53 protein-coding genes, 4 tRNA genes and 1 rRNA gene (1 of these 58 only partly in view) are annotated in these 57,348 nt (G+C 55.6%); 42 read left to right on the top strand and 16 right to left on the bottom strand.

What is annotated here, in order from left to right; translation table 11 throughout:
- From wzxE to K5Y33_RS19885, 8 genes are all read left to right on the top strand, one after another.
- On the top strand, positions 1-245 hold the 3' portion of the coding sequence (gene wzxE / locus K5Y33_RS19920; RefSeq protein ID WP_222234958.1) for a lipid III flippase WzxE. The gene continues 1,009 nt to the left of window position 1, outside the view; the window shows 245 of its 1,254 coding nt (coding positions 1,010-1,254); its start codon lies off the left edge, out of view; its stop codon occupies positions 243-245.
- Positions 242-1,312: a TDP-N-acetylfucosamine:lipid II N-acetylfucosaminyltransferase gene (locus K5Y33_RS19915; protein WP_222234957.1), complete on the top strand. Its 1,071-nt coding sequence runs from the start codon at positions 242-244 to the stop codon at positions 1,310-1,312. Before wzxE ends, K5Y33_RS19915 begins: the two co-directional genes overlap by 4 nt.
- Positions 1,309-2,652 (top strand): ECA oligosaccharide polymerase, encoded by a 1,344-nt coding sequence (gene wzyE / locus K5Y33_RS19910; RefSeq protein ID WP_192236885.1) that lies wholly within the window; start codon positions 1,309-1,311, stop codon positions 2,650-2,652. The genes K5Y33_RS19915 and wzyE overlap by 4 nt, the downstream gene beginning before the upstream one ends.
- Before the next feature lie 28 nt (positions 2,653-2,680).
- Complete coding sequence (gene wecG / locus K5Y33_RS19905; protein ID WP_101763764.1) at positions 2,681-3,415, top strand: lipopolysaccharide N-acetylmannosaminouronosyltransferase; 735 nt, start codon at positions 2,681-2,683, stop codon at positions 3,413-3,415.
- Positions 3,416-3,574: 159 nt separating this feature from the next.
- A tRNA-Arg gene (locus K5Y33_RS19900) sits at positions 3,575-3,651 on the top strand.
- 90 nt (positions 3,652-3,741) lie between these two features.
- Positions 3,742-3,817 (top strand) — tRNA-His (locus K5Y33_RS19895).
- A gap of 16 nt (positions 3,818-3,833) precedes the next feature.
- A tRNA-Leu gene (locus tag K5Y33_RS19890) sits at positions 3,834-3,920 on the top strand.
- Positions 3,921-3,957: 37 nt separating this feature from the next.
- Positions 3,958-4,034, top strand: a tRNA-Pro gene (locus K5Y33_RS19885).
- A gap of 565 nt (positions 4,035-4,599) precedes the next feature.
- On the opposite strand, the gene K5Y33_RS19880 is transcribed toward K5Y33_RS19885, so the two are convergent.
- The 6 genes from K5Y33_RS19880 to hemC all read right to left on the bottom strand — a co-directional run bounded on the left by K5Y33_RS19880 (position 4,600) and on the right by hemC (position 9,534).
- Positions 4,600-4,977, bottom strand: a complete 378-nt coding sequence (locus tag K5Y33_RS19880; RefSeq protein WP_110867920.1) for a MarR family transcriptional regulator — start codon at positions 4,975-4,977, stop codon at positions 4,600-4,602.
- The gene (locus tag K5Y33_RS19875) at positions 4,974-5,342 is read right to left on the bottom strand and encodes a DUF6516 family protein (RefSeq protein WP_101763762.1); all 369 of its coding nucleotides are present in this window, start codon (positions 5,340-5,342) and stop codon (positions 4,974-4,976) included. Before K5Y33_RS19875 ends, K5Y33_RS19880 begins: the two co-directional genes overlap by 4 nt.
- Positions 5,343-5,502: 160 nt before the next feature.
- The gene (gene hemY / locus K5Y33_RS19870; RefSeq protein WP_222234956.1) at positions 5,503-6,699 is read right to left on the bottom strand and encodes a protoheme IX biogenesis protein HemY; all 1,197 of its coding nucleotides are present in this window, start codon (positions 6,697-6,699) and stop codon (positions 5,503-5,505) included.
- A gap of 2 nt (positions 6,700-6,701) precedes the next feature.
- Entirely contained in the window at positions 6,702-7,832 is a 1,131-nt protein-coding gene (gene hemX / locus K5Y33_RS19865) for a uroporphyrinogen-III C-methyltransferase (RefSeq protein ID WP_101763760.1), read from the bottom strand.
- Between the two features lie 23 nt (positions 7,833-7,855).
- Positions 7,856-8,596 carry a uroporphyrinogen-III synthase gene (gene hemD / locus K5Y33_RS19860; protein ID WP_101763759.1) on the bottom strand — a complete coding sequence of 247 codons (741 nt, stop codon included), beginning with the start codon at positions 8,594-8,596 and terminating at the stop codon, positions 7,856-7,858.
- Positions 8,593-9,534, bottom strand: a complete 942-nt coding sequence (gene hemC, locus K5Y33_RS19855) for a hydroxymethylbilane synthase (RefSeq protein ID WP_192236889.1) — start codon at positions 9,532-9,534, stop codon at positions 8,593-8,595. The genes hemD and hemC overlap by 4 nt, the downstream gene beginning before the upstream one ends.
- Before the next feature lie 316 nt (positions 9,535-9,850).
- Between hemC and K5Y33_RS19850 the strand changes: the two genes are divergently transcribed.
- The 9 genes from K5Y33_RS19850 to K5Y33_RS19810 all read left to right on the top strand — a co-directional run bounded on the left by K5Y33_RS19850 (position 9,851) and on the right by K5Y33_RS19810 (position 20,627).
- The gene (locus K5Y33_RS19850; protein WP_101763758.1) at positions 9,851-12,412 is read left to right on the top strand and encodes a class I adenylate cyclase; all 2,562 of its coding nucleotides are present in this window, start codon (positions 9,851-9,853) and stop codon (positions 12,410-12,412) included.
- Positions 12,413-12,546: 134 nt separating this feature from the next.
- A complete protein-coding gene (locus K5Y33_RS19845; RefSeq protein ID WP_101763757.1) occupies positions 12,547-12,750 on the top strand; it encodes a lipoprotein in 204 nt (67 codons plus the stop codon).
- A 29-nt stretch (positions 12,751-12,779) separates the two neighbouring features.
- Positions 12,780-13,604 (top strand): diaminopimelate epimerase, encoded by an 825-nt coding sequence (gene dapF / locus K5Y33_RS19840; RefSeq protein WP_101763930.1) that lies wholly within the window; start codon positions 12,780-12,782, stop codon positions 13,602-13,604.
- On the top strand, positions 13,601-14,305 hold the full coding sequence (locus K5Y33_RS19835; protein ID WP_101763756.1) for a DUF484 domain-containing protein: 705 nt from the start codon (positions 13,601-13,603) through the stop codon (positions 14,303-14,305). The genes dapF and K5Y33_RS19835 overlap by 4 nt, the downstream gene beginning before the upstream one ends.
- The gene (gene xerC, locus K5Y33_RS19830) at positions 14,302-15,210 is read left to right on the top strand and encodes a tyrosine recombinase XerC (RefSeq protein WP_222234955.1); all 909 of its coding nucleotides are present in this window, start codon (positions 14,302-14,304) and stop codon (positions 15,208-15,210) included. The genes K5Y33_RS19835 and xerC overlap by 4 nt, the downstream gene beginning before the upstream one ends.
- Complete coding sequence (gene yigB, locus K5Y33_RS19825; protein WP_192414420.1) at positions 15,210-15,926, top strand: 5-amino-6-(5-phospho-D-ribitylamino)uracil phosphatase YigB; 717 nt, start codon at positions 15,210-15,212, stop codon at positions 15,924-15,926. Before xerC ends, yigB begins: the two co-directional genes overlap by 1 nt.
- Positions 15,927-16,002: 76 nt before the next feature.
- On the top strand, positions 16,003-18,165 hold the full coding sequence (uvrD, locus tag K5Y33_RS19820; protein WP_222234954.1) for a DNA helicase II: 2,163 nt from the start codon (positions 16,003-16,005) through the stop codon (positions 18,163-18,165).
- A 310-nt stretch (positions 18,166-18,475) separates the two neighbouring features.
- Complete coding sequence (gene corA / locus K5Y33_RS19815) at positions 18,476-19,429, top strand: magnesium/cobalt transporter CorA (protein ID WP_008105777.1); 954 nt, start codon at positions 18,476-18,478, stop codon at positions 19,427-19,429.
- A 145-nt stretch (positions 19,430-19,574) separates the two neighbouring features.
- Complete coding sequence (locus K5Y33_RS19810) at positions 19,575-20,627, top strand: AbrB family transcriptional regulator (protein WP_101763752.1); 1,053 nt, start codon at positions 19,575-19,577, stop codon at positions 20,625-20,627.
- Here the strand turns inward: K5Y33_RS19810 and rarD are convergent.
- Together rarD and K5Y33_RS19800 are read right to left on the bottom strand one after the other, a co-directional pair.
- The gene (gene rarD, locus K5Y33_RS19805; protein ID WP_192236906.1) at positions 20,598-21,497 is read right to left on the bottom strand and encodes an EamA family transporter RarD; all 900 of its coding nucleotides are present in this window, start codon (positions 21,495-21,497) and stop codon (positions 20,598-20,600) included. The genes K5Y33_RS19810 and rarD overlap by 30 nt on opposite strands.
- A gap of 22 nt (positions 21,498-21,519) precedes the next feature.
- Positions 21,520-21,990 carry a thioesterase family protein gene (locus tag K5Y33_RS19800; RefSeq protein ID WP_101763750.1) on the bottom strand — a complete coding sequence of 157 codons (471 nt, stop codon included), beginning with the start codon at positions 21,988-21,990 and terminating at the stop codon, positions 21,520-21,522.
- A gap of 165 nt (positions 21,991-22,155) precedes the next feature.
- On the opposite strand from K5Y33_RS19800, the gene pldA reads away from it, so the two are divergent.
- From pldA to rhtC, 3 genes are read left to right on the top strand one after another with little or no spacing between them, the layout of a single operon-like run.
- The gene (gene pldA, locus K5Y33_RS19795) at positions 22,156-23,034 is read left to right on the top strand and encodes a phospholipase A (RefSeq protein WP_101763749.1); all 879 of its coding nucleotides are present in this window, start codon (positions 22,156-22,158) and stop codon (positions 23,032-23,034) included.
- Positions 23,035-23,057: 23 nt separating this feature from the next.
- The gene (gene recQ / locus K5Y33_RS19790; RefSeq protein WP_101763748.1) at positions 23,058-24,884 is read left to right on the top strand and encodes an ATP-dependent DNA helicase RecQ; all 1,827 of its coding nucleotides are present in this window, start codon (positions 23,058-23,060) and stop codon (positions 24,882-24,884) included.
- A gap of 12 nt (positions 24,885-24,896) precedes the next feature.
- A complete protein-coding gene (gene rhtC, locus K5Y33_RS19785; RefSeq protein ID WP_137384916.1) occupies positions 24,897-25,520 on the top strand; it encodes a threonine export protein RhtC in 624 nt (207 codons plus the stop codon).
- A 137-nt stretch (positions 25,521-25,657) separates the two neighbouring features.
- Here the strand turns inward: rhtC and rhtB are convergent, their stop codons facing one another.
- Positions 25,658-26,281 carry a homoserine/homoserine lactone efflux protein gene (gene rhtB, locus K5Y33_RS19780; RefSeq protein WP_110867928.1) on the bottom strand — a complete coding sequence of 208 codons (624 nt, stop codon included), beginning with the start codon at positions 26,279-26,281 and terminating at the stop codon, positions 25,658-25,660.
- Positions 26,282-26,385: 104 nt separating this feature from the next.
- On the opposite strand from rhtB, the gene pldB reads away from it, so the two are divergent.
- Together pldB and yigL are read left to right on the top strand one after the other, a co-directional pair.
- The gene (gene pldB / locus K5Y33_RS19775) at positions 26,386-27,378 is read left to right on the top strand and encodes a lysophospholipase L2 (protein WP_101763745.1); all 993 of its coding nucleotides are present in this window, start codon (positions 26,386-26,388) and stop codon (positions 27,376-27,378) included.
- A gap of 37 nt (positions 27,379-27,415) precedes the next feature.
- A complete protein-coding gene (yigL, locus tag K5Y33_RS19770) occupies positions 27,416-28,216 on the top strand; it encodes a sugar/pyridoxal phosphate phosphatase YigL (RefSeq protein ID WP_101763744.1) in 801 nt (266 codons plus the stop codon).
- 33 nt (positions 28,217-28,249) lie between these two features.
- On the opposite strand, the gene glpT is transcribed toward yigL, so the two are convergent.
- Positions 28,250-29,590: a glycerol-3-phosphate transporter gene (glpT, locus tag K5Y33_RS19765; protein WP_110867929.1), complete on the bottom strand. Its 1,341-nt coding sequence runs from the start codon at positions 29,588-29,590 to the stop codon at positions 28,250-28,252.
- Between the two features lie 335 nt (positions 29,591-29,925).
- On the opposite strand from glpT, the gene K5Y33_RS19760 reads away from it, so the two are divergent.
- Positions 29,926-30,789 (top strand): carboxylate/amino acid/amine transporter, encoded by an 864-nt coding sequence (locus tag K5Y33_RS19760; protein ID WP_222234953.1) that lies wholly within the window; start codon positions 29,926-29,928, stop codon positions 30,787-30,789.
- Between the two features lie 133 nt (positions 30,790-30,922).
- On the opposite strand, the gene K5Y33_RS19755 is transcribed toward K5Y33_RS19760, so the two are convergent.
- Positions 30,923-31,402 (bottom strand): DUF1456 family protein, encoded by a 480-nt coding sequence (locus K5Y33_RS19755; RefSeq protein WP_101763741.1) that lies wholly within the window; start codon positions 31,400-31,402, stop codon positions 30,923-30,925.
- Between the two features lie 93 nt (positions 31,403-31,495).
- A complete protein-coding gene (gene metR / locus K5Y33_RS19750) occupies positions 31,496-32,428 on the bottom strand; it encodes an HTH-type transcriptional regulator MetR (RefSeq protein ID WP_110867932.1) in 933 nt (310 codons plus the stop codon).
- 135 nt (positions 32,429-32,563) lie between these two features.
- Between metR and metE the strand changes: the two genes are divergently transcribed.
- Positions 32,564-34,834 (top strand): 5-methyltetrahydropteroyltriglutamate--homocysteine S-methyltransferase, encoded by a 2,271-nt coding sequence (metE, locus tag K5Y33_RS19745; protein WP_222234952.1) that lies wholly within the window; start codon positions 32,564-32,566, stop codon positions 34,832-34,834.
- Positions 34,835-34,875: 41 nt separating this feature from the next.
- On the opposite strand, the gene K5Y33_RS19740 is transcribed toward metE, so the two are convergent.
- Positions 34,876-35,712, bottom strand: a complete 837-nt coding sequence (locus K5Y33_RS19740) for a dienelactone hydrolase family protein (protein ID WP_222185723.1) — start codon at positions 35,710-35,712, stop codon at positions 34,876-34,878.
- Positions 35,713-36,013: 301 nt separating this feature from the next.
- Here K5Y33_RS19740 and udp point away from each other — a divergent pair, with 301 nt between their 5' ends.
- From udp to tatD, 10 genes are all read left to right on the top strand, one after another.
- On the top strand, positions 36,014-36,775 hold the full coding sequence (gene udp / locus K5Y33_RS19735) for a uridine phosphorylase (RefSeq protein WP_101763737.1): 762 nt from the start codon (positions 36,014-36,016) through the stop codon (positions 36,773-36,775).
- 99 nt (positions 36,776-36,874) lie between these two features.
- A complete protein-coding gene (locus K5Y33_RS19730) occupies positions 36,875-38,146 on the top strand; it encodes a tetratricopeptide repeat protein (RefSeq protein WP_222234951.1) in 1,272 nt (423 codons plus the stop codon).
- A 202-nt stretch (positions 38,147-38,348) separates the two neighbouring features.
- A complete protein-coding gene (gene rmuC / locus K5Y33_RS19725) occupies positions 38,349-39,860 on the top strand; it encodes a DNA recombination protein RmuC (RefSeq protein WP_101763736.1) in 1,512 nt (503 codons plus the stop codon).
- Between the two features lie 75 nt (positions 39,861-39,935).
- A complete protein-coding gene (gene ubiE, locus K5Y33_RS19720; protein ID WP_008105805.1) occupies positions 39,936-40,694 on the top strand; it encodes a bifunctional demethylmenaquinone methyltransferase/2-methoxy-6-polyprenyl-1,4-benzoquinol methylase UbiE in 759 nt (252 codons plus the stop codon).
- A gap of 6 nt (positions 40,695-40,700) precedes the next feature.
- The gene (locus K5Y33_RS19715; protein WP_110867936.1) at positions 40,701-41,306 is read left to right on the top strand and encodes an SCP2 domain-containing protein; all 606 of its coding nucleotides are present in this window, start codon (positions 40,701-40,703) and stop codon (positions 41,304-41,306) included.
- Entirely contained in the window at positions 41,303-42,940 is a 1,638-nt protein-coding gene (gene ubiB / locus K5Y33_RS19710) for a ubiquinone biosynthesis regulatory protein kinase UbiB (RefSeq protein ID WP_101763734.1), read from the top strand. Before K5Y33_RS19715 ends, ubiB begins: the two co-directional genes overlap by 4 nt.
- 110 nt (positions 42,941-43,050) lie before the next feature.
- Positions 43,051-43,305 carry a Sec-independent protein translocase subunit TatA gene (tatA, locus tag K5Y33_RS19705; protein ID WP_008105810.1) on the top strand — a complete coding sequence of 85 codons (255 nt, stop codon included), beginning with the start codon at positions 43,051-43,053 and terminating at the stop codon, positions 43,303-43,305.
- 2 nt (positions 43,306-43,307) lie between these two features.
- Positions 43,308-43,835, top strand: a complete 528-nt coding sequence (tatB, locus tag K5Y33_RS19700) for a Sec-independent protein translocase protein TatB (RefSeq protein ID WP_101763733.1) — start codon at positions 43,308-43,310, stop codon at positions 43,833-43,835.
- A gap of 2 nt (positions 43,836-43,837) precedes the next feature.
- Complete coding sequence (tatC, locus tag K5Y33_RS19695) at positions 43,838-44,596, top strand: Sec-independent protein translocase subunit TatC (RefSeq protein ID WP_101763732.1); 759 nt, start codon at positions 43,838-43,840, stop codon at positions 44,594-44,596.
- A gap of 84 nt (positions 44,597-44,680) precedes the next feature.
- Complete coding sequence (gene tatD / locus K5Y33_RS19690; RefSeq protein ID WP_137384920.1) at positions 44,681-45,463, top strand: 3'-5' ssDNA/RNA exonuclease TatD; 783 nt, start codon at positions 44,681-44,683, stop codon at positions 45,461-45,463.
- Here tatD and rfaH read toward each other — a convergent pair.
- The gene (gene rfaH, locus K5Y33_RS19685) at positions 45,460-45,948 is read right to left on the bottom strand and encodes a transcription/translation regulatory transformer protein RfaH (RefSeq protein ID WP_101763730.1); all 489 of its coding nucleotides are present in this window, start codon (positions 45,946-45,948) and stop codon (positions 45,460-45,462) included. The two genes, tatD and rfaH, sit on opposite strands and share 4 nt — an antisense overlap.
- Before the next feature lie 209 nt (positions 45,949-46,157).
- On the opposite strand from rfaH, the gene pepE reads away from it, so the two are divergent.
- The 3 genes from pepE to fre all read left to right on the top strand — a co-directional run bounded on the left by pepE (position 46,158) and on the right by fre (position 49,188).
- Entirely contained in the window at positions 46,158-46,889 is a 732-nt protein-coding gene (gene pepE / locus K5Y33_RS19680; RefSeq protein WP_210080991.1) for a dipeptidase PepE, read from the top strand.
- Positions 46,890-46,962: 73 nt separating this feature from the next.
- Positions 46,963-48,447, top strand: a complete 1,485-nt coding sequence (ubiD, locus tag K5Y33_RS19675) for a 4-hydroxy-3-polyprenylbenzoate decarboxylase (RefSeq protein WP_101763728.1) — start codon at positions 46,963-46,965, stop codon at positions 48,445-48,447.
- Between the two features lie 39 nt (positions 48,448-48,486).
- A complete protein-coding gene (gene fre, locus K5Y33_RS19670; protein ID WP_101763727.1) occupies positions 48,487-49,188 on the top strand; it encodes an NAD(P)H-flavin reductase in 702 nt (233 codons plus the stop codon).
- A 117-nt stretch (positions 49,189-49,305) separates the two neighbouring features.
- Here the strand turns inward: fre and fadA are convergent, their stop codons facing one another.
- Together fadA and fadB are read right to left on the bottom strand one after the other, a co-directional pair.
- On the bottom strand, positions 49,306-50,469 hold the full coding sequence (gene fadA / locus K5Y33_RS19665) for an acetyl-CoA C-acyltransferase FadA (RefSeq protein WP_137386834.1): 1,164 nt from the start codon (positions 50,467-50,469) through the stop codon (positions 49,306-49,308).
- Between the two features lie 10 nt (positions 50,470-50,479).
- Positions 50,480-52,663, bottom strand: coding sequence for a fatty acid oxidation complex subunit alpha FadB (gene fadB, locus K5Y33_RS19660; RefSeq protein WP_222234950.1), 2,184 nt, complete (start codon positions 52,661-52,663; stop codon positions 50,480-50,482).
- 186 nt (positions 52,664-52,849) lie between these two features.
- Between fadB and pepQ the strand changes: the two genes are divergently transcribed.
- The 5 genes from pepQ to K5Y33_RS19635 all read left to right on the top strand — a co-directional run.
- Positions 52,850-54,181 (top strand): Xaa-Pro dipeptidase, encoded by a 1,332-nt coding sequence (pepQ, locus tag K5Y33_RS19655; RefSeq protein WP_222234949.1) that lies wholly within the window; start codon positions 52,850-52,852, stop codon positions 54,179-54,181.
- Entirely contained in the window at positions 54,181-54,798 is a 618-nt protein-coding gene (locus K5Y33_RS19650; RefSeq protein WP_137384924.1) for an IMPACT family protein, read from the top strand. Before pepQ ends, K5Y33_RS19650 begins: the two co-directional genes overlap by 1 nt.
- A gap of 27 nt (positions 54,799-54,825) precedes the next feature.
- Positions 54,826-56,277, top strand: coding sequence for a Trk system potassium transporter TrkH (gene trkH / locus K5Y33_RS19645; RefSeq protein ID WP_222234948.1), 1,452 nt, complete (start codon positions 54,826-54,828; stop codon positions 56,275-56,277).
- Positions 56,278-56,294: 17 nt separating this feature from the next.
- On the top strand, positions 56,295-56,831 hold the full coding sequence (gene hemG, locus K5Y33_RS19640) for a menaquinone-dependent protoporphyrinogen IX dehydrogenase (RefSeq protein ID WP_222234947.1): 537 nt from the start codon (positions 56,295-56,297) through the stop codon (positions 56,829-56,831).
- 409 nt (positions 56,832-57,240) lie between these two features.
- A 16S ribosomal RNA gene (locus K5Y33_RS19635) occupies positions 57,241-57,348 on the top strand; the annotation flags it as partial.

The following is a 57,348-nucleotide window of genomic DNA, read 5'->3' as shown; positions in this document are numbered from 1 at the left end:
GGCAGTTGTGCGGTGATGTGTTTAAAGTCGGCGCCTATGTTTTCGGATATCTGGTGATCGCCAAAGCGTCACTGCGCTTCTATATTCTGACGGAAATCAGCCAGTTTGCCCTGCTGACCGGTTTTTCCCATTGGCTGATTCCGCTGCACGGGACCGCCGGGGCCGCGCAGGCTTACATGGCAACCTACGTTCTCTATTTCGCCCTTTGTTGTGGCGCCTTCATGATTTATTGCCGGAAAAAATGACGACTTTTCACGTATTGGGATCGGATATCCCGCATCACAATCATACGGTGCTGCGCTTCTTTGATGACGTGATGAGCGCCGAGCTGCCTGGCGCTGCGCCGCGTCAGTTTATGGTGGTATCCAGCGCGCCCGAAACGCTGCAAGCGTATGCTTCATTGCAGATTGAAACCTTTGCCAGCAAGCGTGCGCTGGCGCAAGCGGTGGTGACGCGTGCTGCCGATCGCTCGCAGCGCTTCTTCTTTCACGGCCAGTTTAATCCCAGCATTTGGTTGGCCTTGCTGAGCGGCAAACTGCGTCGTCAGCAGGCGTTCTGGCACGTATGGGGCGCGGATCTCTACGAAGAAGGGCGCGGCCTTAAGTATCAGCTGTTTTATCTGCTGCGCAGAATGGCGCAAGGGCGCGTGGCGCGCGTGTTTGCGACGCGCGGTGATTTGCACCATTTCCAGCAGCGTCATCCGCGCGTTCCCGCCTCGCGGCTCTATTTCCCGACGCGCATGCCGGACGTGGCGCTGCCTGCGCCAGAGGAAAGCCCCGATTTCACTATTCTGCTCGGTAACTCCGGCGATCGCAGTAATCGTCACATTGCCGGTTTAGAGGCGATTCGAGCCCAGTTTGGTGAACAGGTGAAAATCGTCGTGCCGCTCGGTTATCCGCAGAACAATCACGCTTACATCGATGAGATTGCCGCCGCCGCACAGCGCCTGTTCCCGGCGGGGCAAGTGACGCTGCTGCGCGACAAGATCGACTTTGATGCCTATCTGACATTGCTTAGCCGCTGCCAGCTCGGCTATTTTATGTTCGAGCGCCAGCAAGGCATTGGTACGCTTTGCTTGCTGATTCAGGCCAATATTCCGTTTGTGCTGAACCGCAAAAATCCGTTCTGGCGCGATCTTAGCGAGCAAGGTTTGCCGGTGCTGTTTAGCGAAGATGCGCTGGATAGCGCCAGCGTGGCCGAAGCGCAACGGCAATTAGCGCAGTGCGATCACTCTTCGATTGCCTTTTTTGCCCCCGGCTATCTGGCAGGCTGGCGCGACGCGCTAACCCTGAGTGAAAGGGAGAGAACATGAGCCTGATGCAGTTTAGTGGTCTGCTGGTGGTTTATCTGTGTTCGCTGGGTTTCATTCTGACCCTAACCTGGCGGGAATTTAAACGGGTGCGCTTCAACTTCCACCTGTTCTTCACCATTTTGTTTTTACTGACCTTCTATTTCGGCTTCCCGCTGACCAGCGTGCTGGTATTCCGCTTTAACGTGGCGGTGGTGCCGCCGGAATATCTGCTGCAGGCGCTGCTGGCCGCTACCAGCTTTTATGCCATCTATTACGTTAGCTATAAGGTGCGGCTGCGGCCGGCCAATGCGCCTGCGCGCAAACCCTGGCTGCAGATGAACCGGGTTGAAACCCATCTGACCTGTCTGCTGCTGGCGCTGGTGGCGATTGGCACGGTAACGGTGTTCTTTATGCACAACGGCCTGCTGCTGTTCCGGCTTTCGGCTTACAACCAGATCTTCTCCAGCGAAGTGTCCGGCGTGGCGCTTAAACGCTTCTTCTACTTCTTTATTCCGGCGATGCTGATTCGCTACTTCCTCAAGCCAACCCAGCGTCAGTGGCTGTGGTTTTTGCTGGTGTCGGTGGCATTTGGCTTGCTGACCTACGCGCTGGTGGGCGGCACGCGCGCCAATATCATTATCGCGTTCGCGCTGTTCTTGTTTATTGGCATTACGCGCGGCTGGATCACACTGTGGATGCTGGTTGGCGCCGGTGTGATGGCGATTGGCGGTATGTTCTGGCTGGCGTTGCGTCGCTATAACCTCGACGTGGTGGGCGATGAAGCGTTTTATACCTTCCTTTATCTGACGCGCGATACCTTCTCGCCGTGGGAAAATCTGGCGCTGTTACTGCAAAACTACGACAAGATCGATTTTCAGGGGCTGGCACCGATTTGGCGCGATTTCTACGTGTTCATTCCCAGCTGGATGTGGCCGGGACGTCCAACAGCCATTCTTAACAGCGCTAACTACTTTACCTGGGAAGTGCTGAATAACCATTCCGGCTTGGCGATCTCGCCCACGCTGTTGGGTTCGCTAGTGGTGATGGGCGGCGTGTGGTTTATCCCAATCGGTGCGGTGGCTGTCGGCCTGCTGATGAAAGGCTTCGATAACCTTTATCTGTATGGCCGCGATACCAGCAATCGTTACAGCGGGGCGATTTTGCAGAGTTTCTGCTTCGGCGCGGTGTTTAATATGATCGTGCTGGCGCGTGAAGGGCTGGATGCTTTCGGCTCGCGCGTGGTGTTCTTTTGTCTGATTTTTGCGGCCTGTATGTGGGCGGCTAAATTGCTTTACTGGCTGTTGGCGCGCGCGGGGTTGATTCGTCCGCGCAGCGAGCCGGTTTTACACAGCCCTTCTTAACCTTTGGGCACAACGGGAAATTCATACCATGGAAACCGATAAGCCGCGCTATAGCCTGCGCGGAGTCGATCTTCACGCCTTCAACGATATGGCGAGCTTTCTGCGCTTTCTGCTGCCCGAGGGTAAACCGCGTTGCGGCACGCTGGTGGCGATGAATGCCGAGAAAATGCTCACGCTGGAAGAAGATGCGCAGCTACGCGCACTGATCGCTGAGGCTGAGTTCAAATATCCGGATGGCATCAGCATCGTCCGTTCGCTGCGTAAGAAGTATCCTCAGCTGCAGGTGAACCGCATCGCAGGCGCGGATTTATGGGAAGCGCTGATGGAGAGTGCAGGGCGTAGCGGCATTCCGGTGTTTCTGATTGGTGGACGTCAGGCGGTGCTGCAGGAAACCTGCGACAAGCTGCGCCGACAGTGGAATGTGAATATCGTTGGCAGTCAGGATGGTTACTTTGCGCCTGAAGCGCGCGACGCGCTGTTTGCCCGCATCGCCGCGAGTGGTGCGCAGATTGTCACGGTGGCGCAAGGTTCGCCGCGCCAGGAGCTGTTGATGCGTGATTGCCGCGCCCATTGGCCGCATGCGCTCTATATGGGCGTTGGTGGCACTTACGATGTGTTTACTGGGCACGTTAAGCGCGCGCCCGTTTGGTGGCAAAAGTCCGGACTGGAATGGCTTTATCGCCTTATTCGTCAGCCTTCGCGTCTGCGTCGCCAATTAAAGCTGCTGAAATACTTACGCTACCATTGGCGGGGCGACCTCTGAAATTGCTGGTTTTTCCAGCGAAAATGAGAGGGTAAGCGCCTCAAACTGCTGTAATTATCGATGGAATGCACAAAGCGTAATCAAACGCGTTTTTTTTCTAAAAAAGGGCTGGACAGTATGAGGTCAAGCCCGTAGTATGCCCATCCGCAACGGCGCTACGCGCCCGTAGCTCAGCTGGATAGAGCGCTGCCCTCCGGAGGCAGAGGTCTCAGGTTCGAATCCTGTCGGGCGCGCCATTTAGTTTGTGCGCAAGAGCTTCGGTGGTTGGTTAGACCGCGTTATGCAGTGAATTAGTAAGCGAAACACGCTTACGCACCAGAATTATGGTGGCTATAGCTCAGTTGGTAGAGCCCTGGATTGTGATTCCAGTTGTCGTGGGTTCGAGTCCCATTAGCCACCCCAGATTTTGCTCGGTCACGCGATGGTGGCGGAATTGGTAGACGCGCTAGCTTCAGGTGTTAGTGTTCTTACGGACGTGAGGGTTCAAGTCCCTCCCTTCGCACCAGGCAAAATTACGCTGTAGCGTTAAAGAAGTAAAAAATCGGCGAGTAGCGCAGCTTGGTAGCGCAACTGGTTTGGGACCAGTGGGTCGGAGGTTCGAATCCTCTCTCGCCGACCATATTCGAAAAGCCTGCTTGAAAAAGCAGGCTTTTTTCGTTTGTATCCGCCATTCATATTCTCAACTCTTCCCATCATTTCCTTTGAGCGTAATTCCGCACATTGTCGCTATTTAGATACATATAACTCATTGATTTATATGGGCATGACAATTCCTTGCATAGCTTGTCGTTCTGCGGAGACAGCTTATTGAATGATCGTCGCGTTTTACCGACAGTGGCTAACACCGGGATTGTGGCAGGGACTATATCCTGTTGATATTAAATAGCTTATTGCACGTGCTGCAACTTTGGCACGTCTTGTGCAATAATCTACCTGTAGATGCTCATTCCACCTCTTATGTTTGCTGATGCTACATAAACCTGGGAATGATGCAGAGCCCCTTACGGCATCCGTTGTCCAGCCTGGCAGTATTTGCGCACGCTTTACTGCAGTAAGAAGGACATTACGTTGAGTCGGATGCCATCAGTTGTCTTAACGACCTGATCTTACACCTGCTTATGGCAGGTGTTTTTTTGTCTGTAATATGGCGAAGGGTAGATTCGGCTTCGGAACGCAAGGTTCAGTTAAGCCGCTTCGGGTTTTGCGATGAGTTCACTGGTCACGCGTATATCGAACTCAGTGAAAAGTGCGGTAGGAATTTTTTTTTTGCCTATCTTCTTCAGGCTCACAAAGCCGTGACCTTCCAACGTTTTCAGCGTCGCAGACAGATTACTGACTCGACGTCCCGAAAGCTCCGCCAGCTCTGTAACGGTCTGAGGTTTGCGCTCGTGCATAAGCTTGAGAAGTAGGATGTTCTCATTGCTAAGCACCTGCGCAATCGCGTTTACGGACGCAAACCAAACTTTGGGTTCATCAGCCTCAGGTTTGTACTGCCCACTCGCAATGCTCAGCATGCGATTACGCATATTCTCTGGAGAAATAATGCCGATGAGCGCTTTCATGATTTACCCTCTTTTTCACCAATGATTTTGTCTACATTTTCCAGAAAGTCTTCGAGCAGTTGGCTGGCCGAAACAAAGAAATAGGGCTGCCCAGAATCAACAGAGGTTTTATGCAGATGGTCATAAACCGTCCATTTACCTGAAAAACCTCTCTTCGGCGGCTTAATGGCATGAGCGTTATCTATGCCGAAGATGCGGGTGTTGTAATTGTTATGGAAGGTAAGATTGTACCTTATGCCATGCGGCCTGAACTTCGACGGTGCTTCTTTACGAACCTCAATTTTCCACCAATATCCGCTCTCATAAGTAAATCGATATCCATCCATGTCGATCAGCGTATTTAATCCGTAGTCTTCATCATCCATATACTTATGACCCGATCATAACAAATCTATGTTGCTGTGTAAAATTTCATCAGGCCCACACGGTAATGATCGAAACAGATCAGGATATTGATTAGCGATAAATTGCAGGCAAAAAAAAGCCGGGACAAGCCCGGCGTGCACAAAAGTAACAATCGTAAAATCAGGCGCTGGAATTGGTCTTCAGCGTGAGTAGCAGGCCTTCACGACGCATTTTGGCAGCATCTTCCGGGCGATGCAGGCGGTCGTAAACATCGGCCAGCCAGGCATAATCAAACGCATCCGGACGCTGCGCCAGCGCTTGCTGGAACGCTTCTGCTGCCTGCTGCCATTCCCCATGACGCATCAGCAGCTGACCCAACGTGCTATGGAGCAGCGGCGTGGCGCCATGCTGTTTAATCTGCTGACGCAATGCTTTCTCCAGAGATTGCGGATCGCCACTTTTGATGCGCGGCATCAGCAATACCAGACGATCGTCATATTGACGTTTCAGACCTTCCAGCACGATGCTCTGTGCGGTATCCGGATCGTCACACTCAATCAGATGTTCTGCCATCGCCACCTGCAAGGCGGTTTCCTGACGCGTTTTGCGGCTCTGGTTTTGCCACCATTTCTTCAAACCGTCGCTGCCTTGATCGGCCATCGCCTGGTTCATCAGGCCCAGCCAGGCTTGCTGCTGCAAGGCATCGCGCTGTGCTTCATCATTGATCTGCACTTTCTGCATCGCAGGCAGAATGTCGAGCAATGCGCCCCATGCGCCGGTACGAATATAGGCTTGTTCTGCCAGACGCAACACTTCCGGATGGCGCGGCGCGACTTCCAGCAGGCGATCAACGCCATGGCGTGCCGCATGATCTTCGTTGCGCGCCAGTTGCAGACGTACGCGTGTGATTTCAACCGGAATCGTGTCATTCACCGACAGCTCAGAAGCGCGCTCCAGATGCTGATTAGCACGGATTTCGTCACCGCGTTGCTGTGCCGCTTCGGCAGCCAGCAAGTAGTTTGCCACTGGCTGATCGGCGTGGTCGGCATTTTTCGACAGCAGTTTTTCGGCCTGTTTAAAGTCACCTTCCGCCAGTTTCATCAGCGCGCTTTGCGTGTGACGCTGCGCGCTACGGCGCTTGCGGCCGGTGAACCAGCCGCGTGTGCGTGCGCCGGTACGGAATAGGCGACGCAGAATCCATTCCACCAACAAAATCACCAGCAGGCTGAGGATCAAGATGATCGCCAGGCCGGTTACGCTGGTTTCAATGTTCCAGTTGTCGGTTTGGATCAGCACGTAGCCCTGATGGCCGGCTACCATCGGTCCAACCACAATGCCCGCAATCAGCAGCAGGAAAAGCACCAATACTTTCAGCATGGTTAGCCTCCTTGTTGATCAGCAGCAACCGATGGCTGAGCCAGCAAATTACGTACGCGGGTTTGCATCAGTTTTTCCAGCAGCGGCTGGCTTTCCAGCGTATCCGGCACATCCATTGAAATGCTTTGCTGGCTCAATTCATCCAGCTGTGCAAGGAAGGCTTTGGTGGCGGCATCGTTGGTGTCATACCAGGCGCGAACCCAGGTTGATACCGCATCGATAGACTGTTTGTAGATCTCATCCTGATGACGCGGTACGGCCTGAGCCGCAATCAGCAGGCGCGAACGAATGTTTTCGCGCAGGTAAACGTCCTGATTCGGTGCCAGCAGCGGCTGCGCGGTGTTGTCGCGGCGGCGGATGGTGATGAAATCATCCATAAAGTTATGCCAGCTTTTCACCAGATTTTGACGCCATTCGTGCAGCGAACTGGAGAGTTCACCGCCATCGGCGTCCATAGGCGAATCATCGCTGTCGTTGTCGGCCAGGCGTAGATTATCGACGCCGTTCGACAGCTGATTAAGCTTGAGGATGGTGCCGTCATAATCAACCTGGCTGACGGCGGAGAGTGAACTGATGTCCTGCGTTAAGGCGCGACGCACGTTCATCACACTCGGATCGTTCATGTCGGCCAGGCTGGAATCAGCACTTTTCAATAACGCTGCCGCGGTGGTGACATCCTGATCGCTCCACAGTTTGCGGCCCGCCAGTTTGACGAGGTAGTCCGCTTGCGCCAGTAGCCAGGTACGCGTGTCGTTTCCAGAGATGGTAGCGACTTTATCACGCAGGGTTTCCAGCTCTTTTGCGCTGTTATCCTGCTGCGTGCGCGCCTGCTGTAAGGCGCTGTTGGCGCTATCCAGCTGTTGCGTCAGCTGCTGTTTGTCGCTGCCCAGTTGCTGCTGCAAGGCGCTCAGCTGCTCACTGAGATTCTGGTTAGTTTGAGCCTGTAAATCGGCCTGGTGTTTCCCATTAAGGTAAAGTCCCGCCCCAATCGCCAGCGCAATCACAATCGCCACGGCACTCAACACCTTGCCATCGCCTTTTTTATCGCGAGGTGGTTTGGTTGCTGGCGAGGGAGAATTGTCCGCTGGGGTGGTTTCTTCAACCATGGCGGAGGAGGCTTTTTGTTCCGTCATTATGGCTCATCCCATTGTTAAGTTCAGCGTAACGCGCGCAGCAGCGCATCGTTATCGGCACCATCGGCTACATCAATGTCCTGCCAGCCTAATTCAGCGGCTTGCGTAGCCAAACGTTCACTGACGACCACAAGCCGACAGTGCAGTAACCATTCCCGACGATCAATTGGCGGAAACAGAGAAAAGAGTTGTTGTAACATTTCGCCGCTGGTTACCACCAGCGTTGTAATGCCGCGATCGCGCCAGCGTCGGCCTTCAGTCGCGCCGTTGTAGTGCTTTTCACAGCGCTGATAGCACTCGCAGTATTGCACCTCAACGCCGCGTTCAATCAGCGTTTCTGCCAGCAACTCGCGCCCCGGACTGCCGCGCAGAATCAGCGCGCGTTTGCCACTAACCTGCTGCAGACGGTTCAGGCGCACCAGCTCTTCGCTGGTCTCCCGCGCATGAGGATAGTCTACTTTGAGATTACTGACGGTATGCAGGGCTAAAGCGGTGCTGCGACCAATAGCATAATAGTTGAGGGCTTCAGGCCATGTTGTCGCGCTTTGCTGTAAAGCGGGCTCGGCGAAAGTAACGACCTGCTGCGACAGTAAAAACACCAGATCGCCTGGCTGTAACGCCGCAAGTTGGCTTGGCAAATGGATAAGATCGCGACCCGGCGTAAATTCAATCAGCGGGAAGCCCCATGCCAGCTTGCCCAGGCTGCGCAAACGCGAGACCAGTTCAGTGGCGGCCGGTTCCGGGCGGGTCACGAGGATGGTCATACTGGCGGTTGACCTTGATACACTTCACGCAGAATGTCGCGCGCGCCGCCATCCAACAGCTCTTCGGCCAGCGAAACCCCCATTCTTTCGGCGTGATCGCGTGGACCGCGACGCTCGCCGACCACCATTTGACTGCCGTCCGGTGAGCCAACTAATCCGCGCAGCCACAGCTGATCGTCTTCCAGCACCGCGAAGCTGCCGATAGGCACCTGACAACCGCCTTCCAGCCGCGTGTTCATTGCGCGTTCGGCGCGCACGCACACGGCGGTATCGTCGTGATTCAACGCCTGTAGCAGCGTAATCAATTGCTCATCATCTGCGCGGCATTCAATGCCGACGGCGCCCTGACCCACGGCGGGCAGGGAGATCTCGGCAGGCATTGCCTGACGGATGCGATCTTCCAGACCTAAACGCTTCAAACCGGCCGCCGCCAGAATGATGGCGTCATATTCACCGGCATCGAGTTTGCCGAGACGCGTGCCGACGTTGCCGCGCAGTGAGCGAATCACTAAATCCGGACGACGGGCGCTCAGCTGGCACTGGCGACGCAGGCTGGACGTCCCGACAACCGCGCCTTGTGGCAGCTCATCAACACTGTTGTAACGATTGGAGACGAAAGCATCGCGCGGATCTTCACGCTCGCAAATGGTCACCAGACCGAGGCCTTCTGGAAAATCGATCGGCACATCTTTCATTGAGTGCACGGCGAGATCGGCGCGGCCTTCCAGCATTGCCAGCTCAAGCTCTTTAACGAACAGCCCTTTGCCGCCAACCTTTGCCAGTGGCGTATCAAGGATGACATCACCTTTGGTGACCATCGGCAGCAACTCAACTTGCAGACCCGGATGAGCCGCCATCAGACGCTGTTGGACATATTGTGCCTGCCACAAAGCAAGGGGACTTTGTCTGGTAGCAATTCTGAAAATTTTGTTTAACATGCTGTTAACCATTTTGATCGTTCATCGAATATCCTATCATTGATAGGGGAATGCTGTCAGTTTCAACGGATTGAAAAGGCCGCGATGTCAGACTGCGCCTGGATCTTGCGGGTCGCAGTTTTGTGTCGAAGTCTGAAAAAAGCAGGGCTACGGTCGGAACATGCTAAACTGTTAAGTAGCGCAACTTTCTTTACGGTCAATCCTCCGGGTGTTAGATTGATCACGTTTCCAGCAATTATTTGCCCGATATCTTTATTATTAAGCGGCAGAATGCGGAAACAGGGTGCTTAACACTGGGACAATCAGGCGAAACGTCTTGTACCTCTACATTGAGACACTGAAACAGAGACTGGATGCGATTAACCAGCTGCGTGTAGATCGCGCACTGGCTGCCATGGGGCCTGCTTTCCAGCAAGTCTACAGTCTGCTGCCAACATTATTGCATTACCATCATCCGCTGATGCCGGGCTACCTCGAAGGTAGCGTTCCGCATGGCGTCTGCCTTTACACGCCCGATGAAAATCAATTCCAGCTGCTGCAGAACTTAGCGGGTGGACAACCACTCGATCTCACCGCCGCCGTCGCGGGCGAACGTCCAATTACCGGCATTTACTCAATGGGCAGCACCTCGTCGGTTGGGCAAAACAGCATTTCCGACCTCGACATCTGGGTATGCCACCAATCGTGGCTGGATAATGAAGAGCGCCTTAATCTGCAGCGTAAGTGTACGCTGTTGCAGAAATGGTGTGTGTCGATGGGTGTGGAAGTCAGCTTCTTCCTGATTGACGAGAACCGTTTCCGCCATAACGAAAGCGGTAGCCTCGGCGGTGAAGACTGCGGTTCTACCCAACATATTTTGCTACTGGATGAGTTCTACCGTACCGCCGTGCGTATGGCGGGTAAACGCATCCTGTGGAATATGGTGCCTGGCGAAGAGGAGCACCATTACGACGATTACGTCATGTCGCTCTATTCACAAGGCGTACTGACGCCGAATGAGTGGCTGGATCTCGGCGGCCTTGGCACGCTGTCGGCGGAAGAGTATTTCGGTGCCAGCTTGTGGCAGCTGTATAAAAGTATCGACTCGCCGTATAAAGCGGTGCTGAAAACCCTGCTGCTGGAAGCCTACAGCTGGGAATATCCCGACACGCAGCTCTTGTCGATGGACATCAAGCAGCGCCTGCACGACGGCGAAATTGTCTCCTTCGGTCTCGATCCTTACTGCATGATGCTGGAGCGCGTGACGCGCTATCTCACCAGCGTTGATGACATGGCGCGCCTCGATTTAGTGCGTCGATGTTTCTATTTAAAAGTGTGTGAAAAGCTCTCGAGCGAAGATCACCATCATCAGCGCACCGGCTGGCGGCGCGAGATCTTATCGCAGCTGGTTAAAGAGTGGGGCTGGGATGAAGAGAAGTTAGCGGTACTGGATAACCGCGCGCAGTGGAAAATCGAACGGGTACGCGAAGCGCACAACGAGCTGCTGGATGCGATGATGCAGAGCTATCGCAACCTGATTCGCTTTGCGCGTCGCAACAATTTAAGCGTCAGCGCCAGCCCGCAGGATATCGGCGTGCTGACGCGTAAACTGTATGCCGCGTTCGAGGCGCTGCCGGGTAAAGTCACTTTAGTGAACCCGCAGATTTCGCCCGATCTCTCGGAAGAGAATCTTACCTTTATTCATGTCCCGGCGGGCCGCGCTAATCGCGCCGGTTGGTATCTGTATAACCAATCGCCAGACATGAGTTCCATCATCAGCCATCAGCCGCTGGAATATAATCGCTATCTGAACAAGCTGGTGGCGTGGGCGTGGTTTAACGGTTTGCTGACCAGTAAAACGCGTCTGCATATGAAGGGCAACGATCTGTGCGATCTGCCGCGTCTGCAGGAACTGGTTAACGATGTGTCGAGCCACTTCCCGCTGCGCGTGCCAGCACCGACGCCGAAAGCGCTCTACAGCCCGTGCGAAATTCGTCACTTAGCGATTATCGTTAACCTGGAACACGATCCTACCTCCGCATTCCGCAATCAGGTGGTGCATTTTGATTTCCGTAAGCTGGATGTGTTCAGCTTCGGTCAGCAGCAGCAATGTCTGATTGGCAGCATCGATCTGCTCTATCGCAACTCGTGGAATGAAGTGCGTACGCTGCACTTCAATGGTGAGCAGGCGATGATTGAGGCGCTGAAAACCATTCTCGGCAAAATGCATCAGGATGCTGCGCCGCCGGATACGGTGGAAGTATTCTGCTACAGCCAGCATCTGCGCGGTTTAATTCGTACTCGCGTGCAGCAGCTGGTTTCGGAATGCATTGAGCTGCGTCTGTCGAGCACGCGTCAGGAACCGGGCCGCTTTAAAGCGTTACGCATGGCGGGTCAAACCTGGGGCTTATTCTTCGAACGCATGAGCGTGTCGGTGCAGAAGCTGGAAAACGCCGTGGAATTTTATGGCGCGATTTCTAACAACAAGCTGCATGGCTTGTCGATTAAAGTGGAATCGAACCAGACGCCGCTGCCGCCGGTGGTGAACGGCTACGCCAGCGAAGGCATCATTCAGTTCTTCTTTGAAGATACTAATGACGATCGCGGCTTCAACATCTATATCCTCGACGAAACCAATCGCGTTGAGGTTTATCACCATTGCGAAGGCAGTAAAGAGGAGCTGGTGCGTGACGTGAGTCGATTCTACTCATCGTCGCATGACCGTTTTACTTACGGCTCCAGCTTTATCAACTTTAACCTGCCGCAGTTCTACCAGATTGTGAACACTGGCGAACGTTTCCAGGTGATTCCTTTCCGCAGCCAAACGCTGACGCAGCTCTGCGCCACCCAGCCTGACAACGACAACGGCGACTTCCAGCCGCGCTATCAAATGCATTGATCCCGCCCGCGTTCGCGCGGCGGGATGCGCTGTTACTCTGACCTGCCGCAGGAAATGCGGCTATTTCCTGTTGCTTTTACAACGTCAACTGCGATGATAAGCAACCATGGCTTTAGGACAGAAGAGCAGACAGAATGATACGAGTGATGAGTCAGCTGGGTATGGCGCTGGCACTGGTCAGCCTGGTAGGCTGTGGCCTAAAAGGACCGCTGTATTTCCCGCCGAAAGATCAGCCAAACAAGCCGAAACAGCAGGTCACCGCGCAGCAGCAAAAAGCGGCTCAGGATGCTGATGTCGGTGGTTTGGTCACCAGCAAGCCTGGTTCGCAGGCCAACTAAACTCTATGAGTAATCCGGCGGAGCAGAAAATGCAGTTCTCAAAAATGCACGGTCTCGGCAACGACTTTATGGTTGTGGATGCTGTGACGCAAAACGTCTTTTTTTCGCCGGAACTGATTCGCCGCCTGGCGGACAGAAATCAGGGGATCGGTTTTGATCAGCTACTGATCGTTGAACCGCCTTACGATCCGGATCTCGATTTCCATTACCGCATTTTCAACGCCGATGGCAGCGAAGTCGCGCAGTGCGGCAACGGTGCACGCTGCTTTGCCCGCTTTGTGCGTCTGAAAGGTTTGACCAATAAAAGCGACATTCGTGTCAGCACGCAAACCGGCCGCATGGTGCTCAGCGTTACCAATGATGAGCTGGTGCGCGTCAATATGGGTCAACCCAACTTCGAACCGCAAAGCGTGCCGCTCCGCGCGAATAAAGCAGAGAACCTTTATTTGCAGCGGGTGGCCGAGCAAACCGTGATGTTTGGTGCGGTATCGATGGGCAATCCGCACTGCGTGATTCAGGTAGAAAGCGTGAAAACCGCGCCGGTGGAAACGCTGGGCCCAGAGCTGGAAAGCCACGAGCGATTCCCGGAGCGCGTCAATGTCGGCTTTATGGAAGTGGTCAATCGTGAACACATCCGTCTGCGCGTGTATGAACGTGGCGCAGGCGAAACCCAGGCATGCGGCAGCGGCGCCTGCGCGGCGGTCGCCTGCGGTGTTCAGCAGGGCATTCTGGCGGAAAATGTCCGCGTCGATTTGCCGGGCGGAACGCTGCACATTGCCTGGAAAGGGGAAGGGCAGCCGCTGTTTATGACCGGTCCAGCCACACACGTCTACGATGGGTTTATTCATCTATGAAAAATGTCGAAGAGCAAACCGAAAGCGAGGTTTTGCTGGACGATCAATCGGTAAGCGCATTTCTGCGTCAAAACCCCGATTTTTTTATTCGCAATGCGCGCCAGGTTGAACAGATGATGGTGCCGCATCCGGTACGCGGCAGTGTTTCGCTGGTGGAGTGGCATATGGCGCGGCAGCGCAACCACATCCAGCAGTTAGAAGAGGAGATCACGCTGCTGATGGAGCAGGCTACCGCCAACCATCAGCTGTTTGATCGCCTGCTGGCGCTGCAAGGTCATCTCGCCGCCGCCGACAGCTTGCAAGAGATGCTAACGCGTCTGCACCGTTGGGCGCGCGAACTGGGTCTGGCCGGCGCACACGTACGCGTGTTCAATGACAAGTGGCACATCGGCGCACCCTCTGATTTCACCCAGCTCGGCTTGTCACGTCAGGCATTCGAACCGCTGCGCATTCAGCGCTTCGGCAATGAACATCACTATCTCGGCAGCCTGAACGGTCCGGAATTGCTACTGCTGTTGCCGCAGGCCAAAGCGATTGGCTCGGTAGCGATGTCGCTAATGGGCGAACGCGGCGAGCTGGGCATATTAATGTTCACCAGCCGCGATAATCAGCATTATCAGGCGGGCATGGGTACGCTGCTGCTGCAGCATCTGGCGCAAATGTTGCCGGATCTGCTGTCACGCTGGATTGAACGCGCATGAGTCACGTCAGTCCGCTGCTGCCGGCCGTGGATGACTTTCTGCGTTATCTCAAGGTCGAGCGCCAGCTGAGTCCGCTGACGCAAAAGAATTACCAACGGCAATTGCAGGCGATTATGGCAATGGCCGATGAGATGAAGCTGACGAGCTGGTCGCAGCTGGAACCGGCGCAGGTGCGCAGCCTGGCGGCACGCAGCCGGCGGGGCGGTTTAGGCGCCAGCAGTCTGGCGCTGCGCATGTCGGCGCTGCGCAGTTTTCTCGACTGGCAAGTGCATCAGGGCATGTTGAGCGCCAATCCCGCTAAAGGCATCTCCACGCCGCGTAATGCGCGCCATCTGCCGAAAAACATGGATGTCGACGAAGTTAACCAACTGCTGGAGATCGATCTCAACGATCCGCTGGCGGTACGCGACCGCGCGATGCTGGAAACCATGTACGGCGGCGGTTTGCGTCTGTCTGAGCTGGTGAATATGGATTGTCGCCACATGGATTTGGAGGCGGGTGAAGTGCGGGTGCTGGGTAAAGGCAGCAAAGAGCGCCGCGTACCGATTGGCGGCACGGCGGTTACCTGGATTCAGCACTGGTTACCGCTGCGTGCTAGCTTTGCGCCGCAGGATGATGCGGTGTTTGTCTCCAGCCGCGGCAGCCGGATTTCGACGCGCAACGTGCAGAAGCGTTTTGCCGAATGGGGCATCAAGCAAGGCGTTGCCAGCCATATTCATCCGCATAAACTGCGCCACTCTTTTGCCACGCATTTGCTGGAATCGAGCGGCGATCTGCGCGCGGTACAGGAACTGCTCGGTCACGCCAATCTGGCGACCACGCAAATCTACACCCATCTGGATTTCCAGCATCTGGCGACGGTTTACGATGCGGCCCATCCGCGTGCCAAACGAGGAAAGTCTTAATGAAGTTTTATCGTCCGCTCGGCCCAATCAAAGCAATCACCTTTGATCTCGACGACACGCTGTATGACAACCATCCCGTCATCCGCAAAACCACTGCCGAATCGCACGCTGCGCTGCAGGCGTATCATCCAGCTCTGCGAGAATTCACCCCGGCGGATTATCAGACGCTGCGCAATGAGTTGCTGGCGCGCGAGCCGGAAATTTATCACGACGTGTCTGAATGGCGTCGTCGCTCGGTGGAGCTGGCGCTGCTCAATGTCGGCTTATCCAAAGCGGAAGCCACCGCCGGTGCCAGCGACGTGATGAGCGTCTTCCATCAGTGGCGTAGTGAAGTTGATATGCCGGAAGAGACGCATCAAACGCTGACGTGGCTGGGCGAGCGCGTGCCGCTGGTGGCGATCACTAACGGCAATGCCTGTCCGGAAAAGCTCGGTATTAATCATTACTTCCAGTTCGCGCTGCGTGCCGGTCCGCACGGTCGCGCCAAGCCGTGGCAGGATATGTATCATCTGGCCGCTGAGCGTTTGAACATCGCACCGCAGCACATTCTGCACGTCGGCGACGATCTCACCACCGATGTTGCCGGTTCGCTGCGTGCCGGTATGCAAGCCTGCTGGATCAATTTGCGTGAAGGCAATCTGATGAAGATCGACGATGCGCGTTTGCTGCCGCATGTTGAAATTGATCGGTTGGCATCTCTGACCTCGCTGCTATAATCCACACATGTAAATATATACAGCTCTATCCGCAGCAGTGTGGATTTGAGTTCATTTTCTTTCGCGAACGGTGCTTATGGACGTTTCTGATCTGCTTGACGGCTTGAATGACAAACAGCGCGAGGCGGTCGCCGCACCGCGCAGCAACCTGCTGGTGCTGGCCGGAGCAGGCAGTGGCAAAACCCGTGTGCTGGTGCATCGCATCGCCTGGCTGCTGTCGGTAGAGAACTGCTCGCCGTATTCGATTATGGCGGTGACCTTTACCAATAAAGCGGCGGCGGAAATGCGCCATCGTATCGATCAGCTGATCGGCACCAGCCAGGGCGGCATGTGGATTGGTACTTTCCACGGCCTGGCGCACCGTTTACTGCGCGCGCATCACCTTGATGCCGGCTTGCCGCAGGATTTCCAGATCCTCGACAGCGACGATCAGCTGCGTCTGCTGAAGCGCCTGATCAAAGCGATGAACCTTGATGAGAAACAGTGGCCTGCGCGCCAGGGCATGTGGTACATCAACGGCAAAAAAGATGAAGGCCTGCGGCCAAAACACATAGAAAGCTACGGCAATCCGGTTGAGCAAACCTGGCTGCGCATCTATCAGGCGTATCAGGAAGCCTGCGATCGCGCCGGATTAGTGGATTTCGCCGAGCTGCTGCTGCGCGCCCACGAACTGTGGCTGAACAAGCCGCATATCCTGAACCATTACCGCGAGCGTTTCAGCAACGTGCTGGTGGATGAGTTCCAGGATACCAACAACATTCAGTACGCGTGGATTCGCATGCTGGCGGGTGATACCGGCCGCGTGATTATTGTCGGCGATGACGATCAGTCGATTTACGGCTGGCGCGGTGCGCAGGTGGAGAACATCCAGCGCTTCCTGCAGGATTTTCCCGGCGCGGAAACTATTCGCCTGGAGCAGAACTATCGCTCGACCAACAACATTCTGAAAGCGGCGAACACGCTGATCGCCAACAACAATGGCCGCCTCGGTAAGGAACTGTGGACCGACGGCAGCGATGGCGAAAAGATCTCGCTTTACTGCGCCTTCAACGAGCTGGATGAAGCGCGCTTTGTGGTCAATCGCATCAAAAGCTGGCACGAGAACGGCAATGCGCTGCAGGATTGCGCCATTCTCTACCGCAGCAACGCCCAATCGCGCGTGCTGGAAGAGGCGCTGCTGCAAGGCAGCATGCCGTATCGCATTTATGGCGGCATGCGCTTCTTCGAGCGTCAGGAGATTAAAGATGCGCTGGCCTATCTGCGTTTAATGGCCAATCGCAACGACGATGCAGCCTTTGAGCGTGTGGTGAACACGCCGGTGCGCGGCGTCGGCGATCGTACTCTCGATGTGGTGCGCCAGACCGCGCGCGATCAGCAACTCACCTTGTGGCAGGCCACGCGCGAGCTGTTGCAGAACAAAGCCTTAGCCGGACGCGCCGCCTCGGCGCTACAACGCTTCTGCGAGTTGGTCGATTCACTGGCCAGTGAAACCGCCGAGATGCCGCTGCATGTGCAAACCGATCGCGTGATTAAAGACTCCGGTTTATGGGTGATGTACGAGCAGGAGAAGGGCGAGAAAGGCCAGGCGCGTATTGAAAACCTTGAGGAACTGGTCACGGCAACGCGCCAGTTCAGCTATCAGGACGAAGACGAAGATCTGATGCCGCTGCAGGCGTTCCTGTCACATGCGGCGCTGGAAGCAGGCGAAGGCCAGGCCGACAAATGGCAGGATGCGGTGCAGCTGATGACCATGCACTCGGCGAAAGGGCTGGAGTTCAGCCAGGTATTTATCGTCGGCATGGAAGAGGGCATGTTCCCGAGCCAGATGTCGCTGGATGAAGGCGGTCGTCTGGAAGAGGAGCGCCGTCTGGCTTACGTTGGCGTGACGCGTGCCATGGTCAAGCTGACGCTCACCTATGCTGAAAGCCGTCGTCTTTATGGTAAGGAAGTGTATCACCGTCCATCACGCTTCATCGGTGAGCTGCCGGAAGAGTGCGTGGAAGAGGTGCGTTTGCGCGCCAGCGTCAGCCGTCCGGTGAGCCATCAGCGCATGGGCACGCCCATCGCGCAAAACGACAGCGGCTTCACGCTCGGCCAGCGCGTGCGCCATGCCAAGTTCGGCGAGGGCACCATCATCAACCTCGAAGGCAGCGGTGAACACAGCCGTTTGCAAGTGGCGTTTCAGGGCCAGGGCATCAAGTGGCTGGTGGCGGCTTACGCCCGTCTGGAAACGGTGTAGCGCGGTTGCGCTACCTTGACGACTTTTTCGTCTCAGCGTAACATGCGCGCACTATTATCATGAGAGGACAATGCCTTGGACGCGCCCAGTCGATGCTGGCTCAATCACCTGTTTAACAGGAACTCCTAAGGTTACCTCTTTTAGCTGGTAGCCTTAGCGGTTAACAGCGACCTCCCTTTTTTACTCTCGTCGCGTGAGTTAGCACTGATTTACCCTTGAAGCGAAAGTTTCCGTGTTCAGGCTTCGCCGTGCCCGTAATTTACAGTGGTCACCGCCTTGTCCCATTCCGAAAAAATGGGGAGTTATTGCTATGCTGAGCGCATTTAAACTCGATCGTAATCGCCTGACGCGCATCGAGCTGGAAGAAGATAACGACAAACTCAACACGTCTGTTTGGGTCGATCTGATCGAACCTGACGACAGCGAACGCGATCGCGTGCAATGCGAGCTCGGCCAGAGCCTGGCGACGCGTCCGGAGCTGGAAGACATCGAAGCCTCGGCGCGTTTCTTCGAAGACGAAGACGGCCTGCACATTCACTCCTTCTTCTTCTTTGAAGATGCCGAAGACCACGCTGGCAACTCCACCGTGGCATTCACCATCCGCGAAGATCGCCTGTATACGCTGCGCGAACGCGAACTGCCAGCTTTCCGTCTCTATCGCATGCGTGCGCGCAATCAGATGCTGACCGATGGCAACGCCTATGAGCTGCTGCTGGATCTGTTTGAGACCAAAATCGAACAGCTGGCGGATGAGATCGAGAACATCTATAGCGCGCTGGAGAAACTCAGCCGCGTGATCATGGAAGGCCAGCAGGGCGAAGAGTACGATCAGGCGCTGTCACGTCTGGCGGAGCTGGAAGATATCGGCTGGAAAGTGCGGTTATGTCTAATGGATACCCAGCGCGCCCTCAACTTCCTGGTGCGCAAAGCGCGTCTGCCGGGCAACCAGCTGGAGCAGGCGCGTGAAATCCTGCGCGATATCGAATCGCTGTTGCCGCATAACGAATCGCTGTTCCAGAAGGTCAACTTCCTGATGCAGGCGGCAATGGGCTTCATCAATATTGAGCAGAACCGCATCATCAAGATCTTCTCGGTGGTTTCGGTGGTATTCCTGCCGCCCACGCTGGTGGCATCCAGCTACGGCATGAACTTCGAGTTTATGCCGGAGCTGAAATGGAGCTTTGGTTATCCGGGCGCGATTAGCCTGATGATTCTCGCTGGCCTGGCGCCGTACCTCTATTTCAAACGCAAGAACTGGTTGTAACCGTTCTTAAGTCCAGGTCGTCATGAATGACGACCCTACAAAACCGCTCATGACAAATGTAGGGGCGCCATTTATGGCGACCTGGTAGATAAACTTAAATTTTCTGCGTAACCTGTTGGCTCTGCTCACTATCTGATTCTCTCCTATGGCGCGCTTCTCATTGCGACTTCAGTGGACACTGCTGCTGATTGCTTCGTTAGTGCTGGGGATTATCCTCCAGCTGTTCCATCTTCCTGCGGCCTTGCTGCTTGGCCCGATGATCGTCGGCACCTTTATGGGCTTGTCCGGCGCGACTGTTCGCATCGATAAACGTTTCTTCGTGCTGGCACAAGCGGTGCTCGGCTGCATGATTGGCCAGAGCTTATCGCCGGGCATTCTCACACCGCTGATCCAGGATTGGCCGGTGGTGTTGGCGGTGCTGGTGCTGACGTTGGCGGCCAGCGGCCTGTCCGGCTTTCTTCTGGTACGCTTCAGTAGTTTGCCCGGCCCAACCGGCGCATGGGGATCGTCGCCCGGCGGCGCTTCGGCGATGGTGGCGATGGCCGGTGATTTCGGGGCGGATGTGCGGCTGGTGGCGTTTATGCAGTATCTGCGCGTGCTGTTTGTCGCCACCGCTGCGGCCGTGGTGGCGCGCATTGGCCTCGGCACCCACGGCGGTGCAGCTGATCTGGTATGGTTTCCCGCGCTGCACAGCAGCTTTCTGCTCACGCTGCTGGTGATGGTCGCCGGTGCGTGGCTCGGCCAGAGGCTGCGAATTCCTTCTGGTGCCTTGCTGCTACCCGCGCTGATCGGTGCGGTATTGCACGGCACCGATGTGGCGACTTTGCAGGTTCCGGAATGGCTGCTGGCGCTGGCCTATGCACTGATTGGCTGGAGCGTGGGATTGCGTTTCACCCGGCCGATTTTCAAACTTGCGCTGCGAACGCTGCCGCAAATGTTGCTGTCGATTTTTGGTTTGATGCTGTTGTGCGGCGGATTAGCCTGGATGCTAACGCGCGTGCTACACGTCGATCTGATGACCGCCTATCTGGCAACCAGCCCGGGTGGGCTGGATACCGTGGCGATTATTGCGGCCGGCACGCGCGTCGATATGGCTTTTGTCATGGCGCTGCAGACGCTGCGTCTGTTCACCATTCTGCTTACCGGTCCGGCGCTGGCGCGTTTTATTTCACGCTACGCGCATGCGCGCCCGAGCTGAGAACGCAACCGCATCAATAATGAACACGGCGAGCGCCAGCCAGATAAAGCCGAAGGTCACCATTTTATCCGGCGTCAGGCGCTCGCCGTAGAACAGCACCGCCAGCAGGAACATCAGCGTCGGACCCAGATACTGGAAGAAACCGACGGTCGATAAGCGCAGACGCGCGCAGGCGGCAGCAAAAAACATCAGCGGAATGGTGGTGATAATGCCCGCCGCGACCAGCTTGAGATTGAGGCTCATGGCGTTGGCGCTGAGATGGCTGGTGGCGCTATCGGCAAAACCAAACAGGTAAATCGCCGCCAGCGGGAATAGCCACAGCGTTTCGATCAACATGCCACTTTGCGCATCGACCTGAATTTTTTTGCGCACCAAACCGTACAAAGCAAAACTCAACGCCAAGCCAAGGCCGATAATCGGCAGCGATCCAAACTGCCACAGCTGCACCAGCACGCCGGTGGTCGCCAGCAGTACCGCCAGCCACTGCAAGCGGCGGAAGCGTTCGCGCAGGAACAGCATGCCAAACACCACATTAATCAGCGGGTTGATAAAGTAGCCGAGGCTGGCTTCCAGCATGTGCTGATTGTTCACTGCCCAGATAAACAGCAGCCAGTTGCCGCCAATGGTGATGGCGGTCAGCGCCAGCAGCAGCACCTTTTTCGGCTGAGCCAGTACGCTACGTACCTGCGCCCAGCTGCGCGTCAAAGTGATCAACAGCAGCATAAACAGTGCGGACCAAATCACGCGATGCGTCATGATCTCGGTAGCGGGTACCTCTTTGACCAGCTTGAAGTAGGCGGGGGCGATGCCCCAAATGAAGTAAGCGCCGAGCGCGTAGCCAATACCCTGGCGAGTTTGTTGCGAATCCATCATGTCATTCCAAAAATACTGATTAGCCAATCATGTAGGTGGCGGTAGCGGTGGCGATGTAATCGCCTTGCTGGTTATGTAACTCCACGCGCGCCACAGCGACTTTGTTGCCGCCGCGCAGCAGGCTGCTGGTGGCGACAAAGCGCTCGCCACGGCCAGGGCGCAGATAATCCACGCGCATATCGATGGTGCCCATGCGCGACAGGCGCTGACGCAGCTCTTCCTCGGTAATGCTCTCCTGACGCGTCAGCGCATAGCTGACACACACCAGCCCGGCCGCGACATCGAGCACTGAAGCGATCACGCCGCCGTGCAGAATCTGCTGCGCTGCGTTGCCGACCAGCATGGTTTTATTGGCGAAGCCGAGTTCGGCGTAATCCGCTTCCAGTCGATCCAGCTCTAATCCGAGCGCCTGATTGAAGGGCATGTGATAAACAAAGATTTCGCCAATCAGACGACGCGCTTCCTGCTGTGTCAGCAACGGGGATGACATAATGCCTGCCTTAAAATGTTAACGAGTTGTGTATATTATGCCGCGTTCGAGCCGCTTTCCAGTTTCGGAAATCGGCGCTGATCAACCGCAGGTTTTGCGTGTAGAATGGCCTGCTTTTTGAACCGTCACTTGACGATTACGACACGCAGTTCTCTGGAGAATTCTATGCGTAAGCATTACGCCTTGCTGGCCGCGGCGCTGATCCTTCCTGGCCTGGCGCAGGCTGAAGAAGCCACGATAAAAGAGGTTCATGATGCACCGGCAGTGAAGGGCAGCATTATCGCTAACCTGCTGGAGAAACACGATAACCCGTTCGTGCTTTATCCTTACGAAAACAACTATCTGCTCTACACCTACACCAGCGACATGAACAAAGAGGCGATCTCTTCGTACAACTGGGCAGACAAAGCTAAAAATGATGAAGTAAAATTCCAGCTCAGCCTGGCGTTTCCGCTGTGGCGCGGCATTTTAGGCGATAACTCGGTGCTGGCGGCGTCCTATACTCAGCGCTCGTGGTGGCAGCTCTCGAACCGTGGTGCGTCATCACCGTTCCGTGAAACCGATTATGAGCCACAAATTTTCCTCGGCTGGGCCACCGATTACACTTTCGCAGGCTGGACCTTACGCGATGTGGAAACCGGCTTAGTGCATCAGTCGAACGGCCGCAGCGAGCCGACCTCACGCAGCTGGAACCGCGTTTACGCGCGCTTCATGGCGCAGAACGGCAATCTGCTCGCAGAGATCAAACCCTGGTATCGTCTGCCTGAAAGTGAAAGCAATGACGATAACCCGGACATTACCAAATACATGGGTTACTACCGCGCCAAGCTCGGCTACATGATGGGCGAGAACATTTTCAGCGTGGAAGGTAACTACAACTGGAACAGCGGCTTTGGCGGTGCAACCTTCGCCTGGAGCTACCCGATCTCTGAACACGTGCGCTTTTACACGCAGGTCTTCAGCGGTTATGGTGAATCATTAATCGACTATAACCATCGCCAGACGCGCTTTGGCGTGGGCGTGACGCTCAACGATCTGTTCTAACCCGCAACAAAGACAGGATTACCGTGGCAACATCGGCAGTGCTTAATCAGGAAATGCTGGCGCAGCAGGTATTACAAGATACCTTCGGCTATCAGCAGTTCCGCCCAGGTCAGCAAAACATCATCGAAACCGCCCTGTCAGGACGCGATTGTCTGGTGGTGATGCCGACTGGCGGCGGCAAATCGCTGTGCTATCAAATCCCGGCGCTGGTGCGCGAAGGGCTGACGCTGGTGGTTTCACCGCTGATTTCACTGATGAAAGATCAGGTCGATCAGCTGCTGGCCAACGGCGTGGCTGCAGCGTGCCTCAACTCGACGCAGACGCGTGAGCAGCAGCAGCAGGTGTTTGCGGATTGTCGTACCGGCAAGCTCAAGCTGCTATATATCGCGCCTGAACGTCTGATGATGGACAATTTCCTCGACAGCCTGCACCAGTGGAATCCGGTGATGCTGGCGGTGGATGAAGCGCACTGTATTTCGCAGTGGGGCCACGATTTCCGTCCGGAATATGGCTCGATCGGCCAGCTGCGTCAGCACTTCCCTGATTTGCCGGTCATGGCATTGACCGCCACCGCCGATGAAACCACGCGTAACGATATCGTCCATCTGCTGCAGATGGACGATCCGCTGATTCAAATCAGCAGCTTTGACCGCCCCAATATTCGCTACACGCTGGTGGAGAAATTCAAACCCACCGAGCAACTTCTGCGTTATGTGCAGGATCAGCGCGGCAAAAGCGGCATCATTTACTGTAACAGCCGCGCCAAAGTGGAAGACACCGCCGCGCGCCTGCAGAGCCGTGGTTTGAGCGTTGGCGCGTATCACGCCGGTATCGATAGTGCGCAGCGTGCCAGCGTGCAGGAAGCTTTTCAGCGTGACGATCTGCAAATCGTGGTCGCCACCGTGGCGTTCGGGATGGGCATTAACAAACCCAACGTGCGCTTTGTGGTGCACTTCGATATTCCGCGCAACATCGAATCCTATTATCAGGAAACCGGCCGCGCCGGGCGCGATGGCCTGCCTGCCGAAGCGATGATGCTTTACGATCCGGCCGACATGGCGTGGCTGCGTAAATGTCTGGAAGAGAAAGTGCCCGGCCCGTTGCAGGATATTGAACGCCACAAACTCAACGCGATGGGCGCGTTTGCTGAAGCGCAAACCTGTCGTCGTCTGGTATTGCTGAACTATTTCGGCGAAGGTCGCCAGCAGCAGTGCGATAACTGCGATATCTGCCTCGATCCGCCGCGTCGCTACGACGGTTTGCTGGAGGCGCAAAAGGCGCTGTCGAGCATCTATCGTACCGGCCAACGCTTTGGGATGGGCTATATTGTTGAAGTTTTGCGCGGCGCCAGCAATCAGCGCATTCGCGACAACGGCCACGACAAACTGCCGGTGTACGGCCTGGGCCGCGAGCACAGCCACGAACACTGGATCAGCGTGCTGCGTCAGCTGATTCACCTCGGGATGGTAACGCAAAACATCGCCATGCATTCGGCGCTGCAACTCACCGAAGCGGCGCGTCCGGTATTACGTGCGGAAGTGCCGCTGATGCTGGCGGTGCCGCGTATCGTGACGGTGAAAACGCGCGGCAGCAGTTCGCCGAAAGTGCACAGCGGCAATTATGATCGCCAGCTGTTTGCCAAGCTGCGTAAGCTGCGCAAAGCAATTGCTGATGAAGAGAATATTCCGCCGTACGTGGTGTTTAACGATGCCACGCTGATTGAAATGGCAGAACAAATGCCGATTAGCGCGTCAGAAATGCTCAGCGTGAACGGCGTCGGTCATCGCAAACTGGAGCGTTTTGGTAAGCCGTTCCTGGTGATGATCAAAGAACATGTTGATGAAGGTTAAAGGAAAAAATTCATGCTGATGTTATTCGCCACCGTCGCGCTGGTGCATCTGGTTGCGCTGATGAGTCCCGGCCCGGACTTCTTCTTTGTGTCGCAAACGGCGGCAAGCCGCTCGCGCAAAGAGGCGATGATGGGCGTTCTGGGCATTACGTTGGGTATTGTAATCTGGGCCGGAGTGGCGCTGATGGGCCTGCATCTGATCCTGGAAAAAATGGCCTGGCTGCATGAAATCATTATGGTCGGCGGCGGATTGTATCTGCTGTGGATGGGCTGGCAGCTGATGCGCTCAGCGCGTCAACGTCACAAGCAGCCACAATCGCAAGCGCCGGTGGTTGAGCTGCCGAAAAAGGGCATGAGTTTCCTGAAAGGTTTCCTCACTAACCTGTCGAACCCAAAAGCGATCATCTACTTCGGTAGCGTATTCTCATTGTTTGTTGGCAACGACGTTGGCGCGATGGAGCGCTGGGGGTTGTTCCTGCTGATTATCGGAGAGACGTTCGCGTGGTTTACGCTGGTGGCGGCGATTTTCGCTATGCCGTGGATGCGTGATAAGTATCAGCGAATGGCGAAGTGGGTGGATGGTATGGCGGGCGTGTTATTCGCCGGTTTTGGTATTCACCTCATCATTTCACGTTAAGCCTGGTTTACTTGCCATTTCGGCACCGGGCAGTGCTCGCCCTCCTCACGTACGACGTGTACGCTCCGGGGGCTGCGCGCTGGCCGGCACCGAACTGGCTGCGCCACCGACGGCTTTGACGTGGGTGCGATTTTCTTTTACGCCATTCTGCGTGCGCTGGCTAGCAGCGCGCCTACTGCCATAAACAATCCACCAAAGGTGCGGTTCAGCAGCTTCATCTGCTTCGGTCCTTTAATCCAGCCGGCGATACGCGTTGCCAGCGTGGCGTAACCAATCATTACGATGATATCGACCACAATGGTGGTCATGCCCAGCACCAGATATTGCATGAGCTGCGGCTGGTGCGGCTGAATAAACTGCGGGAACAGCGCAGCGAGAAACACGATGCTTTTCGGGTTGGTGAGGTTCACCAACACTGCACGCTTAAACAGGCGGCGACGCGGCATCGCTTTGGCAACGGCGTCAAGGTCGATGCCACCCGCGGAGCGCCACTGCTGAATGCCCAGCCATACCAGATAGGCTGCGCCGGCCCACTTCAGGACTTCAAACGCCAGAATCGATTGGGAAAACAGCGCACCTAAACCGGCGCCGACCAGCACAATATGAATGGCCAGACCCAGCTGCAAGCCGGTAATCGATGCCGCTGCGCCGCGATAGCCGTGACTGATGCCGGTGCTCATGGTGTTGATCGCGCCGGAGCCGGGTGAAAGGCTGAGGATGGTTGTGGTCAGCAGATAGGTTAACCACCATTCAATGGTCATGTGTGACATTCCCTGAAGTTAGCGAAGTGTGACACAATACGACAGAAAATCGCCGCATGCTACGCAGCACAGGCGCGCAAATCACGTTTTTTTCAGGGGGACGGATGCAGCAGCATAAACAGAGTTGGCTCGGACGTGAGCGAGGCTTTTCGGCCTTTGCCACCGGTCCGCTGCTCGACTTCTGGCGTCGCCGTGAAGAGTGTGAATTTACCGGCGTCGGCAACCTGAAGATTCGCTACGTCCGTTTCACCTCACCGCAACATCGCCGTGTCATTCTGGTCGTGCCTGGCCGCATTGAGAGCTACATCAAGTATCCCGAACTGGCTTACGACCTGTTCATGTGCGGCTACGATGTGGTGATTCTCGACCATCGCGGTCAGGGACGTTCCGAGCGTCTGCTGGAAGATTCGCATCGCGGCCATGTAGTGGAATTTGGCGACTACGTTGACGATCTGGAAACGCTGTATCTGAAAGAGATCGTGAGTCCACATTATCAGCAGCGCTACGTGCTGGCCCACTCGATGGGCGGCGCGATTTTAGCGCTGTTTCTGGCGCGTCAGCCGCAGGCGTTTCATGCTGCGGTGTTCTCCGCGCCGATGTTTGGCATTGTGCTGCCGCTGCCCGACTGGATGGCGCACCGCATTCTGGACTGGACCGAGAAACTGCCGGCGCTGCGTGAAGGTTACGCGCTGGGCACCGGGCGCTGGCGCGCCAATCCGTTTGGCATCAACCGCCTGACGCATAGCCGCGAACGTTATCGCCGTAACCTGCGTTTTTACGCCGACGATCCGGCAATTCGCGTCGGTGGCCCCACTTATCACTGGGTGCGCGAAGGCGTGCAGGCCGGGCGGGACATCTTCAATCAGGTAGCGAACATCACCACGCCGACCTTGCTGCTGCAGGCCAGTGAAGATGATGTGGTGGATAACCGCTCACAAAATCTATTTTGTACGGCGATGGCCGCAGCAGGACATCCCTGCGCGGGCAACGCGCCGTATGTGATCAAAGGAGCGCGTCATGAGATCTTGTTTGAAACAGACGCGATGCGTGCCGAAGCGCTAAACGCGGTGGTCGATTTCTTTGAACGCCACGCTTAATCCATTTTACTTTCCGATATCAACACCCGAGGTTTACATGTATCACATCGTCGCATCCGACCTGGATGGCACGCTGCTCTCTCCGGACCATCGCCTGACGCCATTCGCGCGCACCACGCTGCAGGAACTGGTGGCGCGTGACATCCACTTTGTTTTTGCCACCGGCCGTCACTATATCGACGTCGGACAGATGCGCGATAAGCTCGGCATTCCGGCTTACATGATCACGTCTAATGGTGCACGCGTGCACAACGCCGCAGGTGAACTGGTGTTCAGCCACAATCTTGACGCCGACATCGCCAGCGATCTGTATGGCCTGCAATATCATGACGAGCATATCCTGACGCACGTCTATCGCGACGATGAGTGGTTCATGAGCCGTCATCGTCCGGATGAGCAGGACTATTTCCGTGAATCGGTGTTTAACTATCAGGTTTACCAGCCGGGCATGCTGCCGACTGATGGCATCAGCAAAGTGTTCTTCACCTGCGAAGATCCGGAGCGTTTAATTCCCATGGAGCAGGCGATTGAAGCGCGCTGGGGCGATCGCGTAAATGTCAGCTTCTCGCTGCCAACGTGTCTGGAAGTGATGGCGGGCGGCGTTTCCAAAGGCCACGCGCTGGAAGCGGTAGCGAAACAGCTCGGCCACTCGCTGAAAGCGTGCATCGCCTTCGGCGACGGCATGAATGATGTGGAGATGCTCAGCATGTCGGGCAAAGGCTGCATCATGCGCAATGCGCAGCAGCGTTTGAAAGATACCTTGCCGACGCTGGAAGTGATTGGCAGCAACGCGGATGACGCTGTGCCGCACACGCTGCGTAAACTGTTCCTCGCCTAGAAAAAAGGGCCGGTCATCACCGGCCCTTTTTAGTTATGCCAATTGTTTCTTGTGTTTGTGTTCACTGACCATGGTGAGCAGCAGCAGAATCACCGCCAGCACCGATCCGCCAATCATCACAATGAATCCGCCGTCCCAGCCGAAATAATCCACGGTGTAACCGACAATCGCACTCGCCGCAACCGATCCGCCGAGATAGCCAAACAGCCCGGTAAAGCCGGCTGCCGTTCCGGCCGCTTTTTTCGGTGCCAGTTCCAGCGCGTGCAAGCCAATCAGCATCACAGGACCGTAAATCAGGAAACCGATCACAATCATGCACAGCATGTCGATGCCTGGATTGCCTGGAGGATTCAGCCAGTACACCACGGTGGCGATGGTCACCAGCGTCATAAAGAACACGCCGGTTGCGCCACGGTTGCCGCGGAACACTTTGTCCGACATCCAGCCGCACAGCAGCGTGCCGGGAATACCGGCATATTCGTAAAAGAAGTAGGCCCACGAGGATTTATCCAGCGTGAAGTGCTTCACCTCTTTCAGGTAGGTCGGCGACCAGTCGAGAATGCCGTAACGCAGCAGGTACACAAACACGTTCGCCAGTGCGATGTACCACAGCAGCTTGTTGGGCAGAATGTACTGCATGAAAATCTGCTTCGCCGTCAGCTCCTGCTCGTGATCCTCGTTGTAATCCGGCGGATAATCATTTTTCCACGCTTCAATCGGCGGTAAACCGCAAGATTGTGGTGTGTCACGCATCAAGGCGAAGGCAATAATCGCGATGAGGATGGCGCCAAACGCCGGCATATACAGCGCGGCTTTCCAGTCGTTAAACCACGCCATGCCGAGCAGGAACAGCAGCGGAGGAATACCGCCGCCGACGTTATGCGCGCAGTTCCATACCGACACAATTCCGCCGCGCTCTTTCTGCGACCACCAGTGCACCATGGTGCGTCCGCACGGCGGCCAGCCCATGCCCTGGAACCATCCACACAGGAACAGCAGCACAAACATCACCATGATGCTGGAGGTGGCCCACGGCACGAACCCCATCACCAACATTACCGCTGCGGCAAGGATCAATCCGGCAGGCAAAAACACGCGCGGATTCGAGCGGTCTGAGACCGAGCCCATAATGAATTTCGAGAAGCCGTAAGCGATGGAAATGCCCGATAGCGCAAAGCCGAGATCGCCGCGCGAGAAGCCTTGCTCCACCAGATAAGGCATTGCCAGCGCAAAGTTTTTACGCACCAAATAGTAGGCGGCATAGCCAAAAAATATTCCCAGGAAAATCTGCCAACGCAGACGACGATAAAGCGGATCAACACGATCATCGGCCACTTGTGGGCGATGCGGTGCAGGTTTGAAAATACTCAACATGAGTGTGGCCCTCCAGGGCGCGATATAGTTATGAGTTCCCAGCAGGTTGGGGCAAAAACAGGCAGTAAAATGGCAAAGCGAAGTTTCCATTTCGCGCAAAGGATAGTGATGGTCACGCGCAGTTACTGTGACATGTGACACATATGTTACAGTTTTATGACAATTGAGAGCGAAAAAAACCAGGAAATGTTGTATTTCGCGCATTTTTACCCGAGTGTAAAAATGTGAAATAAAAATTATTCGTCGTTATTTTATCCACTTGTAAACCAGATAGTTCACCTCGATTTCGACAGTTTGTTTACACTAGCGCCACTGTTCATTTTGAGATCGTTACCGTGCCGTTACTGATCGTTACCACCATTCTGTGGGCCTTTTCCTTCAGTTTGATCGGGGAATATCTCGCAGGCCAGGTGGATTCCTGGTTCTCTGTTTTGATGCGTCTGGCGCTCGCCGCCATCGTTTTCCTGCCGTTCCTGCGCTGGCGCGGTTACCGTGCTTCCACCATCCTGCTGTATATGCTGGTGGGCATGCTGCAGCTTGGCATCATGTATTTATTAAGCTTTGAGGCTTATCTGTATCTCAGCGTGACCGAGTTCCTGCTGTTCACCGTGATGACGCCGCTGTATGTCACGCTGATCTACGATTTGCTCAGCCGACGTCCGCTGCGTATCGGCTATGCCTTCAGCGCGCTACTGGCGGTAATTGGTGCGGCGATTATTCGTTACGACAAAGTCAGCGACCATTTCTGGTTCGGCTTGCTGCTGGTACAGGCGGCAAACATCTGCTTCGCCATCGGCATGGTGGGCTACAAACGCCTGCAGGAAACTCGCCCAATGCCGCAGCACACCGCGTTTTCGTGGTTCTATCTGGGCGCGGTGATGATCGCGGTGATCGCCTGGAGCTTGTGGGGCAATCCGAACAAACTGCCGACCACGTCGCTGCAGTGGGGCATTCTGGTGTGGCTGGGCGTAGCGGCTTCAGGTTTGGGCTACTTCATATGGAACTACGGCGCTACGCAGGTGGATGCTGGCACGCTGGGTATTATGAACAACATGCATGTGCCCGCGGGCTTGCTGGTGAATCTGGCGATCTGGCAGGAGAAACCGCATTGGCCGAGTTTTCTCGCCGGTGCCGCCGTGATTTTCGCATCCCTTTATGTGCACAAACGCTGGGTATTAGGTAAGAAAAGCAACGCATAGGCTAAAAGGGAAGGGATAGCGCGGCAGTGGAGCAAAGCATCCGAGCCATGGATGGCGAGGCTGATCCACAAGGAAGTGGTTTCCCTTTGCGATCTGCCGCGCTATCCCTGACCCGGCTCGAACAAAGAAGCGATTAACCCTTCTTAGCCGGCCCCGGACGATGAATCATCGTCAACCCTTTCAGGAAATTACGCAGAATCTGATCGCCGCATTCGCGGAAATTCTTATGATCTGGGTTGCGGAAAATCGCGCCAACCTCAGCCTGTGAAATCTTGAAGTTCGCTTTCAGCAGCACATCAGGAATATCGGTGGTCTTCAGCTCAAAGGCGATACGCAATTTCTTCATGAAAATGTTGTTATTCATGCGGCGCTCAATCGAAGGCGCGGGCGCATCTTCACTCTTACCGCGACGGTAAAAAATCAGACCGTTAAGGAAGTAGCCCATCAATACATCTGGCAGCTTGCGAAACGCGGCATCGTCATCTTTCTTCATCCACGCCTGCACGTCTTCCAGCGGCACTTCACTTCCTGCCAGGGCAAAAATCTCCACCACTTTGCTATCGCTCAAATCCAGCATATAGCGCACGCTGCGCAGAACATCGTTACTCATCATGGTGAAACTCTCTTAGTCGCGGGTTGAGGCGGCGCATTATAGAGCAGGCGGGGCAGGGATAACAGCGCGGGCGACCTGCGCCGCCCAACAACATCAGGATGAGGTGATTTGCAGTGAGCCGGGACGCGCGGCATCGCGCACAAAGGGCAGATGTTCACAGGCGTGCTGACGGGCAAACCGCACAAAGGCTTCCATTACCGGCTGACGCTGCTCGCCTTCGCGTACGGCGGCATACAAGCGGCTCCACAAACCATTGCCTAAGGTTTTGGTCACCACCAACCCCTGCTGCTCAAAATTCTCTACCACCCAATGTGGCAGCGCGGCGATGCCCATACGCGCCGACACCATCTGAATCAGCAGCAGCGTGTTATCCACGCTCTTCAAGGCTGGACTGACGCCCGCAGGCTGCAGGAAATGGCGCCACACATCTAAACGCTGACGCTGCACCGGATAAATCATCAGCACTTCATCGGCCATATCTTCCGGAGCAATGTGCTCAAGCTGCGCCAAAGGATGATCCGGTGCCATCACCAAACGCACTTCAAAATCGAACATCGGTGAATAAAACAATCCACTGCGCGGCAAAATATCGGAGGTCAACACCACATCCAGCTCGCCCTGTTGCAACGCGGGTTGCGGATCAAAGGTCACGCCGGATTTGAAATCCATCACCACCTGCGGCCAGCTCTGGCGGAAATTATTTAGCGCGGGCGTCAGCCACTGAATACAGCTGTGACACTCAATGGCGATACGCAACGTGGCCTGATGCGGCTCATGACACGCCTGCAAAGCCTGCTGAATCTGCGGTAAAACCTGCTCAGCCAACTGCAGCAAAATCTCTCCCTGCGGCGTAAAACGCAGCGGCTGGCTTTTACGCACAAACAGGCGAAAACCCAGCCGCTGCTCCAGATCGCTGAACTGGTGGGATAACGCCGATTGCGTCTGATGAAGCTGGGAGGCGGCGGCAGCTAACGAGCCGGTATTCCGTAACGCCTGCAGCGTCCGCAGGTGTTTGAGTTCGATCATGAGAATCCTTCACATCGAGATTGAACAAATTGCGCTTGAGGAACATACAGTACCCGCAGATTATGGCGGTGTAAACATCTGGACGGCTAAACATCTCTGCCCCCTATTCAGTTAAGAATATCTGGAGAACAGAAAATGATCATTCTGAACCACACTCTCGGTTTCCCTCGCGTTGGATTGCGTCGTGAATTGAAAAAAGCACAGGAAAGCTATTGGGCAGGTAAAAGCTCACAGGAAGAGCTACTGGCGGTGGGGCGCGAACTGCGCGCCCGTCACTGGCAACAGCAGAAAGAGGCGGGCGTGGATCTGCTGCCAGTGGGCGATTTCGCCTGGTACGATCACGTGCTCACCACCAGCCTGCTGCTGGGTAACGTGCCAGCTCGTCACCAAAATCAGGATGGCTCGGTCGATCTCGACACGCTGTTCCGCCTTGGCCGTGGCCGCGCACCAAGCGGTGAACCGGCGGCAGCGGCGGAAATGACCAAATGGTTCAACACCAATTATCACTACATGGTGCCGGAATTCACTCAAGGGCAGCAGTTCAAACTGACCTGGACTCAGTTGCTGGATGAGGTTGATGAAGCGCTGGCGCTCGGGCACAAGATTAAACCGGTGCTGCTGGGTCCGGTTACCTATTTGTGGCTGGGTAAAGTGAAAGGTACGTCGTTCGACCGCCTGTCACTGCTCAAAGACATTCTGCCGGTTTACCAACAGGTGCTGGCTGAACTGAAAAAACGCGGCATCGAATGGGTACAAATCGATGAGCCAGCACTGGCGCTGGAGCTGCCGCAAGCGTGGCGCGATGCCTTCAAACCGGCTTACGACGCGCTGCAGGGCGAAAGCAAACTGCTGCTCACCACCTATTTCGACAGCATCGGTCAGAATCTCGACGTGATCAAAGCGCTGCCGGTGCAAGGTCTGCATGTTGACCTGGTCCACGGCAAAGATGACATCCAACAGGTGAACCAGCAGATTCCCGCGGATTGGCTGCTCTCCGTCGGCGTAATCAATGGCCGTAACGTCTGGCGTGCCGATCTCAGCAGCTGGTTTACGCGCCTGCAGCCGCTGGTGGGGCAGCGTCAACAATTGTGGATTGGATCATCCTGCTCACTGCTGCACAGCCCAATCGACCTCAGCGTGGAAACGCGCCTCGATGAGGAAGTGAAAAGCTGGTTCGCCTTTGCTCTGCAGAAGTGCACTGAGCTTGCACTGCTGAGTCATGCACTGAACAACAACGATGCCGCTTCGCTGGTTGAGTGGAGCGCACCGATTCGTGCGCGTGCCAACTCCACGCGCGTTCACAATGCCGCAGTCGGCGAGCGTCTGGCGAAAATTCAGGCCAGAGACGTTGAACGTGCCAGCAGCTACTCCGAGCGTGCCAAAGCGCAGCGTCACCGCTTTAACCTGCCAGCGTGGCCGACCACCACCATAGGTTCATTTCCGCAAACCACCGAAATTCGCGGCCTGCGCCTCGACTTTAAAAAAGGCAACATTGATGGTGGAAACTATCGCACTGGCATCGCCGAACACATCAAACAGGCGATTGTGGAGCAGGAACGTTTGGGCCTCGACGTGCTGGTGCATGGCGAAGCAGAACGTAACGACATGGTGGAATACTTCGGCGAAAACCTCGACGGCTTCGTATTCACCCAAAACGGCTGGGTACAGAGCTACGGCTCACGCTGCGTTAAACCGCCGATCATCATCGGCGACGTAAGCCGTCCGCAAGCCATCACCGTTGAGTGGGCGAAGTACGCGCAGTCGCTGACCGATAAACCGGTGAAAGGCATGCTGACTGGTCCTGTGACGATTCTCTGCTGGTCGTTCCCGCGAGAAGATGTAAGCCGGGAAACCATCGCCAAACAGATTGCGCTGGCGCTGCGTGACGAAGTGGAAGATCTGGAAAAAGCCGGTATTGGCATTATTCAGATTGATGAACCGGCACTGCGCGAAGGCCTGCCGCTGCATCAGTCCGATTGGGCGGCGTACCTGACCTGGGCGGTGGATGCGTTCCGTCTCAATGCCGCCGTGGCGCAGAATGAAACCCAGATCCATACCCACATGTGTTACTGCGAGTTCAATGACATCATGGACTCGATTGCCGCGCTGGATGCGGACGTTATCACCATCGAAACCTCACGTTCCGATATGGATCTGCTGGATACCTTTAAGGAGTTCGACTATCCCAACGAAATCGGTCCGGGCGTGTATGACATTCACTCACCAAACGTGCCGAGCGTGGAGTGGATGGAAGAGTTGCTGCGTAAAGCGGCGCAGAGCATCCCGGCAGAGCGTCTGTGGGTTAACCCGGATTGTGGCCTAAAAACGCGTGGCTGGGCGGAAACCCGTCAGGCGCTGGCGAACATGGTAAAAGCGGCGCAAAACCTGCGGGGTGAAACGGCTTAGTCGCTGTAAATGAGATTGGGGCGCAAATGCGCCCCTTATTATTACGCGTTTGGCGCTACGCCATACTGCGCGAACCACGCCAGCATGCGTTGCCAGCCATCTTTGGCGGAATCGGCGTGATAACTGGCACGATAATCCGCATTGAAAGCATGTCCTGCATCCGGATACACCACGATTTCCGCCTTGGCATTGGCGGCATGCAGCGCCTGACGCATCTTATCAATGCTCTCCAGCGGGATGCTCTCATCCTGACCACCGTAAAGGCCCAGCACCGGTGCGTTGAGATCCACCGCGATATCGATCGGGTGCTTCTGCTGCTTCAGCGTCTTCTCACCGTCTAAGCGTCCATACCACGCCACCGCTGCACGCACCTGCGGATTGTGCGCGGCAAACAGCCAGCTAATGCGTCCGCCCCAGCAGAAACCGGTAATCGCCAGGCGACGGATATCACCATCGTGGCGCGTGGCCCAGTTGGCCACATGATCGAGATCGGACAACACCTGCGAATCTGGAACTTTGCTCACCAGCTCTTTAAACAGCGTGGGAATGTCGTGGTAATCGTTGGGATCGCCCTCACGGAAATAGAGTTCCGGAGCGATGGCCAGATAACCTTCCAGCGCCAGACGGCGGCAGACATCGCGGATATGCTCGTGCACCCCGAAAATTTCCTGCACCACCAACACCACCGGCAAGGTGCCTTGGTACTCTTTTGGTCGGGCGTAATAGGCAGGCAGGTTTTCGCCCTGGCTCGGAACTGAGGTCTCGCCAGCATGAATCGCGTCGCTGCCGGTAATAATGGTGCTGCTTGCGGTGGGCTGAACGGCCGGTGCAAAGCCACCGGGTGCCGTTTTTTGTGCCATATTGTCTTCGGTTTTCATTGTTCTCTCCGTGCTAGCAAATGCGCAATCACGTAACTATAGCCTGGCGAAGTGAAGCAAGGCTGGCGTAGGGTGCAGAGGGATTTTTTCACGTGTGCTGCTTCTCTATTAACATTGCCACCAACACTTACACAGCACCGCTTGTAGCAATTCAGAATTGCACAGCATTAATGTGTGATTTATGTCACATAATGTTTTTCTGATAATGTAATTTTCATTATCGATGGTGAATTGAGTCACATATTTATGCCGCCTGCTCACGTAGAGTGGCGCGCTCATCCCCAATTATCAGGAGTCTGTTATGGCCCAGTCTGACGTTTTCCACCTTGGCATTACTAAAGCTGATTTGAAAGGAGCCACGTTGGCCATCGTGCCTGGCGATCCTGAGCGCGTAAAGAAAATCGCCGCGCTGATGGACAACCCACAGCATTTGGCTTCACACCGTGAATTCACCAGCTATCTGGCCGAAGTGGATGGCAAACCGGTTGTGGTGTGCTCCACCGGTATTGGCGGACCTTCTACCTCGATTGCGGTTGAAGAGCTGGCGCAGCTTGGCGTGCGCACCTTCCTGCGCGTTGGTACCACCGGCGCTATCCAGCCGCATATTAATGTGGGCGATGTGCTGGTCACTACCGCTTCGGTACGCCTCGACGGTGCCAGCCTGCACTTTGCGCCGATGGAGTTCCCGGCCGTGGCTGATTTCACCTGCACCACCGCGCTGGTGGCAGCGGCAGAAGCGTGCGGCGCGAAAACCCACATTGGTATTACCGCCTCATCTGACACCTTCTATCCAGGCCAGGAACGCTACGACACTTTCTCCGGTCGCGTGGTGAATCGCTTCCAGGGCTCAATGGAAGAGTGGCAGCAAATGGGCGTCCTCAACTATGAGATGGAATCCGCTACACTGTTAACCATGTGCGCCAGTCAGGGACTGCGTGCCGGCATGGTGGCTGGCGTCATCGTGAACCGTACGCAAAAAGAGATCCCGGATGCCGCGACCATGAAGCAGACCGAAAGTGATGCGGTGAAAATTGTGGTTGAAGCCGCGCGTCGCTTAATTTAGTGCGCCAGTCAGGGATGAATTCGAGACCAGGCTTATAAGGAATCCCGCTATTTCCTGATTAGAATGCGCGCAATTTCAGCAGCTACTGAGAAATTTCTTATGCGCAAAATGGTTTCTGTCTCACGTCCCAATTTCATGAATAATCCCGCTACTGCACAATCACGCGTTGAAGGTGCAGCAGCGAGATTTCGCCAGGCGATGGCGGCGAATAACTATCCTCTTGCGCGTCAATGCTGTGAAGAAGTGCTGCGCGTCTTGCCCCATCATATGCAGGTGCTTAGCGACTACGCGCTCACCCTGATGCGCGTCGGCGAATACAAAAAATCTTATAAAATTTACCAGAAGATCTACCAGGCTCCGGCCGCGCAGCGTGCGCAGGCATCGGAAACCTGGCTGGATGGATTAACCGAAGTGTGCGGCTGGTTGAATAAAGAAGATGAAGCGGCACGTTACGGCCTCGAATCGCTGCAAAAATCTGATGTGACTTTCAGTAAAGGGGCGAAAGTCGCCTTCCCTTCTGAGACACCACCGCCGATCAACCGCAGTAATCCGGCAGAAAATATCATCTCCTTTAGCCTGTATGGCAGTCAGCCACGCTACTGCGAAACCTTGATTAAAAACATCGAAGTGGCGCGCGAGCTTTATCCCGACTGGATCTGCCGCATCTATCTCGACGACAGCGTGCCGCAGCACGTCTGGCAGCGCCTGACGCAGCCAAACACCCAACTGGTGGATATGTCGCATGAGAAAACTATCTTCCCAACGCTGTGGCGTTTCCTGGTGATGGACGATGACAGCGTCAAACGCTACATCGTGCGTGATGCGGATTCGTTGCTGTCCGAGCGCGAAGTCGTGGCGGTAGAAGCCTGGCTGACTTCGCCTTACTGGTTCCATCATATGCGCGATTACTTCTCGCATACCGAGCTGCTGCTGGCGGGCATGTGGGGCGGCTGCCACGGCGTGTTCCATAACGTTGAGCAGCAAATGCGTGACTTTATTGCGCAATATGAAGGCAGCGAACGCTTTACCGATCAGTACTTCCTAAAAGTGGCGCTGTGGCCGACGGTACGTGAGAGCATCTTGAATCATGACGATATTTTCCGCTTCCATCATGCACAACCGTGGCCGGCGCATCAGCCGATTCGCTGGCAAACCGACAGCTTCCACGTCGGTAGTAACGCCGGTTTTGCCAGCATGGCGGGCCAGGTCGAAAACGTTGAGAATGGCTGGCAGCAGGTTGAGATCACCTACGACGGGAAAAGCTGGACCTATCCGGCCAAAATCCAGGGTGAAACCGAATGGGTGTTGCCGATGCCCTTCTTCCTGATTGATGCGTGGAAAGCGGGCGATCTCACCGTAAAAGCCCTCTAATTAGAGAACGTTTTCCCTAAATAATTCGAGTCGCAGGAAGGCGGCAAGCGAGCGAATCTCCGGGAGCTTACATCAGTAAGTGACTGGGGTGAGAACGTGCAGCCAACGCATCTGCGGCATGAAGTATGAAGGGAAAAAAATCTGGACATTCATACAGTAGAGCTCTACCTTTTCCCTCAGCAAGTCGATCCGCGGGGGGATTATGGATCAGCAACTTATCATTAGCGGCGCGCTGGCGCTGGCCGGTTTGGGCATTGGCTGGATCATTGCTCAACTGCGCGCCGGTCATCAGCACGCCAGCTTCACCACTGAGCGTCGCCTGCTGGAAGAGGCGCAGCAGCGTCAGCAGCAGCAGCTCGAACAGTTACAGCAGCAAATCCAACAACGCGAACAGGAGATGCGCCAGCTACACGGTGCACTGAGCGGTGCGCAGGAACGTTTGCAGCAGCTTGATTACTGGCGCGGCGAAAGTGAACAACTCAGCCGTGAACTGCGAAATCAGCTGGAAGTGAACAGCGCGCAGGAAGCCGAACTGCGCGAAGTGACCATTCGTCTTGAAGAGACGCGCTACGGTGCAGAAGAGAAGCAGCGACTACTGACCAACAGCGAACAGCGCCTCAGCGCGCAGTTTGAAAATCTCGCCAATCGCATCTTCGAAAACAGCGGGCGGCGCGTCGATGAACAAAACCGTCAAAGCCTGAATAGTCTGATTGGTCCGCTGCGCGAACAGCTGGACGGTTTCCGCCGTCAGGTCACCGACAGCTTTGGCCTGGAAGCGCGTGAACGTCACACGCTGACCCACGAAATTCGCCAGCTACAGCAACTCAACGCACAGATGGCGCAGGAAGCGGTCAATCTTACTAAAGCGCTAAAAGGCGACAATAAAATTCAGGGAAACTGGGGCGAAGTGGTATTGGCCCGTGTGCTGGAAGCGTCTGGCCTGCGTGAAGGTTACGAATACCAAACGCAGGTGAGCGTGCAGCTGGAACAGCAGGGCAGGATGCAACCGGATGTGATCGTGCGTTTGCCGCAGGGTAAAGATGTGGTGATCGACGCCAAAATGACGCTGGTGGCCTACGAGCGCTACTTCAATGCCGACGATGAAGCCACGCGTGAGCAGGCGATTCAGGAACACATTAGCGCCATGCGCGGACACATTCGCCTGCTGAGCCGTAAAGATTACCAACAATTGCCCGGTTTACGCTCTCTGGATTATGTGTTGATGTTTATCCCGGTGGAACCGGCGTTTCTGCTGGCGATTGATCGTCAGCCTGAGCTGATCAGCGAAGCGTTACAGCAGAACATCATGCTGGTTAGTCCCACCACGTTGCTGGTGGCGCTGCGTACTATCAATAATCTCTGGCGTTATGAGCATCAAAGCCGCAACGCACAGCGCATCGCCGACCGGGCAACGCGGCTGTACGACAAAATGCGGCTGTTTGTCGATGACATGAGTGGCATCGGGCACAATCTCGACAAAGCACAGCAAAGTTATCATCAGGCGATGAAAAAGCTGTCTGAAGGGCGCGGCAATCTGATCGCACAAAGTGAAGCGTTCCGTTCGCTTGGCGTGGAGATCAAACGTCCGATTAATCCGCAACTGGTTGAACAAGCGCAGCCGGAAGAAGCGGATGAAGATTGGGCAGACGATCGCACCGAGGATGAAAACGTTGCAGAACCAACAACAGACTCGCTGCGCCGCATCAACGAATAGCACGGTGGTCGCGTGCTCGTGTAGCGCGACTCTGATACACTTCGGCAAGAATTGTTTGTGGAACAGGTAAAACCGATGGCAGATGAATCACAGCAGGAAACTACCCATTTTGGCTTCCAGACCGTCGCGAAAAGCGAAAAGGCCGATAAAGTTGCGGACGTGTTTCACTCCGTCGCGGCAAAATATGACCTGATGAACGATTTGATGTCGTTTGGCATCCATCGTGTCTGGAAGCGTTTTACCATTGACAGCAGCGGCGTGCGCCGCGGTCAGCGCGTGTTGGATCTGGCGGGTGGTACCGGCGATCTCACGGCAAAATTCTCACGTCTGGTGGGCGAAACCGGCCAGGTTGTGCTGGCAGACATCAACAGCTCGATGCTGAAGATGGGCCGCGAAAAGCTGCGTAATCTCGGCGTGTCGGGCAATGTCAGCTATGTGCAGGCGAATGCCGAAGCGCTGCCGTTCCCGGATAACTACTTCGATTGCATCACCATCTCATTCGGCTTGCGTAACGTGACCGAAAAAGAGAAAGCGCTGGCATCAATGTTCCGCGTGCTGAAGCCAGGCGGACGTCTGCTGGTGCTGGAGTTCTCGAAGCCGTTGCTGGAGCCGCTTAGCAAAGCTTACGATACCTATTCATTCCACATTCTGCCGCGTATTGGTCAGTTGGTGGCGCAAGACGCTGAAAGCTATCGCTATCTGGCGGAGTCGATTCGTATGCATCCCGATCAGGAAACCCTGAAAGCGATGATGAACGATGCGGGCTTTGAAAATACCACCTACTTCAACATGACTGGCGGTATTGTCGCGCTGCATCGCGGATTTAAATTCTAATCCATCATGACTTTAACTCCTCTCATCACCGGCGGTCTTGAGACCGCCCTGAACCGTGTTCTCTATCGCGATCGCAGCCTGAAAGCCGCACGCCAGCGTTTGGCTGGCAAGGTATTGATGCTGCGTCTGCAAGAGCTCGATTTTCCTTTGGTGCTGGTATTTAGCGAATCGCAACTCGATGTGCTGAGTGATTGGCAAGACAACAGCGACTGCACGGTGAGTTTGCGTGTCAGTACCTTGCCGAAACTGCGCGATCGCCAGCAGCTCACCAGCCTGATTCGTAGCGGTGAACTGGAGGTGGACGGCGACTTGCAGGTGGTACAGCAATTCTCCGCACTGATGGATCTCGCCGAGCTGGATCCGGCGGAATATCTTGCACCGTGGATTGGCGATATCGCTGCGCAAGGCGTAAGCCAGGCCGCACAGCAGGCGCTGAAGTTCGTGCAGCAGCAGTTCATCCGCCGCCAGGATTATCTTGGTCAGGTGCTGACGGAAGAGTGGCGCGTTGCGCCGGGCGCACTGGAACTGGCATGGTTTTGCGAGGAAGTGGAAGCGATAGAACGTTCGCTCAATGCGTTTGAAACGCGTTTGGCACAGCTGGAGGCGAAATGACGCTGGGAGAAATTCGGCGCTTATACTTCATCATCAAGATCTTTCTGACTTACGGCCTTGATGAACTGATTCCCCGCATGCGCTTCACGCTGCTTTTACGCTTGTGGCGGCGTTGCATCTTCTGGATCCCTAACCAACATAAAGACGCTTCCGCCGGCGTACGCATCCGTTTAGCGATGGAGCAGTTGGGGCCGGTGTGGATCAAATTCGGTCAAATGCTCTCGACGCGTCGCGATCTGTTCCCACCAGCGATTGCCGATGAACTGGCGGTGCTGCAGGACCGCGTTGCGCCATTTGATGGCGTGAAAGCCAAGCAGCAGATTGAAAAGTCGATTGGCGGCCCGGTGGAAACCTGGTTTGAAGACTTCGATATCAAACCGCTGGCCTCGGCTTCTATCGCGCAGGTGCATACCGCGACGCTGAAATCCAATGGCCGCGCGGTGGTGATCAAAGTGATTCGTCCCGACATCCTGCCGGTGATCAGAGCCGATATGCGACTGATTTACCGTCTGGCGCGGTGGGTGCCGCGTTTGTTGCCGGATGGTCGTCGTCTGCGTCCGGTGGAAGTGGTGCGCGATTACGAAAAGACCTTAATTGATGAGCTGAATCTGCTGCGTGAAGCGGCGAACGCCATCCAGCTGCGTCGTAACTTTGACCAAAGCCGCATGCTGTATGTGCCGGAAGTGTTCTCTGATTATTGCAGCGAATCGATGATGGTGATGGAACGCATTTACGGCATTCCGATCTCAGATATCGCCACGCTGGAGCAGCACGGCGTTAACATGAAACTGCTGGCCGAGCGCGGTGTGCAGGTATTCTTCACCCAGGTATTCCGCGACAGCTTCTTCCATGCCGATATGCATCCCGGCAATATCTTCGTCAGCTACGATCACCCGGAAGATCCGCAATACATCGGCATCGACTGCGGTATTGTCGGTTCGCTGAACAAAGAAGATAAGCGCTATCTGGCCGAGAACTTCATCGCCTTCTTTAACCGCGATTACCGCAAAGTGGCCGAGCTGCATGTGGATTCTGGCTGGGTACCGGCCGATACCAACGTCGAAGACTTTGAATTTGCCATTCGTACCGTGTGTGAGCCGATTTTCGAAAAGCCGCTGGCAGAGATTTCGTTTGGCCACGTGCTGCTGAACCTGTTCAACACCGCGCGTCGCTTTAATATGGAAGTGCAGCCGCAGCTGGTGCTGTTGCAGAAGACGCTGCTGTATATCGAAGGAATTGGCCGCCAACTCTATCCGCAGCTTGACCTGTGGAAAACGGCCAAGCCGTTCCTTGAAGATTGGATCAAAGATCAAATTGGTATCCCGGCGATTTTGCGGGCGGTGAAAGAGAAAGCGCCGTACTGGGCGGAAAAACTGCCAGAGTTGCCGGAGCTATTTTACGACAGCATGCGCCAGCACAAATTATTGAAGCACAGCGTCGATAAACTCGTCACCGATTTAAACGTACAGCGAACACGCAATCATCAGGCGCGCTATCTGTTTGGTGTAGGCGCTACACTGTTATTAAGTGGCACCGCCGTGCTGTTAAGTCGACCGGATTGGGATTTCTTCCCGGCGCTATTAATGGCCGCTGGCATCGTCACCTGGCTTATTGGCTGGCGCAAGACAAACTGATTGTCTGCCTGGTGCAAATCGCGTAATGTCGCAAGCTAAAGCCCGAAATCATACGGGCTTTCTGTGCGTTACAGTCAACAGTTTTTCACAGAATATTAGAGGCATATCTCATGGGCGGTATCAGTATTTGGCAATTGTTAATCATTGCCGTCATTGTTGTTCTTCTGTTCGGTACCAACAAACTTCGTAACCTGGGTTCGGATTTAGGATCTTCCATTCGTGGCTTCAAAAAAGCCATGGGCGATGAAGACGATAAAAAGGATCAACCGAAAGAGCAGGACGCTGACTTCAACGCCAAAACTCTGGCAGACAAACAGCAAACCACGGCGACTAAAGACGACGCCCGGAACGACAAGCAGGTATAACTGTGTTCGACATTGGTTTTAGTGAACTGGTATTAGTGTTCGTGATCGGGCTGATTGTGCTTGGCCCGCAGCGGTTACCGGTTGCGGTGAAAACCGTCGTCGGCTGGATCAGAGCCATTCGCTCGCTGGCCGCGAATGTACAAAACGAACTGGCGCAAGAGTTGAAACTGCAGGAGTTGCAGGACAGCCTGAAAAAGGTGGAAGAAGCGGGCCGTGGCACGTTGTCACCCGAGCTGAAAGAGTCGATGGAAGAACTGCGTAAAACCGCCGACTCCATGAAGCGTTCGGTGCAGCAGAGTATCGATCTCGAAAAAGAGGAAGATGAAGCCAACACTATTCATCAGACTCCGCCAGCCGCCGTGCAGCCCGTGACTTCACCTGCGGTCACGCCCGCAGCAGCAGAACATCAAACCAGTGCGCCTGCACAGACTCCGCAGCCTACTGACGAAATCTCTGCCGCAGAAACCCCTCCCGTCGCCAGTGCTCCTGAAAGCACCGCGAAGACTTCTCTCGTAAAAGATGAACGATAAACATGGCCGTTGAAGATACCCAACCGCTCATTAGCCATTTGATTGAGCTGCGCAAGCGTTTGTTGAATTGCATCATCGCTGTTTTAGTCATCTTTCTGTGTCTGGTCTATTTTGCGAATGATATTTACCATCTGGTCGCGTCGCCGCTGATCAGCCAGATGCCAGCCGGGGCGAGCATGATCGCTACCGACGTCGCATCGCCATTCTTCACGCCGATCAAGTTGACCATCATCGTTTCGGTGTTTCTGGCCGTGCCGGTGATTTTGTATCAGGTGTGGGCCTTTGTGGCGCCCGCGCTCTATCGCCACGAACGCAAACTGGTGATGCCGCTGCTGTTCTCCAGTACACTGCTGTTTTACGTCGGCGTGGCGTTTGCTTACTTCATCGTGTTCCCGCTGGCGTTTGGCTTCTTCGCCAAAACCGCGCCGCAAGGCGTGACCATCGCAACGGATATCACCAACTACCTCGACTTCGTCATGACGATTTTCATGGCCTTCGGCGTGGCGTTTGAGGTGCCGATTGCGATTGTGCTGCTGTGCTGGACCGGCATAACTTCACCAGAAGATTTGAAAAAGAAACGCCCTTACATGTTGGTTGGCGCGTTCGTGGTTGGGATGTTGCTCACACCGCCGGATGTTTTCTCGCAAACTTTGCTCGCTATTCCGATGTACTGCCTGTTTGAAGTCGGCGTATTCTTCTCCCGCTACTATGTGGGTAAAGGACGTCAGTCTTCGGATGAGGAACACAACACCGAATCCTGATGTCCTTAATGCAGGGCATCCCGCAGCGCGCGGGAATATGAATCTAAACCGCCCCGTTGGGCGGTTTTTTATTGGGGAGAAGACATGTTTGATATCGGTGTAAACCTGACCAGCACGCAATTCGCAAAAGATCGCGAGCAGGTGGTAAAACGTGCGCGCGAAGCAGGCGTCACCGGCCTGTTAATTACCGGCACCAACGCGCTGGAGAGCCAGCAGGCGCGGCAGCTGGCGGCATTGCACGCGGGCTATTGCTGGTCAACCGCCGGCGTCCATCCGCACCATGCCAGTGAATGGTCGGCGGAAACCGCGAATACCTTGCGTCGCCTGGCGGAAAGTGAGCAGGTGGTCGCGATTGGCGAATGTGGGCTGGATTTCAATCGCAATCTTTCGGCCCACGATCAGCAGGAATACGCTTTCGATGCGCAGCTGGCGTTGGCCGCTGAGCTGCAGCTGCCGGTGTTTTTGCATTGCCGTGAAGCGCACGACCGTTTTGTTGCAGTACTTGAGCCGTGGCTACCGAAGCTGGTTGGTGCAGTCGTGCACTGCTTTACTGGTACGCGTGACGAGCTGCAAGCGTGTCTGGCGCTGGGATTGTCGGTGGGCATTACCGGTTGGGTATGCGACGAGCGTCGCGGCATGGAACTGCGTGAATTGCTGCCGCTGATTCCGGCTGAGCGCCTGTTACTGGAAACCGACGCACCGTATTTACTGCCGCGCGATATGCATCCGCGTCCCACTTCGCGCCGCAATGAGCCATGCTTCCTGCCGCATATTGTGCAGCAGGTGGCGAACTGGCGTGGCGAGGAGGCGGAAGCGCTGGGCGCGCAGGTTAATCTCAACGCGCGTCAGCTGTTTAAACTCGCTTAGAGTTTACGGAACTGCTTGTTATCCACGCTGCGCATCACCTGTTTGTTCAGCATGTTGAGCAGCAAAACGGAGCGCGTTTCACCATCCGGCTCGGCAAAAATGGCGCGCAATCCTTCGAACGTGCCATCGGTGATGATCACTTCATCACCGCTTTGCGGGGTTTCCGCATCGAGCACGATCTGCGGCACGTCGGTTTGCAGCGCTTCGATCACATCATTTGATACGGTGGCCGGCATGGTGCCAAAGCGCACGAAGTGGCTGACGCCGCGCGTGCTGCTGATGGTGGTGGTGTGAATCGCTTCGGGATCGAATTCAATAAACAGATAGTTGGGAAACAGCGGCTCACTCACGGTGGTGCGTTTACCGCGCACAATCTTCTCCAGAGCGATCATCGGGCTGAGGCAATTCACCTCTTGCCGCTCAAGATGCTCTTTCGCGCGCAACAGTTGTCCACGTTTGCAATAGAGTAAGTACCAGGATTCCATAACCGCTCCCAAATAATGGACGCTAAGAATATCAAATCAGTTGTCAGAGTTATAGCGCATCGGCGGGTGGAAACCGGGCGCTGAAAACAATTTCACTACGATTTATCCGATTGATGCGGCTTATTTACGCTTTCTTGCAAGAAAATTGACGGCCGGCGACCATCTGTATCAGACTCCCTCCCCATCTTTCGATTGAAAAGGAGTGGCTGATGGAACTGTTCCTGTTGAGTAACGGTAAAGTGGCTGACGATGCGCCGCTGTTAAGTTACGCCCACCCGCAGCTGCATGCGATGATCGCCCAGCGCGGCATCACTTCGGCGGTGCTGGTACCGTACGCGATTATTCGTGGCGATCACGCGCAGCGCGCGCAGGAGTTATCCGCGTCGTTGGGCATTGACGTGCGCACCGTGCACGAGTTTGCATCGCCCGTTGCGGCGATTGAACAAGCTGAGCTGATTCTGGTGAGCGGCGGAAATACCTGGTTCCTCAATCAAATGCTGCACGAGCACGGCTTGATCGTCGCTATCCAACGCGCGGTGCGCGAGCGTGATGTGCCGTACGTCGGCTGGAGCGCCGGTTGCAATGTGGCAACGCCTTCCATTCGCACCACCAATGATATGCCGGTGCGCAGCAGCGTAGTGCTGCCCGCGCTGGGTTTGTTCCCGGTGCAGATCAATCCGCATTATCTTGATGCGCACGTCAGCGGCCATATGGGCGAAACGCGTGATGAACGACTGGCCGAGTTCTGTGCCGTTAACCCGCATGAATCGGTGATTGCGCTGCGTGAAGCCAGCTTCCTGCACGTGAGCGAAAATCGCCTGCGTTACTACAGCGCACGCGGTGAAGACTTCAAAGTGTTCCGTCACGGCGAGCCGATTACTGCTTATCACGATGTATTGGCGATTCAGTCGCTGGTGCCGTTTTCCTGTCAGCCTGCCTGACGCAAAACCTCAACATGTCAGCGTAAAACGCCTCTATAATGGCGTTTCACTCTGGCCGGAAAGCTAAAGCCGCATGAAATATCAGGATTTACGAGACTTCCTCGCATTGCTGGAACAGCGTGGCGAGTTAAAGCGCATCACTCAGGAGATCGATCCTGAGTTAGAGATGACGGAAATTGCCGACCGCACGCTGCGCGCTGGCGGCCCGGCGCTGCTGTTCGAAAACCCGAAAGGGTACGACATGCCGGTGCTGTGTAATCTGTTTGGCACACCCAAACGCGTGGCGATGGGCATGGGCCAGGAAGAGGTCAGTGCGCTGCGTGAAGTGGGCAAGCTGCTGGCGTTCCTGAAAGAGCCGGAGCCGCCAAAAGGCTTCCGCGATCTGTTCGATAAGATGCCGCAGTTCAAGCAAGTGCTGAACATGCCAACCAAGCGCCTGCGCAATGCGCCGTGCCAGGAAGAGATTTTCAGCGGCGATGACGTCGATCTGTCGCGCATTCCGGTGATGAAATGCTGGCCGGGCGATGCTGCGCCGCTGATTACGTGGGGATTGACCGTCACGCGCGGCCCGCATAAAGAGCGACAAAATCTGGGTATCTATCGTCAGCAGGTGATCGGCAAGAACCGCGTGATTATGCGCTGGCTGTCGCATCGCGGCGGCGCGCTGGATTTCCAGGAGTGGTGTAAAGCGCATCCGGGCGAACGTTTCCCGGTGTCGGTGGCGCTGGGCGCCGATCCTGCCACCATTCTCGGCGCGGTAACGCCGGTGCCGGATACACTCTCCGAATACGCCTTTGCCGGTTTGCTGCGCGGTAACAAAACCGAAGTGGTGAAGTGCGTTTCGAACGAACTCGAAGTGCCGGCCAGCGCGGAAATCGTGCTGGAAGGTTATATCGAGCCGGGCGATGTCGCGCCGGAAGGTCCGTACGGCGACCACACAGGCTACTACAATGAAGTAGATAGCTTCCCGGTGTTTACCGTGACGCACGTAACGCAACGTCGCAACCCGATTTATCATTCAACCTACACCGGACGTCCACCGGATGAACCGGCGGTGTTGGGTGTGGCGCTCAATGAAGTGCTGGTGCCGATTCTGATCAAGCAGTTCCCGGAGATCGTTGATTTCTATCTGCCGCCGGAAGGCTGCTCTTATCGCCTCGCGGTAGTAACGATCAAGAAACAGTACGCGGGTCACGCCAAGCGCGTGATGTTCGGCGTGTGGTCGTTCCTGCGTCAGTTCATGTACACCAAGTTCGTGATTGTGTGCGATGACGACGTCAACGCGCGCGACTGGAATGATGTGATTTGGGCGATTACCACCCGCATGGATCCGGCACGCGATACGGTGCTGGTTGAGAACACGCCCATCGATTATCTCGACTTCGCCTCGCCGGTTTCCGGCTTAGGCTCGAAGATGGGACTTGATGCGACCAATAAGTGGCCGGGTGAAACCACGCGCGAGTGGGGCACGCCGATTGTGAAAGATCCGGCGGTGACCGCGCGCATTGACGCCATTTGGGATGAGTTAGCTATCTTTGCCGAGCCGCCGCAGCGCTAACGGCGGCAGACCAATTAGACCCGAAGAAAAAGGGAACGCATGACAACGTTAAGCTGCAAAGTGACTTCGGTTGAAGCGATTACGGACACGGTTTACCGCGTTCGTTTAATTCCGGCGGCGGATTTTAACTTCCGCGCCGGACAGTATTTGATGGTGGTGATGGATGAGCGCGATAAGCGCCCGTTTTCACTGGCTTCTACGCCAATGGAAAAGGACATCATTGAGCTGCACATCGGCGCGTCGGATCTCAATCTCTACGCGATGGCGGTGATGGACCGCATCAAGAACGATCGCCAGATTACGGTTGATATGCCGCACGGCGATGCCTGGCTGCGTGAAGATAGCGAGCGTCCGATCATTCTGATCGCGGGCGGTACCGGCTTCTCCTATGCGCGTTCTATTCTGCTGACCGCGCTGGCACAGCAACCCGATCGCGAGATTGCGATTTACTGGGGCGGCCGTGAGCTGATGCATCTGTACGATCTGGATGAGCTGAATGCGCTGGCGGTGAAGCATCCGAACCTGAAAGTGATCCCGGTGGTTGAACAACCTGCGGATGACTGGACCGGACGCAGCGGCACGGTGCTGACGGCGGTGATGCAGGATTTCGCGTCGCTCAGCGAGCACGATATCTATATTGCCGGTCGTTTTGAGATGGCGAAGATTGCGCGTGAGCGTTTCTGCGCCGAGCGCGGTGCGCTGGAAGCGCAGATGTTTGGCGATGCGTTTGCCTTTATTTGAGGTCAACAGAACGCGATAAATCGCGCCGCTACGAGAATGTTCACGGATTCGTCGCGGCGCAATGTATTGCGTAAAAAAACCGCCCGAAAGGGCGGTAACACGTGCAACATTAACGTATTAAACCCGTTCGAACACCGTGGCGATGCCCTGGCCTAAGCCAATGCACATGGTCGCCAGACCAAATTGCGCATCGCGACGTTCCATCAGATTCAGCAGCGTAGTACTGATACGCGCACCGGAACATCCCAGCGGATGACCGAGCGCAATCGCGCCGCCATTCAAATTCACTTTCTCATCCAGCTGTTCCAGCAAGCCCATGTCTTTAATGCATGGCAGCGCCTGTGCGGCAAAAGCCTCGTTGAACTCGAACAGGTCGATATCCTGCACGCTCAATCCCGCGCGCTTGAGCGCCAGCTTGCTGGCGGGAACCGGACCGTAACCCATAATCGACGGATCGCAGCCCACCACCGCCATGCTGCGAATGCGCGCGCGCGCTGTCAGACCGAGTTCGCGTGCGCGGCTTTCACTCATGATCAACATCGCGGCTGCGCCGTCGGAAAGCGCGGATGAGCTGCCTGCGGTCACGGTGCCGTTGACCGGATCGAATGCCGGGCGCAGCGCAGCCAATCCTTCGAGGCTGGTCTCTTCGCGGATCACTTCGTCGCTCTCAAAGCGCTTCAACACGCCGTCGGCGTCGTGGCCGTAGGTCGCCACAATCTCACGCTTGAAATCGCCACGTTGAGTTGCCGCCCAGGCGCGCTGGTGCGAACGCAGCGCAAAAGCATCCTGCTGCTCGCGCGTAATGTGATGCATGCGCGCCAGCATCTCGGCGGTTAACCCCATCATGCCCGCCGCTTTTGCTACCGTGCGACCCAGGCCCGGATGGAAATCCACGCCGTGGCTCATCGGCACGTGGCCCATATGTTCTACGCCGCCAATCAGGCAGCTGTGCGCATCGCCAACCATAATCGCGCGTGCCGCGTCGTGCAGCGCCTGCATCGACGAACCGCACAGGCGGTTGACGGTGCTGGCAGGTACGCGATGCGGAATCTCCGCCAGCAGCGCGGCGTTACGAGCAATGTTGAAGCCTTGCTCCAGCGTCTGCTGCACGCAGCCCCAGATAATGTCGTCCAGCGTGGCGGGATCAACCGCCGGGTTGCGGCTCAGCAGCTCACGCATCAAATGCGCCGAGAGATCTTCCGCCCGTACCTGACGAAACGCACCGCCTTTGGAGCGGCCCATCGGCGTGCGGACCGCATCAACAATTACCACTTTTTCCATTTTCATTACCTCAGGCACTTTGCAGCGCCGCTTCGTCAATCGGTTGCACCGCGGGATACCAGCTCTGATGCTGATGGGCTTTTTGCAACAGCAGCTCCGGCAGCGCGTACAGCGGGCCGAGCGCGGTATAACGTTTGGCCTGGTCGACCACGTTGCTGTTGCCCAGCGTATCCATGTAGCGGAACGCGCCGCCACGGAACGGCGGGAAGCCTAAACCGTACACCAGCGCCATATCAGCTTCGGCCGGTGAAGCGATGATCTTCTCTTCGAGGCAGCGCACCACTTCGTTGAGCATCGGCAGCATCATGCGGTTGGCGATCTCGTCATCGCTGAACACGCGCTTCGGCTGGCAAATCGGTTCCAGCAGCGCATCGACAGCCGCATCGGCTCTCTTCTGCGCTTTGCCTTTTTTATCCTGCTCCCAGCGGTAAAAGCCCTGACCGTTTTTCTGGCCGTAACGTTTGGCGTCAAACAGCACGTCGATCGCGTCGCGATAATCTTTCTGCATGCGAGACGGGAAACCTTGCGCCATCACGTGTTGAGCGTGATGCGCGGTATCAATGCCGACCACATCCAGCAGCCACGCGGGGCCCATCGGCCAGCCGAACTGTTTTTCCATCACTTTATCGATCTGACGGAAATCCGCGCCGTCGCGCAGCAGCAGGCTGAAGGCGGCGAAGTAGGGGAACAGCACGCGATTCACAAAGAAGCCGGGACAGTCATTCACCACGATCGGCGTCTTGCCCATTTTGCTCGCCCAGGCCACCACTTTGCTGAGGGTCGCTTCTGAGGTTTTCTCACCGCGAATCACTTCGACCAGCGGCATACGCGGCACCGGATTGAAGAAGTGCATGCCGCAGAAGTTTTCCGGACGTTTCAGGGCTTGCGCCAGCTGGCTGATCGGAATGGTTGAGGTGTTGGAGGCGAGAATGGCGTCCTCGCGCAGATGCTGTTCGGTCTCTGCCAGCACTTTGGCTTTGATCTGCGGATTCTCTACTACCGCTTCTACCACCACGTCGGTGCGTTCGAATCCGGCGTAATCCAGCGTGGGCTGAATGGTGGTGAGTACGCTCGCCAGTTTCGCGCCGTCAATTTTGCCGCGCTCCAGCTGTTTGTTCAGCAGCTTGCTGGCTTCGGTCATGCCCAGCGTTAACGCCTGCGGATTGATATCTTTCATCATCACCGGCACGCCTTTCCATGCCGATTGATAAGCAATGCCGCCGCCCATAATGCCTGCGCCTAATACTGCCGCTTGCTGCGGCGCACCGGCCGCACTGCTGTGCTTTTTCGCCAGGCCTTTGACGTACTGATCGTTCAGGAAGATACCAACCAGCGCGCGTGCCACATCGCTCTGCGCCAGCGGCACAAACGCGGCGGTTTCCAGCTTCAGTGCATCATCACGTCCGAGGCTGGCGGCAGCTTCAATGGTTTTCACGGCGGTGATCGGGGCCGGATAGTGTTTGCCCGCGGTTTGCAGCACCATGCTTTTGGCGATGGTGAAGCTCATGGCGGCTTCAATCGGGCTGAGTTTCAGCGGTGCCAGCTTCGGCGCGCGGCGTGTCTGCCAGTTGCCCTGCACGATGGCGTCCTGCAATACGGTCAGCGCAGCGGCATGTAGTTTGTCACTGCTGACCACCGCATCCACCAAACCGAGTTTCAGGGCGCTGCTGCCATCAACATCTTTACCGGCGGCGATAATCTCCATCGCGCTATCGGCGCCAAGTAGGCGCGGCAAGCGCACGCTGCCGCCAAAGCCTGGCATAATGCCCAGTTTGGTTTCCGGCAGGCCAATGCGTGCGGTCGGCGTGGCAATGCGGAAGTCGGTCGCCAGTATGCATTCACAGCCGCCGCCCAGCGCATAGCCGTCGATGGCAGCCACGGTGGGCACCGGCAAATCCTCTAAACGATTGAAGATGCTGTTGGCAAACGCCAGCCACTGGCTCAGCTTCTCTTCTGGCGCATCAAACAGCGACAGGAATTCTGTGATGTCGGCACCAACGATAAATGCCGGTTTGGCCGACGAGAGCAACAGGCCGCGCAGCGCGGGTTGCTGTTCCAATACGCTTAATGCCTCGCCCAATGAGGCAACGGTTTTGGTATCGAGTTTGTTCACCGAACCGGGCGCATCGAAAACCAGCTCGGCGATGCCGTCGTCAAGCCAGTGAACTGAAAGGGTATCGCCTTGGTAGAGCATGTCCGTCTCCTGAAACCGCGAAAGTTGATCTGGTCATACCAGATGAATTGGAGTGTGAGTGTGATGTTAATTATTTGCAAACGAGAGTTTGATTATTTGATACAACGATCACAGCGCGCGCAGCACGGCATCGCTAACACGGCTGTGCTACACTGCGGCCACTTTCGCGACATCGGAGACAAGTCCATGGATTCACTGAAAACCCTGTATCACGCGCACATCAATACGCTGCAGCAGCGAGCGCAGCAGGTGCTGGCTCGCTTTAAGCTTGATGCCATGCTGATTCATTCCGGCGAGCTGCTGACCGTTTTTCTCGACGATCACGACTATCCGTTTAAGGTGAATCCCCAGTTCAAAGCGTGGGTGCCGGTGACGCAGGTGCCAAACTGCTGGTTATGGATTGATGGCGTGAATAAACCCAAGCTGTGGTTCTATTCGCCGGTTGATTACTGGCACAACGTTGAGCCGCTGCCAAACAGCTTCTGGACCAACGAGGTGGAGGTGATTGGCCTGAAGAGTGCCGATGAGATCGCGCAGCTGCTGCCTGCACAGCGCGAGAACGTGGCCTATATCGGTCCGGTGCCGTCACGCGCTTCCCAGCTCGGCATTAACAGTGAGCAGGTGAACCCGAAAGGCGTGATCGATTTCCTGCATTATCATCGCAGCATCAAAACCGAGTATGAACTGGCGTGCATGCGTGAAGCGCAGAAGCTGGCGGTGGCGGGCCATCGCGCTGCCAAAGAGGCGTTCTTCTCTGGCATGAGCGAGTTCGATATCAATATCGCCTATCTGACCGCAACCGGCCATCGCGATACCGATGTGCCTTATGGCAACATCATCGCGCTCAATGAACATGCTGCGGTGCTGCACTACACCAAACTGGATCATCAGCCGCCAGCCAAACGTCACAGCTTCCTGATTGACGCCGGTGCGGAGTATCTCGGTTACGCCGCTGACCTGACGCGCAGCTACGCGGCGCAGAGCAAATCGCGTTATGCCGACATGGTTGCGGCGATGAACAAGGAAGAGCTGGCGCTGATCGCCACCTTAAAAGCCGGCGTGCGCTATACCGATTATCATCTGCAGATGCATCAGCGCATTGCGCGTCTGCTGCTGAAGTTCGAGTTGGTGAAAGGCCTGACTGAAGAGACGCTGGTGGCGGAAGATTTAACCGGTCCGTTTATGCCGCACGGCCTTGGACATCCGCTCGGCCTGCAGGTGCACGATGTGGCTGGTTTTATGCAGGACGACAATGGCACGCATCTGGCGGCACCGTCGCAATATCCGTATTTGCGTTGTACGCGCGTGCTGGAACCTGGCATGGTGCTGACTATCGAACCGGGCTTCTATATTATCGATTCGCTGCTGACGAAGCTGCGCGGCGGCAAGTTCAGCCAATACTTTGACTGGGCGGCAATTGATGCACTGAAACCTTACGGCGGTATTCGTATCGAGGATAACGTGGTGGTTCACGCTAATCGCATTGAAAACATGACGCGCGACCTGCACCTTGCCTGATGGATGCTTACGACATTCCCGCTCAGGCCGTGAGTCTCAGTGAGGAAACCATCAAGAAAAGCCGTTTCATCACCTTGCTGGCGCACACGGCCGGCGTGGAAGCGGCGCGCGCGTTTGTGCAGCAGGTGAAGCAGGAACATCCCACCGCGCGGCATCACTGCTGGGCGTGGGTGGCGGGTGCGCCGGATGATTCGCAGCAGCTGGGTTTCTCCGATGATGGCGAACCTTCTGGCACCGCGGGCAAACCGATGCTGGCCCAGCTGATGGGTAGCGGTGTCGGTGAGATCACCGCGGTGGTGGTGCGTTATTATGGCGGCATCATGCTGGGCACCGGCGGACTGGTAAAAGCTTATGGCGGCGGCGTGCAGCAAGGGCTGAAGCAACTGGCGCGTCAGCGTAAAGTGCCGATGGAATCTTTTACCCTGCAGTGCGATTACGCTCAACTCAGCGACATTGAACGCTTGCTGCAACGTTTTGACGGCATTATAGAAGAGAGCCATTATCAGGATCGTATTGCGCTGCGTTTAGCGTTGCCGCATGCGCAGATTGATGGCTTTCGCCAAAACCTGTCTGATTACAGCCGGGGCGCGCTGACGCTCATCCCGCTGACAAACTAAAAGCTTCTGTTTAAAGGAAACGGCTGAATGCATTTTCGCGCCATTACCCGCATCGTGGGCCTGCTGGTGATTCTGTTCTCGGTGACCATGATTTTACCGGGCCTCGTCGCCTTGATTTACCGTGATGGTGCCGGGCGCGCGTTCAGTCAGACCTTTATGATGGCGATCGTTATCGGTTCACTGCTGTGGTGGCCAAACCGCAAGCAGAAAACCGAACTCAAGCCGCGCGAAGGTTTCCTTATTGTGGTGCTGTTCTGGACCGTGTTGGGCAGCGTCGGTGCGATGCCGTTTATCTTCGCCGAGCAGCCGCATCTCTCAATCACTGATGCCTTCTTTGAGTCCTTCTCTGGCCTCACTACCACCGGCGCCACCACGCTGGTAGGACTGGATACGTTGCCTAAAGCGATTTTGTTCTATCGTCAGATGCTGCAGTGGCTCGGCGGGATGGGGATCATTGTGCTGGCGGTGGCGATTCTGCCCATTCTGGGCGTGGGCGGCATGCAGCTCTATCGCGCTGAAATGCCGGGGCCGCTGAAAGATAACAAGATGCGCCCGCGTATTGCAGAAACAGCTAAAACGCTGTGGCTGATCTACGTGTTGCTCACCGTGGCGTGCGCGTTGGCGCTGTGGCTGGCGGGCATGCCGATGTTTGATGCTATCGGCCATAGCTTCTCGACGATCGCGATTGGCGGGTTCTCAACCCATGATGCCAGCATCGGCTACTTTAATAGCCCAACCATCAACACTATCGTCGCGGTATTCCTGCTGATCTCGGGCTGTAACTATGGCCTGCACTTCTCTTTATTAAGTGGTCGCAACCTGAAAGTGTACTGGCGCGATCCCGAATTCCGCATGTTTATTGGCGTACAACTGACCTTAGTGCTGATTTGTACCATAGTGTTGTGGTTCCACAATGTGCACGCCAGCGGCTGGCAAACGCTGAATCAGGCGTTTTTCCAGGTTGTATCGATGGCAACCACGGCCGGTTTTACTACCGACAGCATTGCGCGCTGGCCGCTGTTCCTGCCGGTGCTGCTGCTGTGCTCAGCCTTTATCGGCGGCATGGCGGGTTCAACCGGCGGCGGTTTGAAGGTGATCCGCATTCTTCTGCTGTTCAAGCAGGGTTCGCGTGAGCTGAAGCGATTGGTGCACCCGAACGCGGTTTACACCATCAAGCTGGGTAACCGCGCGCTGCCGGAACGTATCCTCGAAGCGGTATGGGGTTTCTTCTCAGCTTATGCGCTGGTGTTCTTGCTCAGCATGTTGGCGATCATCGCCACCGGTGTGGATGACTTCTCTGCTTTTGCTGCCGTGGCCGCGACCCTGAATAATCTCGGGCCCGGTTTGGGTGTGGTAGCAGACAACTTCACTTCAATGAATGATGTTGCGAAGTGGATTTTGATTTTGACCATGCTGTTTGGACGCCTTGAAGTGTTCACGCTGCTGGTGCTGTTCACGCCGACCTTTTGGCGCGAATAATAAAATAGGATTGAGTAATGAAAGCGTTGATTCTGTATTCCAGCCGCGATGGGCAAACCCGTGAGATTGCCGCGCGCATTGCGCAGACCTTAGTGCCGCATCAGCTATGCGACGTGATCGATCTACTGGAGGCATCGCAGATTGATTGGTTGCAGTACGATCGCGTGCTGATTGGTGCTTCTATCCGTTATGGCCATTTCAATCCGGCTTTGCTGAAATTTGTCACCCAACACAAATCACAGCTTCAGCAGCGGGTGAGCGGCTTCTTTAGTGTCAACCTGACGGCGCGTAAAGCTGATAAGTGTACGCCAGAGACCAATGCGTATACGCGCAAGTTCCTGGAGCAGTCACCGTGGCAACCCGATTGCTGTGCGGTTTTCGCCGGTGCGTTGCGTTATCCTCGTTATCGCTGGTTTGATCGCGTCATGATTCAATTTATTATGCGTATGACCGGCGGGGAAACTGATACATCAAAAGAAGTGGAATACACTGATTGGAATAAAGTGGCGCTTTTTGCCCAGGATTTTGCGCAGTTACCAGGCAAATCGTTGTGAAATACAGCGTTGTGGCGAAATTTAGGTCGAACAGTAATTTATTTGCAATTAACCCTTGTCAGCTCCGAATAACTCCCTATAATGCGCCACCACTGAGACGGCAAAGCGGCAACGCAGACGGCTCGGCAGGGAGTGAAGAAATTCATCCCGCCGGATGAAAACGCTGAAAAAAGTGTTTGACTCCGAAGGAGAGTAGCGTAGTATACGCCACCTCGCGACAGGCGGTTCAGCCGCTGTTCGCAACGCTCTTTAACAATTTATCAGACAATCTGTGTGGGCACTCGCAGGATTGATATCCGCGTCTTCGGACGCAAAAAAATATCAAAGCCTCACGAGTGAACACATAATGAAATTCATTATGACGTTTTACAGATGAGCACCGCTGAACTGGTTTCAGCAAATCAAACTTAAATTGAAGAGTTTGATCATGGCTCAGATTGAACGCTGGCGGCAGGCCTAACACATGCAAGTCGAACGGTAGCACAGAGAGCTTGCTCTCGGGTGACGAGTGGCGGAC

Source organism: Pantoea sp. DY-17 (assembly GCF_019795975.1).
GTDB lineage: Bacteria > Pseudomonadota > Gammaproteobacteria > Enterobacterales > Enterobacteriaceae > Pantoea > Pantoea leporis.
The sequence above is the reverse complement of the archived record's forward strand: the minus strand, read 5'-3'. Positions and strand labels throughout refer to the sequence as shown.

Coding starts and splice junctions, on each gene's coding strand:
- K5Y33_RS19915 (WP_222234957.1), top strand. CDS start 242: ATGACGACTTTTCACGTATTGGGATCGGATATCCCGCATCACAATCAT.
- wzyE (WP_192236885.1), top strand. CDS start 1,309: ATGAGCCTGATGCAGTTTAGTGGTCTGCTGGTGGTTTATCTGTGTTCG.
- wecG (WP_101763764.1), top strand. CDS start 2,681: ATGGAAACCGATAAGCCGCGCTATAGCCTGCGCGGAGTCGATCTTCAC.
- K5Y33_RS19880 (WP_110867920.1), bottom strand. CDS start 4,977: ATGAAAGCGCTCATCGGCATTATTTCTCCAGAGAATATGCGTAATCGC.
- K5Y33_RS19875 (WP_101763762.1), bottom strand. CDS start 5,342: ATGGATGATGAAGACTACGGATTAAATACGCTGATCGACATGGATGGA.
- hemY (WP_222234956.1), bottom strand. CDS start 6,699: ATGCTGAAAGTATTGGTGCTTTTCCTGCTGCTGATTGCGGGCATTGTG.
- hemX (WP_101763760.1), bottom strand. CDS start 7,832: ATGACGGAACAAAAAGCCTCCTCCGCCATGGTTGAAGAAACCACCCCA.
- hemD (WP_101763759.1), bottom strand. CDS start 8,596: ATGACCATCCTCGTGACCCGCCCGGAACCGGCCGCCACTGAACTGGTC.
- hemC (WP_192236889.1), bottom strand. CDS start 9,534: ATGTTAAACAAAATTTTCAGAATTGCTACCAGACAAAGTCCCCTTGCT.
- K5Y33_RS19845 (WP_101763757.1), top strand. CDS start 12,547: ATGATACGAGTGATGAGTCAGCTGGGTATGGCGCTGGCACTGGTCAGC.
- dapF (WP_101763930.1), top strand. CDS start 12,780: ATGCAGTTCTCAAAAATGCACGGTCTCGGCAACGACTTTATGGTTGTG.
- K5Y33_RS19835 (WP_101763756.1), top strand. CDS start 13,601: ATGAAAAATGTCGAAGAGCAAACCGAAAGCGAGGTTTTGCTGGACGAT.
- xerC (WP_222234955.1), top strand. CDS start 14,302: ATGAGTCACGTCAGTCCGCTGCTGCCGGCCGTGGATGACTTTCTGCGT.
- yigB (WP_192414420.1), top strand. CDS start 15,210: ATGAAGTTTTATCGTCCGCTCGGCCCAATCAAAGCAATCACCTTTGAT.
- uvrD (WP_222234954.1), top strand. CDS start 16,003: ATGGACGTTTCTGATCTGCTTGACGGCTTGAATGACAAACAGCGCGAG.
- corA (WP_008105777.1), top strand. CDS start 18,476: ATGCTGAGCGCATTTAAACTCGATCGTAATCGCCTGACGCGCATCGAG.
- K5Y33_RS19810 (WP_101763752.1), top strand. CDS start 19,575: ATGGCGCGCTTCTCATTGCGACTTCAGTGGACACTGCTGCTGATTGCT.
- rarD (WP_192236906.1), bottom strand. CDS start 21,497: ATGGATTCGCAACAAACTCGCCAGGGTATTGGCTACGCGCTCGGCGCT.
- K5Y33_RS19800 (WP_101763750.1), bottom strand. CDS start 21,990: ATGTCATCCCCGTTGCTGACACAGCAGGAAGCGCGTCGTCTGATTGGC.
- pldA (WP_101763749.1), top strand. CDS start 22,156: ATGCGTAAGCATTACGCCTTGCTGGCCGCGGCGCTGATCCTTCCTGGC.
- rhtC (WP_137384916.1), top strand. CDS start 24,897: ATGCTGATGTTATTCGCCACCGTCGCGCTGGTGCATCTGGTTGCGCTG.
- rhtB (WP_110867928.1), bottom strand. CDS start 26,281: ATGACCATTGAATGGTGGTTAACCTATCTGCTGACCACAACCATCCTC.
- pldB (WP_101763745.1), top strand. CDS start 26,386: ATGCAGCAGCATAAACAGAGTTGGCTCGGACGTGAGCGAGGCTTTTCG.
- yigL (WP_101763744.1), top strand. CDS start 27,416: ATGTATCACATCGTCGCATCCGACCTGGATGGCACGCTGCTCTCTCCG.
- glpT (WP_110867929.1), bottom strand. CDS start 29,590: ATGTTGAGTATTTTCAAACCTGCACCGCATCGCCCACAAGTGGCCGAT.
- K5Y33_RS19755 (WP_101763741.1), bottom strand. CDS start 31,402: ATGATGAGTAACGATGTTCTGCGCAGCGTGCGCTATATGCTGGATTTG.
- metR (WP_110867932.1), bottom strand. CDS start 32,428: ATGATCGAACTCAAACACCTGCGGACGCTGCAGGCGTTACGGAATACC.
- metE (WP_222234952.1), top strand. CDS start 32,564: ATGATCATTCTGAACCACACTCTCGGTTTCCCTCGCGTTGGATTGCGT.
- K5Y33_RS19740 (WP_222185723.1), bottom strand. CDS start 35,712: ATGAAAACCGAAGACAATATGGCACAAAAAACGGCACCCGGTGGCTTT.
- udp (WP_101763737.1), top strand. CDS start 36,014: ATGGCCCAGTCTGACGTTTTCCACCTTGGCATTACTAAAGCTGATTTG.
- K5Y33_RS19730 (WP_222234951.1), top strand. CDS start 36,875: ATGCGCAAAATGGTTTCTGTCTCACGTCCCAATTTCATGAATAATCCC.
- rmuC (WP_101763736.1), top strand. CDS start 38,349: ATGGATCAGCAACTTATCATTAGCGGCGCGCTGGCGCTGGCCGGTTTG.
- ubiE (WP_008105805.1), top strand. CDS start 39,936: ATGGCAGATGAATCACAGCAGGAAACTACCCATTTTGGCTTCCAGACC.
- K5Y33_RS19715 (WP_110867936.1), top strand. CDS start 40,701: ATGACTTTAACTCCTCTCATCACCGGCGGTCTTGAGACCGCCCTGAAC.
- ubiB (WP_101763734.1), top strand. CDS start 41,303: ATGACGCTGGGAGAAATTCGGCGCTTATACTTCATCATCAAGATCTTT.
- tatA (WP_008105810.1), top strand. CDS start 43,051: ATGGGCGGTATCAGTATTTGGCAATTGTTAATCATTGCCGTCATTGTT.
- tatC (WP_101763732.1), top strand. CDS start 43,838: ATGGCCGTTGAAGATACCCAACCGCTCATTAGCCATTTGATTGAGCTG.
- tatD (WP_137384920.1), top strand. CDS start 44,681: ATGTTTGATATCGGTGTAAACCTGACCAGCACGCAATTCGCAAAAGAT.
- rfaH (WP_101763730.1), bottom strand. CDS start 45,948: ATGGAATCCTGGTACTTACTCTATTGCAAACGTGGACAACTGTTGCGC.
- pepE (WP_210080991.1), top strand. CDS start 46,158: ATGGAACTGTTCCTGTTGAGTAACGGTAAAGTGGCTGACGATGCGCCG.
- ubiD (WP_101763728.1), top strand. CDS start 46,963: ATGAAATATCAGGATTTACGAGACTTCCTCGCATTGCTGGAACAGCGT.
- fre (WP_101763727.1), top strand. CDS start 48,487: ATGACAACGTTAAGCTGCAAAGTGACTTCGGTTGAAGCGATTACGGAC.
- fadA (WP_137386834.1), bottom strand. CDS start 50,469: ATGGAAAAAGTGGTAATTGTTGATGCGGTCCGCACGCCGATGGGCCGC.
- fadB (WP_222234950.1), bottom strand. CDS start 52,663: ATGCTCTACCAAGGCGATACCCTTTCAGTTCACTGGCTTGACGACGGC.
- pepQ (WP_222234949.1), top strand. CDS start 52,850: ATGGATTCACTGAAAACCCTGTATCACGCGCACATCAATACGCTGCAG.
- K5Y33_RS19650 (WP_137384924.1), top strand. CDS start 54,181: ATGGATGCTTACGACATTCCCGCTCAGGCCGTGAGTCTCAGTGAGGAA.
- trkH (WP_222234948.1), top strand. CDS start 54,826: ATGCATTTTCGCGCCATTACCCGCATCGTGGGCCTGCTGGTGATTCTG.
- hemG (WP_222234947.1), top strand. CDS start 56,295: ATGAAAGCGTTGATTCTGTATTCCAGCCGCGATGGGCAAACCCGTGAG.